This is a genomic window from Pseudomonas sp. GW822-FHT03F08 (genome assembly GCF_058801265.1).
In genome coordinates, this window is record NZ_JBXANC010000004.1 from 1 (window position 1) to 56447 (window position 56447).

53 protein-coding genes and 1 pseudogene (1 of these 54 running past the window's edge) are annotated in these 56447 nt (G+C 61.8%); 29 read left to right on the top strand and 25 right to left on the bottom strand.

Translation table 11 applies throughout. The features are described from left to right. Positions 1 to 171: 171 nt before the first annotated feature. A complete protein-coding gene (locus AC1RME_RS10545; protein ID WP_096819678.1) occupies positions 172 to 1665 on the bottom strand; it encodes a CoA-acylating methylmalonate-semialdehyde dehydrogenase in 1494 nt (497 codons plus the stop codon). Between the two features lie 76 nt (positions 1666 to 1741). Continuing rightward, on the bottom strand, positions 1742 to 3091 hold the full coding sequence (gene aptA, locus AC1RME_RS10550; RefSeq protein WP_096819679.1) for an omega-aminotransferase AptA: 1350 nt from the start codon (positions 3089 to 3091) through the stop codon (positions 1742 to 1744). Between the two features lie 139 nt (positions 3092 to 3230). On the opposite strand from aptA, the gene AC1RME_RS10555 reads away from it, so the two are divergent. The 6 genes from AC1RME_RS10555 (at position 3231) to AC1RME_RS10580 (ending at position 9618) form a co-directional block, all read left to right on the top strand. After that, positions 3231 to 4151 carry a LysR family transcriptional regulator gene (locus AC1RME_RS10555; RefSeq protein ID WP_192559700.1) on the top strand — a complete coding sequence of 307 codons (921 nt, stop codon included), beginning with the start codon at positions 3231 to 3233 and terminating at the stop codon, positions 4149 to 4151. Positions 4152 to 4246: 95 nt separating this feature from the next. Continuing rightward, on the top strand, positions 4247 to 4897 hold the full coding sequence (locus AC1RME_RS10560) for a TetR/AcrR family transcriptional regulator (RefSeq protein WP_096819681.1): 651 nt from the start codon (positions 4247 to 4249) through the stop codon (positions 4895 to 4897). Between the two features lie 7 nt (positions 4898 to 4904). Further along, positions 4905 to 5486, top strand: coding sequence for an IMPACT family protein (locus tag AC1RME_RS10565; protein WP_096819682.1), 582 nt, complete (start codon positions 4905 to 4907; stop codon positions 5484 to 5486). Positions 5487 to 6023: 537 nt separating this feature from the next. Further along, entirely contained in the window at positions 6024 to 7574 is a 1551-nt protein-coding gene (locus AC1RME_RS10570) for an ABC transporter ATP-binding protein (RefSeq protein ID WP_493091158.1), read from the top strand. A gap of 11 nt (positions 7575 to 7585) precedes the next feature. Continuing rightward, positions 7586 to 8692, top strand: a complete 1107-nt coding sequence (locus AC1RME_RS10575; protein ID WP_493091160.1) for an ABC transporter permease — start codon at positions 7586 to 7588, stop codon at positions 8690 to 8692. Then, complete coding sequence (locus tag AC1RME_RS10580; protein ID WP_493091164.1) at positions 8692 to 9618, top strand: ABC transporter permease; 927 nt, start codon at positions 8692 to 8694, stop codon at positions 9616 to 9618. Before AC1RME_RS10575 ends, AC1RME_RS10580 begins: the two co-directional genes overlap by 1 nt. Here the strand turns inward: AC1RME_RS10580 and AC1RME_RS10585 are convergent. Next, complete coding sequence (locus AC1RME_RS10585) at positions 9615 to 10031, bottom strand: hypothetical protein (protein ID WP_493071613.1); 417 nt, start codon at positions 10029 to 10031, stop codon at positions 9615 to 9617. The two genes, AC1RME_RS10580 and AC1RME_RS10585, sit on opposite strands and share 4 nt — an antisense overlap. An 83-nt stretch (positions 10032 to 10114) precedes the next feature. Between AC1RME_RS10585 and AC1RME_RS10590 the strand changes: the two genes are divergently transcribed. The 3 genes from AC1RME_RS10590 to AC1RME_RS10600 all read left to right on the top strand — a co-directional run bounded on the left by AC1RME_RS10590 (position 10115) and on the right by AC1RME_RS10600 (position 12730). Continuing rightward, positions 10115 to 10465 carry a MerR family transcriptional regulator gene (locus AC1RME_RS10590; protein ID WP_064593282.1) on the top strand — a complete coding sequence of 117 codons (351 nt, stop codon included), beginning with the start codon at positions 10115 to 10117 and terminating at the stop codon, positions 10463 to 10465. Positions 10466 to 10501: 36 nt separating this feature from the next. Then, on the top strand, positions 10502 to 11188 hold the full coding sequence (locus tag AC1RME_RS10595) for an SDR family oxidoreductase (protein ID WP_096819951.1): 687 nt from the start codon (positions 10502 to 10504) through the stop codon (positions 11186 to 11188). A gap of 183 nt (positions 11189 to 11371) precedes the next feature. Then, positions 11372 to 12730, top strand: a complete 1359-nt coding sequence (locus AC1RME_RS10600) for an 8-oxoguanine deaminase (protein ID WP_096819688.1) — start codon at positions 11372 to 11374, stop codon at positions 12728 to 12730. A 121-nt stretch (positions 12731 to 12851) separates the two neighbouring features. Here AC1RME_RS10600 and AC1RME_RS10605 read toward each other — a convergent pair whose 3' ends face one another. Further along, complete coding sequence (locus tag AC1RME_RS10605; protein WP_096819690.1) at positions 12852 to 13943, bottom strand: calcium:cation antiporter; 1092 nt, start codon at positions 13941 to 13943, stop codon at positions 12852 to 12854. Positions 13944 to 14228: 285 nt separating this feature from the next. On the opposite strand from AC1RME_RS10605, the gene AC1RME_RS10610 reads away from it, so the two are divergent. The 3 genes from AC1RME_RS10610 to AC1RME_RS10620 all read left to right on the top strand — a co-directional run bounded on the left by AC1RME_RS10610 (position 14229) and on the right by AC1RME_RS10620 (position 17462). Continuing rightward, positions 14229 to 15302 (top strand): BMP family ABC transporter substrate-binding protein, encoded by a 1074-nt coding sequence (locus AC1RME_RS10610; protein ID WP_096819691.1) that lies wholly within the window; start codon positions 14229 to 14231, stop codon positions 15300 to 15302. A gap of 160 nt (positions 15303 to 15462) precedes the next feature. Further along, positions 15463 to 16428, top strand: coding sequence for a 2-oxoglutarate and iron-dependent oxygenase domain-containing protein (locus tag AC1RME_RS10615; RefSeq protein ID WP_096819693.1), 966 nt, complete (start codon positions 15463 to 15465; stop codon positions 16426 to 16428). Between the two features lie 80 nt (positions 16429 to 16508). Beyond that, positions 16509 to 17462: an adenosine deaminase gene (locus AC1RME_RS10620; protein ID WP_011332312.1), complete on the top strand. Its 954-nt coding sequence runs from the start codon at positions 16509 to 16511 to the stop codon at positions 17460 to 17462. Positions 17463 to 17511: 49 nt separating this feature from the next. Here the strand turns inward: AC1RME_RS10620 and AC1RME_RS10625 are convergent, their stop codons facing one another. The 3 genes from AC1RME_RS10625 to vimR form a co-directional block, all read right to left on the bottom strand. After that, complete coding sequence (locus AC1RME_RS10625; RefSeq protein ID WP_096819694.1) at positions 17512 to 18891, bottom strand: MFS transporter; 1380 nt, start codon at positions 18889 to 18891, stop codon at positions 17512 to 17514. 126 nt (positions 18892 to 19017) lie between these two features. Then, positions 19018 to 19752 carry an ArsR/SmtB family transcription factor gene (locus AC1RME_RS10630; protein WP_096819695.1) on the bottom strand — a complete coding sequence of 245 codons (735 nt, stop codon included), beginning with the start codon at positions 19750 to 19752 and terminating at the stop codon, positions 19018 to 19020. 306 nt (positions 19753 to 20058) lie between these two features. Next, positions 20059 to 20988 (bottom strand): transcription regulator VimR, encoded by a 930-nt coding sequence (gene vimR, locus AC1RME_RS10635; protein WP_096819696.1) that lies wholly within the window; start codon positions 20986 to 20988, stop codon positions 20059 to 20061. A 116-nt stretch (positions 20989 to 21104) separates the two neighbouring features. On the opposite strand from vimR, the gene AC1RME_RS10640 reads away from it, so the two are divergent. From AC1RME_RS10640 to AC1RME_RS10650, 3 genes are all read left to right on the top strand, one after another. Next, complete coding sequence (locus AC1RME_RS10640) at positions 21105 to 21398, top strand: putative quinol monooxygenase (RefSeq protein WP_096819697.1); 294 nt, start codon at positions 21105 to 21107, stop codon at positions 21396 to 21398. 32 nt (positions 21399 to 21430) lie between these two features. Continuing rightward, on the top strand, positions 21431 to 22444 hold the full coding sequence (locus AC1RME_RS10645) for a zinc-binding alcohol dehydrogenase family protein (RefSeq protein ID WP_096819698.1): 1014 nt from the start codon (positions 21431 to 21433) through the stop codon (positions 22442 to 22444). A gap of 166 nt (positions 22445 to 22610) precedes the next feature. Then, entirely contained in the window at positions 22611 to 22784 is a 174-nt protein-coding gene (locus tag AC1RME_RS10650) for a hypothetical protein (protein WP_173861408.1), read from the top strand. A gap of 10 nt (positions 22785 to 22794) precedes the next feature. Here the strand turns inward: AC1RME_RS10650 and AC1RME_RS10655 are convergent, their stop codons facing one another. Continuing rightward, positions 22795 to 23997: a multidrug effflux MFS transporter gene (locus AC1RME_RS10655; protein ID WP_096819699.1), complete on the bottom strand. Its 1203-nt coding sequence runs from the start codon at positions 23995 to 23997 to the stop codon at positions 22795 to 22797. A gap of 117 nt (positions 23998 to 24114) precedes the next feature. After that, on the bottom strand, positions 24115 to 24312 hold the full coding sequence (locus AC1RME_RS10660; protein ID WP_096819700.1) for a heavy-metal-associated domain-containing protein: 198 nt from the start codon (positions 24310 to 24312) through the stop codon (positions 24115 to 24117). Between the two features lie 148 nt (positions 24313 to 24460). On the opposite strand from AC1RME_RS10660, the gene AC1RME_RS10665 reads away from it, so the two are divergent. The 3 genes from AC1RME_RS10665 to cueR all read left to right on the top strand — a co-directional run bounded on the left by AC1RME_RS10665 (position 24461) and on the right by cueR (position 27736). Continuing rightward, positions 24461 to 24844 carry a hypothetical protein gene (locus tag AC1RME_RS10665; protein WP_096819701.1) on the top strand — a complete coding sequence of 128 codons (384 nt, stop codon included), beginning with the start codon at positions 24461 to 24463 and terminating at the stop codon, positions 24842 to 24844. Between the two features lie 91 nt (positions 24845 to 24935). After that, on the top strand, positions 24936 to 27326 hold the full coding sequence (locus AC1RME_RS10670) for a heavy metal translocating P-type ATPase (RefSeq protein WP_096819702.1): 2391 nt from the start codon (positions 24936 to 24938) through the stop codon (positions 27324 to 27326). Then, positions 27323 to 27736, top strand: a complete 414-nt coding sequence (gene cueR, locus AC1RME_RS10675) for a Cu(I)-responsive transcriptional regulator (RefSeq protein ID WP_096819703.1) — start codon at positions 27323 to 27325, stop codon at positions 27734 to 27736. The genes AC1RME_RS10670 and cueR overlap by 4 nt, the downstream gene beginning before the upstream one ends. On the opposite strand, the gene AC1RME_RS10680 is transcribed toward cueR, so the two are convergent. Together AC1RME_RS10680 and AC1RME_RS10685 are read right to left on the bottom strand one after the other, a co-directional pair. Beyond that, on the bottom strand, positions 27690 to 28907 hold the full coding sequence (locus AC1RME_RS10680) for an MFS transporter (RefSeq protein ID WP_493091170.1): 1218 nt from the start codon (positions 28905 to 28907) through the stop codon (positions 27690 to 27692). The two genes, cueR and AC1RME_RS10680, sit on opposite strands and share 47 nt — an antisense overlap. Positions 28908 to 28963: 56 nt before the next feature. Further along, positions 28964 to 29860 (bottom strand): PA4780 family RIO1-like protein kinase, encoded by an 897-nt coding sequence (locus AC1RME_RS10685; protein WP_011332300.1) that lies wholly within the window; start codon positions 29858 to 29860, stop codon positions 28964 to 28966. 600 nt (positions 29861 to 30460) lie between these two features. Here AC1RME_RS10685 and AC1RME_RS10690 point away from each other — a divergent pair. Together AC1RME_RS10690 and AC1RME_RS10695 are read left to right on the top strand one after the other, a co-directional pair. After that, positions 30461 to 31393: pseudogene (locus tag AC1RME_RS10690) on the top strand (cache domain-containing protein); the annotation flags it as partial. Positions 31394 to 31522: 129 nt separating this feature from the next. Next, complete coding sequence (locus AC1RME_RS10695) at positions 31523 to 32251, top strand: methyl-accepting chemotaxis protein (RefSeq protein ID WP_371858331.1); 729 nt, start codon at positions 31523 to 31525, stop codon at positions 32249 to 32251. Positions 32252 to 32300: 49 nt separating this feature from the next. On the opposite strand, the gene AC1RME_RS10700 is transcribed toward AC1RME_RS10695, so the two are convergent. Beyond that, positions 32301 to 33578, bottom strand: a complete 1278-nt coding sequence (locus AC1RME_RS10700; protein ID WP_493091172.1) for an acetyl-CoA C-acetyltransferase — start codon at positions 33576 to 33578, stop codon at positions 32301 to 32303. Positions 33579 to 33755: 177 nt separating this feature from the next. On the opposite strand from AC1RME_RS10700, the gene AC1RME_RS10705 reads away from it, so the two are divergent. From AC1RME_RS10705 to AC1RME_RS10720, 4 genes are all read left to right on the top strand, one after another. After that, the gene (locus AC1RME_RS10705; protein ID WP_493091174.1) at positions 33756 to 35108 is read left to right on the top strand and encodes a 3-oxoacyl-ACP reductase; all 1353 of its coding nucleotides are present in this window, start codon (positions 33756 to 33758) and stop codon (positions 35106 to 35108) included. A 2-nt stretch (positions 35109 to 35110) separates the two neighbouring features. Next, positions 35111 to 35965, top strand: coding sequence for a MaoC family dehydratase (locus tag AC1RME_RS10710; RefSeq protein ID WP_493091176.1), 855 nt, complete (start codon positions 35111 to 35113; stop codon positions 35963 to 35965). 348 nt (positions 35966 to 36313) lie between these two features. Then, positions 36314 to 37861, top strand: a complete 1548-nt coding sequence (locus AC1RME_RS10715; RefSeq protein WP_493091178.1) for a collagen-like triple helix repeat-containing protein — start codon at positions 36314 to 36316, stop codon at positions 37859 to 37861. A 134-nt stretch (positions 37862 to 37995) separates the two neighbouring features. Then, on the top strand, positions 37996 to 39666 hold the full coding sequence (locus tag AC1RME_RS10720) for a ShlB/FhaC/HecB family hemolysin secretion/activation protein (protein WP_493091180.1): 1671 nt from the start codon (positions 37996 to 37998) through the stop codon (positions 39664 to 39666). A 40-nt stretch (positions 39667 to 39706) separates the two neighbouring features. Here the strand turns inward: AC1RME_RS10720 and AC1RME_RS10725 are convergent, their stop codons facing one another. Genes AC1RME_RS10725 through cpaB form a run of 8 tightly spaced genes read right to left on the bottom strand, consistent with a single transcriptional unit; the run spans position 39707 to position 47185 of the window. Next, positions 39707 to 39976: a DUF3613 domain-containing protein gene (locus AC1RME_RS10725; RefSeq protein WP_192559683.1), complete on the bottom strand. Its 270-nt coding sequence runs from the start codon at positions 39974 to 39976 to the stop codon at positions 39707 to 39709. A gap of 16 nt (positions 39977 to 39992) precedes the next feature. After that, complete coding sequence (locus AC1RME_RS10730; protein WP_096819721.1) at positions 39993 to 40715, bottom strand: tetratricopeptide repeat protein; 723 nt, start codon at positions 40713 to 40715, stop codon at positions 39993 to 39995. Positions 40716 to 40737: 22 nt separating this feature from the next. Beyond that, positions 40738 to 41622 (bottom strand): type II secretion system F family protein, encoded by an 885-nt coding sequence (locus AC1RME_RS10735; protein WP_096819720.1) that lies wholly within the window; start codon positions 41620 to 41622, stop codon positions 40738 to 40740. Position 41623: 1 nt separating this feature from the next. Then, the gene (locus tag AC1RME_RS10740; RefSeq protein WP_096819719.1) at positions 41624 to 42508 is read right to left on the bottom strand and encodes a type II secretion system F family protein; all 885 of its coding nucleotides are present in this window, start codon (positions 42506 to 42508) and stop codon (positions 41624 to 41626) included. Positions 42509 to 42526: 18 nt separating this feature from the next. Continuing rightward, positions 42527 to 43795 carry a TadA family conjugal transfer-associated ATPase gene (locus AC1RME_RS10745; RefSeq protein ID WP_096819718.1) on the bottom strand — a complete coding sequence of 423 codons (1269 nt, stop codon included), beginning with the start codon at positions 43793 to 43795 and terminating at the stop codon, positions 42527 to 42529. Beyond that, positions 43792 to 45003: a CpaE/TadZ family protein gene (locus tag AC1RME_RS10750; protein WP_102620069.1), complete on the bottom strand. Its 1212-nt coding sequence runs from the start codon at positions 45001 to 45003 to the stop codon at positions 43792 to 43794. The genes AC1RME_RS10745 and AC1RME_RS10750 overlap by 4 nt, the downstream gene beginning before the upstream one ends. After that, positions 45000 to 46223, bottom strand: a complete 1224-nt coding sequence (locus AC1RME_RS10755) for a type II and III secretion system protein family protein (protein ID WP_493071216.1) — start codon at positions 46221 to 46223, stop codon at positions 45000 to 45002. Before AC1RME_RS10755 ends, AC1RME_RS10750 begins: the two co-directional genes overlap by 4 nt. A 20-nt stretch (positions 46224 to 46243) precedes the next feature. After that, positions 46244 to 47185, bottom strand: coding sequence for a Flp pilus assembly protein CpaB (gene cpaB, locus AC1RME_RS10760; protein ID WP_493071218.1), 942 nt, complete (start codon positions 47183 to 47185; stop codon positions 46244 to 46246). A gap of 332 nt (positions 47186 to 47517) precedes the next feature. Between cpaB and AC1RME_RS10765 the strand changes: the two genes are divergently transcribed. The 3 genes from AC1RME_RS10765 to AC1RME_RS10775 all read left to right on the top strand — a co-directional run bounded on the left by AC1RME_RS10765 (position 47518) and on the right by AC1RME_RS10775 (position 48534). Then, on the top strand, positions 47518 to 47736 hold the full coding sequence (locus AC1RME_RS10765) for a Flp family type IVb pilin (protein ID WP_096819714.1): 219 nt from the start codon (positions 47518 to 47520) through the stop codon (positions 47734 to 47736). A 114-nt stretch (positions 47737 to 47850) separates the two neighbouring features. Beyond that, positions 47851 to 48063, top strand: a complete 213-nt coding sequence (locus AC1RME_RS10770; protein WP_493071220.1) for a Flp family type IVb pilin — start codon at positions 47851 to 47853, stop codon at positions 48061 to 48063. Between the two features lie 63 nt (positions 48064 to 48126). Then, a complete protein-coding gene (locus AC1RME_RS10775) occupies positions 48127 to 48534 on the top strand; it encodes a response regulator (RefSeq protein WP_102620071.1) in 408 nt (135 codons plus the stop codon). Positions 48535 to 48556: 22 nt separating this feature from the next. Here the strand turns inward: AC1RME_RS10775 and AC1RME_RS10780 are convergent, their stop codons facing one another. Both AC1RME_RS10780 and AC1RME_RS10785 read right to left on the bottom strand, forming a co-directional pair. Next, positions 48557 to 49333, bottom strand: coding sequence for a response regulator transcription factor (locus AC1RME_RS10780; RefSeq protein ID WP_102620221.1), 777 nt, complete (start codon positions 49331 to 49333; stop codon positions 48557 to 48559). 125 nt (positions 49334 to 49458) lie between these two features. Continuing rightward, entirely contained in the window at positions 49459 to 49929 is a 471-nt protein-coding gene (locus tag AC1RME_RS10785) for an A24 family peptidase (RefSeq protein ID WP_096819723.1), read from the bottom strand. Between the two features lie 75 nt (positions 49930 to 50004). Here AC1RME_RS10785 and AC1RME_RS10790 point away from each other — a divergent pair, with 75 nt between their 5' ends. Further along, positions 50005 to 50451 (top strand): TadE/TadG family type IV pilus assembly protein, encoded by a 447-nt coding sequence (locus AC1RME_RS10790; protein WP_096819724.1) that lies wholly within the window; start codon positions 50005 to 50007, stop codon positions 50449 to 50451. Further along, positions 50448 to 53195: a PAS domain-containing sensor histidine kinase gene (locus AC1RME_RS10795; RefSeq protein ID WP_493091183.1), complete on the top strand. Its 2748-nt coding sequence runs from the start codon at positions 50448 to 50450 to the stop codon at positions 53193 to 53195. Before AC1RME_RS10790 ends, AC1RME_RS10795 begins: the two co-directional genes overlap by 4 nt. Here AC1RME_RS10795 and AC1RME_RS10800 read toward each other — a convergent pair. The 3 genes from AC1RME_RS10800 to AC1RME_RS10810 all read right to left on the bottom strand — a co-directional run. Beyond that, positions 53192 to 55180 carry a pilus assembly protein TadG-related protein gene (locus AC1RME_RS10800; RefSeq protein WP_493071223.1) on the bottom strand — a complete coding sequence of 663 codons (1989 nt, stop codon included), beginning with the start codon at positions 55178 to 55180 and terminating at the stop codon, positions 53192 to 53194. The genes AC1RME_RS10795 and AC1RME_RS10800 overlap by 4 nt on opposite strands. 137 nt (positions 55181 to 55317) lie before the next feature. Then, positions 55318 to 55875, bottom strand: coding sequence for a DUF4136 domain-containing protein (locus AC1RME_RS10805; RefSeq protein WP_096819727.1), 558 nt, complete (start codon positions 55873 to 55875; stop codon positions 55318 to 55320). 53 nt (positions 55876 to 55928) lie between these two features. Next, positions 55929 to 56447: the 3' portion of a DUF4136 domain-containing protein gene (locus AC1RME_RS10810; RefSeq protein WP_493091185.1), read on the bottom strand. 90 nt of this gene lie beyond the right edge of the window; 519 of the gene's 609 nt are visible here — the last part of the coding sequence; its start codon lies beyond the right edge, outside the window; its stop codon occupies positions 55929 to 55931.

Sequence of the window (56447 nt, forward strand, 5' to 3'; positions counted from 1 at the left end):
TTGAGTTTCAAGGAGTTTTCCGTTTCGACTGCGCCGGAAGTGGGGCGAATTATAGGCCTCCAGAATCTGCCGTCAACACTTAATTTCATAAATCTGTCATATCGGTCAAAAAAGCCCCGAAACGCAAAGGCCGACCTTAAAAGGTCGGCCTTCTTGGCACAGCCCTTCTACTTACAAGCTAGGGAAAGCGAATTGCGAAGCCTCATGGCTCGCACGCTGCGGCCAGCGCTGGGTGATCGCCTTGCGACGCGTGTAGAAGCGCACGCCATCCGGACCATAGGCATGCAGGTCGCCGAACAGCGAGCGCTTCCAGCCGCCGAAGCTGTGGTAAGCCACCGGCACTGGCAGCGGTACGTTGACACCGACCATGCCGACTTCAATCTCGTCGCAGAACAGACGCGCCGCTTCACCGTCACGGGTGAAGATGCAGGTGCCGTTGCCATATTCGTGATCGTTGATCAGTTGCATTGCCTCTTCCAGGCTGTTCACCCGAACAACGCACAGCACCGGCCCGAAGATCTCTTCTTTATAGATGCGCATCTCAGGGGTGACGTTGTCGAACAGGCAGCCACCCAGGAAGAAGCCTTCCTCATGACCTGGCACGCTCAGGCCACGACCATCGACCACCAGGGTCGCGCCCGCCGCCACGCCGTCTTCGACATAACCGCTGACCTTGTCGCGCGCCTGACCGGTGACCAGCGGCCCCATGTCCAGACCACACGAAGTGCCGGCACCGATTTTCAGCGCCTTGATCTGTGGAACCAGTTTGGCCACCAGTGCGTCCGCGACCTGATCGCCCACACACACGGCTACCGAGATCGCCATGCAACGCTCGCCGCAGGAACCGTAAGCCGCGCCCATCAGTGCGCTGACCGCGTTGTCCAGATCCGCATCCGGCATCAGCACCGCGTGGTTCTTCGCGCCGCCCAGAGCCTGCACGCGTTTGCCGCGCTTGGTGCCTTCGGAATAGATGTATTCGGCAATCGGCGTCGAACCCACGAAGCTCAGCGCTTTGACTTCCGGCGCTTCGATCAGCGCGTCCACCGCAGTCTTGTCGCCATGCACGACACTCAGCACGCCTTTCGGCAGGCCGGCTTCCAGCAGCAGTTGAGCGATCAGCAGGGTCGAGCTTGGATCACGCTCGGACGGTTTGAGGATGAAGCAGTTACCGCAAACGATCGCCAGCGGATACATCCACAGCGGCACCATCGCCGGGAAGTTGAACGGCGTGATGCCGGCCACCACGCCCAGCGGCTGGAAGTCAGACCAGGCATCGATGTTCGGGCCGACGTTACGGCTGTATTCGCCCTTGAGAATTTCCGGCGCTGCGCAGGCGAACTCAACGTTCTCGATACCACGCTTCAGCTCACCGGCAGCATCTTCCAGCGTCTTGCCATGTTCTTCACTGATCAATTGCGAGATGCGCGCTTCGTTCTGCTCCAGCAGCTGCTTGAAGCGGAACATCACCTGGGCGCGTTTGGCCGGTGGCGTGTTGCGCCAGGCCGGGAACGCAGCCTTGGCGGCATCGATGGCGTGCTGGATGGTTTCGCGGCTGGCCAGCGGCAGCTTGTGGATAGCCTGACCGGTGGAAGGGTTGAACACATCAACTGCGCGACCGTTCTCGGTCACCAGTTCGCCATTGATCAAATGCGGGATAACGCTCATCGAAAACTCCTGAATTCTTGTCCACGGGCACCCGCCATGGAGTGCCCGTTTTTGTAGGTATATATAGAAGGAAAAATCAGTCGAGCTTGTTCAGCACTTCGCCGACCGCGTCGAACAGACGATCAAGGTCTTGCGGCTTGCTGTTGAAGGTAGGGCCGAACTGCAGGGTGTCGCCGCCGAAGCGCACGTAGAACCCGGCTTTCCACAACGCCATACCGGCTTCGAATGGACGCACGATAGCGTCGCCGTCACGGCCCGCGATCTGAATCGCGCCGGCCAGGCCGTAGTTGCGGATGTCGATGACGTTCTTCGCACCCTTCAGACCATGCAGGGCATTTTCGAAATGCGGTGCAACTTCAGCCACGCTCTGCACCAGGTTTTCCTTTTGCAGCAGGTCGAGTGCCGCCAGGCCAGCGGCGCAAGCCACCGGGTGCGCGGAATAGGTATAGCCGTGCGGGAATTCCACGGCGTATTCCGGGGTCGGCTGGTTCATGAAGGTCTGGTAGATCTCGGAGCTGGCAATCACCGCGCCCATCGGGATCGCACCGTTGGTGACTTGCTTGGCGATGCACATCAGGTCCGGGGTCACGCCAAAGGTGTCAGCACCGAACATGTTGCCGGTACGGCCGAAACCGGTGATCACTTCGTCGAACACCAGCAGGATGCTGTGCTGATCGCAGATTTCACGCAGGCGCTTGAGGTAGCCCTGTGGTGGAACCAGCACGCCAGCCGAACCGGCCAGCGGCTCAACGAACACCGCAGCAATGTTCGAAGCATCGTGCAGTTCGATCAGCTTCAGCAGCTCATCGGCCAGGGCGATACCACCCTGCTCCGGCATGCCACGGGAGAAGGCATTGCTCGCCAGCAAAGTGTGCGGCAGGTGATCGACATCCATCATCGCCTGACCGAACAGCTTGCGGTTACCGTTGACGCCGCCGAGGCTGGTGCCGGCGATGTTCACACCGTGGTAGCCACGGGCGCGGCCGATCATTTTGGTCTTGGTCGACTGACCTTTCAGGCGCCAGTAGGCACGGACCATTTTCACCGCGGTATCGGCGCACTCGGAACCGGAGTCAGTGAAGAACACGTGATTCAGGTTGCCCGGAGTCAGCTCGGTGATTTTCTCGGCCAGCTGGAACGACAGCGGGTGGCCGTACTGGAAGCCCGGCGAGTAATCGAGAGTGCCCAACTGCTTGGCCACCGCTTCCTGGATTTCCTTGCGGGTATGCCCGGCGCCGCAGGTCCACAGACCGGACAGCGAGTCGTACACCTTGCGGCCCTTGTCGTCGATCAGCCAGCTGCCTTCGGCACCGACGATCAGACGCGGGTCGCGCTGGAAGTTGCGGTTGGCGGTGTACGGCATCCAGTGCGCGTCCAGCTTGAGTTGGCTGGCCAGTGGCGACGACGCGTTTTCAGGCATGTTCATCGGGCAAAACCTCGCAGGGCAATAAGCTTCAGGGAGATAGAAAGCGTTGTTGCAGCTAAATTGCCACGGGGATAAAGTCGGTGAAATCCAACTTTTCTAACCTTCAGTTAGAACACTGCTAAACAATGAGAACAACAACATGAGCAGCCGCCGCCCCGATCCACTGGCCCAGGTCAGTGACTTTGACATTCGCCTGCTACGGATTTTTCGCAGTGTGGTCGAGTGCGGCGGCTTCTCCGCAGCGGAAACCGTGCTCGGCATCGGTCGCTCGGCGATCAGCCAGCAAATGAGCGATCTCGAACAACGCCTGGGCCTGCGTCTGTGCCAACGCGGCCGCGCCGGTTTCTCCCTGACCGAAGAAGGTCGCGAGGTCTATCAATCGGCGCTGCAGCTTTTAAGTGCGCTGGAAAGTTTCCGCACCGAGGTCAACGGCCTGCACCAGCACTTGCGCGGCGAGCTGATCATCGGTCTGACCGACAACCTCGTCACCCTGCCCCACATGCGCATCACCCACGCGCTCGCGCAGTTGAAAGAGCGCGGGCCGGACGTGCAGATCCAGATCCGCATGATCGCACCCAACGAAGTCGAACAAGGCGTGCTCGACGGCCGCCTGCACGTCGGCGTGGTGCCGCAGGCCAGTGCGCTGTCGGGATTGGAATATCAGCCGCTGTACAGCGAACGCTCGCTGCTTTATTGCGCGGTCGGCCATCCGTTGTTTTATGTCGATGACAAGCAACTGGACGACGAACGCCTGAACAGCCAGGACGCCATCGCCCCGACTTTCCGTTTGCCGGCGGAGATACAGGCGCACTATCAGGCCCTCAATTGCACGGCCAGCGCTTCCGACCGGGAGGGCATGGCATTCCTGATTCTGACCGGGCGTTACATCGGCTATCTGCCGGATCATTACGCCAGCCTCTGGGTGCAACAGGGGCGGCTGCGCGCGCTCAAGGCCAACACGCGTTTCTATGATTTGAGCCTCGCCTCGGTCACCCGCAAAGGCCGGCGTCCGCATCTGGTGCTGGAAAGTTTTCTCGAAAGCCTCGCCGCCACGCGCTGACGACCGGGGTTTTATTCGCCCGGGGCTTGTCGCAGGCCGATGGTTGCGCTATCAACGCAACTGGTTGCACCCCACAGACAAACCCGGAAGTGCCTATGACCTTTGAAGTCCCCGCTCACGGCGGCAAACCTGCCAGCCGCATTCGTCAGAAGAACGAAGAGACCATCATCAAAGCCGCCGAAGACGAGTTCGCCCGTCACGGATTCAAAGGCACCAGCATGAACACCATCGCCACCAAGGCCGGGTTACCCAAGGCGAATCTGCATTACTACTTCACCAACAAGCTCGGGTTGTACGTGGCGGTGCTGAGCAACATCCTCGAGCTGTGGGACAGCACCTTCAACACCCTGACCGCCGAGGACGATCCGGCCGAAGCCCTGACCCGCTACATTCGCGCGAAAATGGAGTTTTCCCGCCGTCAGCCGCAAGCGTCGCGGATCTTTGCGATGGAAGTGATCAGCGGCGGTGAATGCCTGACCGAGTATTTCAACCAGGACTACCGCGCCTGGTTCCAGGGCCGGGCCGCGGTGTTCCAGGCGTGGATCGATGCCGGCAAGATGGACCCGGTGGATCCGGTGCACCTGATTTTCCTGTTGTGGGGCAGCACGCAGCATTACGCCGACTTCGCCACACAGATCTGCCGAGTGAGCGGTCGCAGCAAATTGACCAAACAGGACATGGACGACGCTGGCACCAACCTGATCCGCATCATTCTCAAAGGCTGCGGCCTCACTCCTTCTCTATAAGACGTTTATGCCTTTCACCCTCAGCGACTTTTGCGAATTCCGCGAAGAGATTCGCAAAAGCCGTTTCATCACCTTCGCCGCACCGATCGGCAGCCCTGCCGACGCGCAAACCTTCATTGAGCAGCACAGCGACTTGAACGCGTCGCACAATTGCTGGGCATGGAAACTCGGTGATCAGTACCGTAGCAACGACGACGGCGAACCGGGCGGCACGGCCGGACGGCCGATTCTCGCGGCCATCGAAGCGCAGGATTGCGATCAGGTCGCAGTACTGGTGATCCGCTGGTACGGCGGCATTCAACTGGGCACCGGCGGATTGGCCCGGGCCTATGGCGGCGGGGCCAACAAGTGCCTGCAAGCCGCCGCGAAAGTCGAACTGATCAGCCGTGTGCCCCTGCGTTGTGCCTGCGGGTTTTCCGAGCTGGCGCTGGTGAAATTGCGAGTGGCGGATCTCGGCGGTCTGGTGGTGGAGGAAAACTTCACCGCCAACGGCGTCGAATTACAGTTGGCAGTGGGGGAAGCGCAGATCCCGTTGCTGCAAAACCAACTGGCCGATCTCAGCCGTGGACGCATCCTGCTCCAGCGCTGAACACCTGCAATATTTCGGGGCACGACACGATTCGCTTATTCCACCGAGTTGCCCACATCAGCTGTGCACCCGACTGTGGATAACCTGAGCACACACCGCTGTAACCCTTCTGTCACGTGGCTTTGCGCGTTTTGTTCACTTTTCGCCCAAACCACGTGAAAAAAGTTTAATTCCAAGCAAAAACAATCAGTTAGATCTGTTTATCGCCATTGGGAGATAGCACCGATGCGCTTATGCCAAGGTTTTCCGATTGCGCACAAATACTGTGGAGCAACCTGTGGATAACCCGTTCATGACTCCCTTAGCCGCAGGTGCTGCTTGGCTCCGGCGGGATTGCTCGTTTTTTAACCAGATTTTCACGAACAAAACTGGAGCCTGATCAACGGCTTTGCGCTCAATTGGTGCTGCCCATCCGGGCAATTTTGCATTCGATGCTCTACGCAAAGGGTCGCCGGGCAAGGGCCTGACGGGTTCCTGACTCAATGGCCAGGAAATTGCTTTATCCACAGGCACAACTCCAAGCAAGCCGAGCCTGTCATGCCCAACGCCACGCCCACCCCGCGCCTGCAACTGCGCCGCATCAGCAAACGTTATCCCGGTTGTCTGGCCAACGATGCCATCGATCTGAGCATCGCCCCCGGTGAAATCCACGCCCTGCTCGGTGAAAACGGTGCGGGTAAAAGCACGCTGATGAAGATCATCTACGGCGTTACCCAGGCCGACTCGGGCGAAATGCTCTGGCAAGGGCAACCGGTGAACATGCGTAACCCGGCCCAGGCCCGGCAGTTGGGCATCGGCATGGTGTTCCAGCATTTCTCGCTGTTCGAAACCCTGACCGTGGCGCAGAACATTGCGCTGGCGATGGGCCCGGCGGCCGGGACGCCGAAACAGCTTGAACCGAAAATCCGTGAGGTGTCCCGCCGTTATGGCATGGCGCTGGAACCGGAGCGACTTGTCCACAGCCTGTCGATCGGCGAGCGACAACGGGTGGAGATCGTTCGTTGCCTGATGCAGGACATTCGCCTGCTGATCCTCGACGAACCGACTTCGGTGCTCACGCCGCAGGAGGCCGACGAGTTGTTCATCACCCTGCGCCGGCTCGCGGCCGAGGGCTGCAGCATTCTGTTCATCAGCCACAAACTCGGCGAGGTGCGTGCCTTGTGCCACAGCGCCACGGTATTGCGCGGTGGTCGGGTGGCGGGGCATTGCGTACCGGTCGAATGTTCCGACCGAGAGTTGGCGCAACTGATGGTCGGCGAGTCGGCGGCTTTGATCAGCGAGTATCCGAAAACCAGTGGCGGCGCGACATTTTTGCAGGTCAGCGGATTGAACTGGCACAACCCCGATCCGTTCGGCTGTTCGTTGATCGACATCGACTTGCAAGTGCGCAGCGGTGAAATCGTCGGCATCGCCGGTGTGGCGGGCAACGGTCAGGATGAATTGCTGGCACTGCTGAGCGGCGAGCAAATCCTGCCCCGCGATGCAGCGCAAACCATCTGTTTCCGAGAACGCGCCGTCGCCGATCTACGTCCGGAGGCGCGACGCAAACTCGGCCTGGCTTTCGTCCCCGCCGAACGCCTCGGGCACGGCGCGGTCCCGGAGTTGAGCCTGGCAGACAACGCCCTGCTCACAGCCTTTCAACAAGGGCTGGTCAGCCACGGGTTGATCGAGCGCAACAAAGTCGAATCCCTCGCCGAGTTGATCATCCAGCGCTTCGGCGTGAAAACCCCGGATACCCAAACCAGCGCCCGCAGCTTGTCCGGCGGTAACCTGCAGAAATTCATCCTCGGTCGGGAAATTCTTCAGCAACCGAAACTGCTGATCGCGGCGCACCCGACCTGGGGCGTGGACGTCGGCGCGGCGGCCGTGATCCATCGCGCCCTGATCGCCCTGCGCGACGCCGGCGCGGCGATCCTGGTGATTTCCGAAGACCTCGACGAACTGTTCCAGATCAGCGACCGCCTCGGCGCGCTCTGCGGCGGGCGGATGTCGGCGCTGCAAGACACGGTGCAAACCCGAATCAGCGATGTCGGTGGCTGGATGGCCGGCCAGTTCCACAGCCCTCAACCACAACCCGCCACGGTTTAACGGAGTTTCCCATGCTGCTTTCCCTCGAACCCCGTGGCCGGCAATCGCGCCTGATGCTGTGGTGCTCGCCGCTGTTGGCGGCGGTGCTGACCCTCGGTTGTGGCTCGCTGCTGTTCATCGCCCTCGGTCAAGATCCGCTGCAAACCTTGCACACCTTGCTGATCGCGCCGGTCAGCGACTTGTATGGCGTCTCCGAATTATTGGTCAAGGCGTTGCCGATCCTGCTCTGCGCGCTGGGTCTGGCGGTGGCCTATCAGGCGCGAATCTGGAACATCGGCGCCGAAGGTCAATTGTTGCTCGGTGCGTTGGCCGGCAGTGCGCTGGCGGTGAACATCATCGATATGCAGAGCCGTTGGGCCTTGGTGCTGATCCTGCTCACCGGCACGTTCGCCGGCGCCGCGTGGGCCGGGCTAACCGCCTGGTTGCGCACGCGCTTCAATGCCAACGAAATCCTCACCAGCATCATGCTCAATTACATCGCGCTGAACCTTCTGCTGTTCTGCGTCCACGGGCCGCTGAAGGACCCGGCCGGGTACAACTTTCCCGAGTCGGCGATGTTCGGCGACGCCAGCCGCTTGCCGCTGTTGATGGAGGATGGTCGGGTTCACGCCGGGGTGTATTTCGCCCTGCTCGCGCTGGTGGCGGTGTGGGTGTTGTTGCAGAAAAGCTTCGTCGGCTTCCAGATCAAAGTGCTCGGGCTGGATAAACGCGCGGCGGGGTTCGCCGGGTTTCGCGAGAAGCGTCTGATCTGGCTCGCACTGCTGATCAGCGGAGGATTGGCGGGACTTGCCGGGGTCTGCGAAGTCACCGGGCCGATTGGGCAACTGGTGCCGCAGGTCTCGCCGGGCTACGGCTATGCGGCGATCACCGTGGCGTTTCTCGGCAGGCTCAATCCCATCGGCATTCTGTTTTCCAGCCTGTTGATGGCGCTGCTGTACATCGGTGGCGAGAGCGCGCAGATGACGCTGAACCTGCCGCAGGCGATCACCCAGTTGTTCCAGGGAATGATGCTGTTTTTCCTGCTGGCCTGTGACGTGCTGATCCTCTACCGACCCCGTCTGAACCTGCGCTGGGCCCGACGCACTTCAACCACCGCCGTAACCGCCGGAGCGCTGTGATGGACATCGATCTGCTGAGCAATGTTTTCTACGCCATGGTGCGTTGCGGTACGCCACTGCTGCTGGTGGCGCTGGGTGAACTGATCTGCGAAAAGAGCGGCGTTCTCAACCTCGGGCAGGAAGGGATGATGCTGTTTGGTGCGGTGATCGGTTTCATCGTCGCGTTCAACAGCGGCAACCTGTGGCTGGGCGTGGTGTTGGCGATGCTTGCCGGGATGCTGTTGTCGTCGCTGTTTGCCCTGGTGGCGCTGGTGTTCAACGCCAATCAGGTGGCGACCGGGCTGGCGCTGACGATTTTTGGTGTGGGCCTGTCGACCTTTGTCGGTGCGGCGTGGGTCGGCAAACCGCTGGCCGGTTTCGAGCCGCTGGCGATTCCATTCTTGAGTGACATCCCGCTGATCGGCCGCATGCTGTTTGCCCAGGATCTGCTGGTGTACCTGTCCTTCGCGCTGTTTGCGCTGGTGGCCTGGGTGATCGTGAAAAGCCGTGTCGGGCTGATCATCCAGGCGGTCGGCGAAAACCCGGACGCCGCGAGTGCCATGGGCTTGCCGGTGCTGACCGTGCGTACGCTGGCCGTATTGTTCGGCGGAGCGATGGCCGGACTGGCCGGGGCTTACCTATCGCTGGCGTACACGCCGATGTGGGCGGAAAACATGACGGCCGGGCGCGGCTGGATCGCCCTTGCGCTGGTGGTGTTCGCCAGTTGGCGGGTGTGGCGGTTGTTGCTCGGCGCGTATCTGTTCGGACTCGCCAGCATCCTGCACCTGGTGGCGCAGGGGTTGGGGCTGGCGATTCCTTCAAGCTTGCTGGCGATGCTGCCGTACGTCGCAACCATTCTGGTGCTGGTGTTGTTGTCGCGGGATGCGGTGCGTACACGGTTGTACGCGCCGGTATCACTGGGACAGCCGTGGCAGGCCGGACATTAAGCCGTGACGGCCCGCGACAGCGACCGAACAGGCAACGCCTGAGCAATGCCCCACGCCACTTCGAGAACCAGGAAACCCACCACCAACGAACTGGCGCCGTGGGCCAGGGCATACGTCATCCACGCCGCGAACAGAAATCGCGTCACCGCGTCATAGCGCCCATAAACCGGCTGCGGATCACGAATCCGCAGCACCGACCACATGCACACCACCGAACCGAACAGATTCGCCATCAACAGATGCGCAGGTTCGAACGCCGGCAACTCACCGGGCAATTCCAGCGCCTGACTCAACGCCGTCAACACCCCATGCAACACAGCAAAACTCCATGGCGTGACAAACGCCACTGTCACGATCAAGTCATACCAGGCACTGCCGCGCACCAACTGTCGATACTGCGTTGAAGTCCACATCGTCCTTGCTCCGAAAATTCAGGGAGCAACCACGGTAAAGCCTGGAGTATGCTCCAGGGTCAAACACTTTCGAGATGTCTTTGATGCGCATCGGTGAGCTGGCCCAGGCCTGCGATGTCAGCCGTGACACGCTGCGATTTTACGAGGAACGCGGATTGATCGCGGCGCAACGCAGCGCCAACGGTTATCGCGACTATCCGCCGGAAATGGTGCAACTGGTGCTCTACATCAAAACGGCGCAGCGTCTGGGCTTTACCCTTGGCGAGATCGGCAGCAGCGTTGGCGCGTTGTGGCAATCGCCAAACCCCGACACCACCGTCACGCAACTGCTGCAAGACAAACTCAAGCTGGTCGAAACCCGCATGGCTGAACTCGGTGAGCTGCGCCAGGAATTGCAGCATCGGCTCGGTCAACGTTGTCCATTGAACCCGTGATCTTTCAACTTTCAAGGAAAGCCAATCATGTCCGCACTGAATCCTGCCAAGCACGCACTGATCATCGGCGCCTCCCGGGGCCTGGGTCTGGGTCTGGTGAAAACCCTGCTGACCGACGGCTGGCAAGTTACCGCCACGGTTCGCAATCCTGCGAACGCCGAGGCGCTGAAAGCACTGGGCAACGTGCAAGTCGAAAAACTCGACATGGACGACCAGCAAGCCGTGATAGCCCTGAGCCAGCAACTCAAGGGCGAGACCTTCGACCTGCTGTTCGTCAATGCCGGGGTCAAAGGCCCTGAAGTGCAGACCCCGGGCGGCGCGACGCTGGCAGAAGTCGGTCAGTTGTTCTTCACCAACGCCGTGGCGCCGATCAACCTGGCCCAGCGTTTCGTCGGGCAGATTCGCGACGGCAGCGGCGTGCTGGCCTTCATGAGTTCGGTGCTCGGCAGCGTGACCATGCCCGATGCGCCGGAACTGGCGCTGTACAAGGCCAGCAAAGCGGCGCTGAACTCGATGACCAACAGCTTCGTCACTCAGTTGGGCGATCAGAAACTCACGGTGCTGTCGCTGCATCCGGGCTGGGTGAAAACCGATATGGGCGGCGAAGGTGCCGACATCGACGTGGAGACCAGCACCCGTGGTCTGGTGGATCAGGTCGATGCGTTTGCCGGCAAGGGCGGCCATCACTTCGTGAACTACAAGGGTGAAACCATTCCCTGGTAATCGCTGGACCCTGTGGGGGCTCGCTCCCACAGGGTTATCCCGGTGTCTGGTCGGGTTGGGCTTGCCCGTCGCAACATTTTGTTCGAAACTCCGCACCTCGTCCTTCGCGGCGACCCTGGATCAGCAGACAGGGCAACACTGAGCTGGCAACCCTGAACCCAACTTTCAGAGGAGCCGGCCACAATGCCTGCGACCCGTATCTGGTTAAAAAATCCCCTCGCCATTTTCACGGCCAACGGCCTCGATGCCCGTGGCGGTCTGGTGCTGCAAGACGGTGTGATCACCGAAGTGCTGGGCGCCGGCCAGCAACCGTCGACCCCGTGCAATGAAGTGTTCGACGCCCGTGAGCACGTGATCCTTCCGGGCCTGATCAACACCCATCACCACTTCTATCAAACCCTGACCCGCGCCTGGGCGCCGGTGGTCAATCAGCCGTTGTTCCCATGGCTGAAAACCCTGTACCCGGTCTGGGCACGCCTGACCCCGGAAAAGCTCGCCCTCGCCACCAAAGTCGCGCTGGCCGAACTGTTGTTGTCGGGTTGCACCACCGCCGCCGATCACCACTACCTGTTCCCGGATGGCTTGGAAAACGCCATCGACGTGCAAGTCGAAACCGTGCGCGAACTGGGTATGCGCGCCATGCTCACCCGTGGTTCGATGAGCCTCGGCGAGAAGGACGGCGGCCTGCCTCCACAGCAGACTGTGCAGGAAGGCCAGGTAATTCTCGACGACAGCCAGCGCCTGATTCACGAGTACCACGAGCGTGGCGACGGCGCGCAAATCCAGATCGCTCTGGCGCCGTGCTCGCCGTTTTCGGTGACCCCGGAAATCATGTCCGCCAGCGCCGATCTGGCGAACAAACTCGATGTGCGCCTGCACACTCACCTCGCCGAAACTCTCGACGAAGAGGATTTCTGCCTGCAACGCTTCGGCCTGCGCACCGTGGATTATCTGGACAGCGTCGGCTGGCTCGGCCCGCGCACGTGGCTGGCCCACGGCATCCACTTCAACCCCGACGAAATCGCCCGCCTCGGCGCGGCCGGCACCGGCATATGCCATTGCCCGAGCTCGAACATGCGTCTGGCGTCCGGCATCTGCCCGAGCATCGACCTGACCGATGCCGGCGCGCTGTTCGGTCTCGGTGTGGATGGCTCGGCGTCCAACGATGCGTCGAACATGATCCTCGAAGCCCGCCAGGCCCTGTACATCCAGCGCCTGCGTTATGGCGCCGAGAAGATCACCCCGGAACGCGTGCTGGGTTGGGCAACCAAGGGCTCGGCGAGCCTGTTGGGCCGTACCGACATCGGCGAACTGGCGGTTGGCAAGCAGGCGGACCTGGCGTTGTTCAAGCTGGATGAACTGCGCTTCTCCGGCAGTCATGATCCGATCTCGGCGTTGCTGTTGTGCGGCGCGGACCGCGCGGATCGCGTGATGGTCGGCGGCAAGTGGCGCGTGGTTGACGGGCAGGTTGAAGGGCTGGATCTCAAAGGCCTGATTGCCGATCACAGCCAGGCGGCTCGGCAGTTGATCGCCGGCACCTGATCTCCCCCCTCTGATCGTTCCCACGCTCCGCGTGGGAATGCATACCGGGACGCTCTGCGTCCCAGCGTAGGACGCGGAGCGTCCTTTGCGGCATTCCCACGCAGAGCGTGGGAACGATCAATCACAACCCCAGCAGCGACAACATGATGAACGTCGCAAACAACACAAAATGGGTCATGCCCTCAATGGCATTGGTCTCCCCGTCATTGAGGTTGATCGCGCTGACGATCAGCGTGATGAAGATCATCACGGTCTGCACCGGGGTCATCGCCATCTGAAACGGCTGACCGGTGTAGAGCGCCATCGCTTCCATCACCGGCACCGTCAGGATCACTGTCGACAACGACGCGCCCATCGCAATGTTGACCACCGACTGCATGCGATTGGCCAGCGCCGCGCGCAACGCGGTCAGGATCTCCGGCGCCGCCGAAATCGCCGCCACCAGAATCGCCGTGATCACCGGCGGTGCGCCCGTCCCTTCCAGGCCCAGATCGAGGGTCTTGGACATCTCCTCGGCCAGTGCGCCGATCACCACCACACCGAACACCAGAATGCCGATCGACAGCGCCAGGCTGACCGGTTTCGGCTCCTGCTCCACCGGCTCTTTCTTGCGGCGTTTATCCGGGTAGCTGTAGCTGAAAAAGTAGCTGTGCGGGCCGACCTGCATGCGCAGGAACAACGTATAAAGCACCACCATCGCGCCGATGGTGAACGCCGAATAGATTTTCCAGTCGGCCTCGGGAATGAACTCCGGCACCACCATCGACACACCCATGGCGGTGAGAATCATCACGCTGTAACTGCGGGCCGAATCATCGTTGTAGGACTGCTCGCCATGCTTGATCCCGCCCATCAATGCGGCGAGACCGAGGATGCCGTTGATGTCGAGCATGACCGCCGAATAAATCGTGTCGCGCACCAGCGTCGGCGAGGCTTCGTTGCTCATCATGATCGCCAGGATCACCACTTCCACCAGCACGGCGGCGAGGGTCAGGATCATCGTGCCGTACGGGTCGCCGACTTTTTCCGCGAGCAATTCGGCCTGATGGGCGACGCGCATCGAGGCGGCGACGATAAACGCGATCAATACCAGCCCGCCGGTCAAGGCGACGACCTGGCCACTGTGCAGCAACCAGTGTTCCAGCGGATAGGCCACGAGAGCGGCGATCAGGGCCAGCAGCAGAAAGCTTTCTTGCTTGAGGATCGTGAGCATGGCGGGCCTGCGGGCGCTGGGGACGAATGAGTGACTGACTGCGGGGCGGCGCTAATAGTTCGTTACACCTTAGCGCACCACGGAATGGCAGCCGGTTCGGCAGGTGCACTTTATTGGCCTTGGCGGCCTCATCGCGAGCAAGCACGCTCCCACGGGTGATCGTGCTCCCATATGGGAGCGAGCTTGCTCGCGAAGGCCTCGCCTCGATTTCGACTCGATTTGTTGTCCGCTTGGTCAGCCTTTTGCATTGCCCTCCCCACACACAACAAAAGGGAGTTCGCGTTCATGCAAAAACGTCCACTGCAAACACTGCTGTGCATCGCCATGGGCCTTGGCCTCAGCCTGGGCGCCAGTGCCGCCGATCCACTGAAAGTCGGCTTCGTCTACATCGGCCCCATCGGCGACCACGGCTGGACGTATCAGCATGAACAGGGGCGCAAGGCGCTGGCGGAAAAACTCGGCGCGCAGATCACCACCAACTACGTGGAGAACGTCGCCGAAGGCGCCGATGCCGAACGGGTGATCCGCAACATGGCCAAGGACAACTACGACCTGATCTTCACCACCTCTTTCGGCTACATGAACCCGACGGTGAAAGTCGCCAAACAGTTTCCCAAGGTGACCTTCGAACACGCCACCGGCTACAAGCAGGACAAGAACCTCGGCACCTATCTGGCGCGCACCTACGAGGGCCGTTACGTCGGTGGTTTCCTCGCGGCGAAGATGACCAAGACCAAGAAGATTGGCTATGTCGCCTCGTTCCCGATCCCGGAAGTGATCCGCGACATCAACGCCATCCAGCTGGCCCTGAACAAGTACAACCCCGGCACCGAGATCAAAGTGGTGTGGGTCAATTCGTGGTTCGATCCGGGTAAAGAGGCCGACGCCGCCAATGCGCTGATCGATCAGGGCGTGGACGTGGTGTTCCAGCACACCGACAGCCCGGCGCCAATCCAGGCCGCCGAACGACGTGGCGTCTATGCCGTGGGCTACGCTTCCGACATGGCGCACTTCGGCCCGAAAGCGGTGCTGACTTCGATCGTCAACGACTGGGCACCGCACTACATTCAGGCGACCCAGAGCGTGATCGATCACAACTGGAAATCCCAGGACTACTGGGGCGGGTTGAAGGAAGGCACGGTCGAACTGCCGATCAGCGATCTGGTGCCGGCGCCGGTGAAGGCCGAAGCCGAGCAGATCATCGCTGACATCAAGAGCGGCACCTTGCAACCGTTCACCGGGCCGATCAAGGATCAGGCCGGGGTCGAGAAAATCCCGGCGGGGGTCAGCGCGACCAATGTGGAACTGGCGTCGATGAACTACTACGTCGAAGGCATGAAGGCCGAGATGCCGAAGTAATCCACCTGACGCCGACCTGACCCTGATCGTTCCCACGCTCTGCGTGGGAATGCAGCCCGGGACGCTCCGCGTCCCTGCCAAAGCGGACGCGGAGCGTCCATTGAGGCATTCCCACGCGGAGCGTGGGAACGATCCCCCTTTTACCTTTCAAGGATTTTGTATGGATCAGCTTCCAATCATCGACATCAGCCCGCTCTACTCCGACGACCAGAACGCTTGGTCCGCCGTCGCCGAACAGATCGACCACGCCTGCCGCGAATGGGGCTTCTTCTACATCAAGGGTCACCCGATTTCTGCGCAGCGAATCGAATCCCTGCTCGATCACGCACAGCGCTTCTTTGCGCAACCGGCAGAAGAAAAACTCAAGATCGACATCACCCAGACTGTCCATCACCGCGGCTACGGCGCCATCGCCACCGAGCAGCTCGACCCGGACAAACCCAGCGACCTCAAGGAAACCTTCGACATGGGCCTGCACCTGCCGGCCGATCATCCCGAGGTGCTGGCAGCAAAACCCTTGCGTGGCCCCAACCGTCATCCGGCCATTCCCGGCTGGGAAACGCTGATGGAGCAGCACTACCTCGACATGCAGGCCCTCGCGCAAACCCTGCTGCGAGCCATGACCCTGGCGCTGGGCATCGAGAGCGACTTCTTCGACACACGCTTCAACGAGCCGGTCAGCGTGCTGCGGATGATCCATTACCCGCCGCGTCACACCGCCAGTTCCGCCGAACAGCAGGGGGCCGGTGCGCATACCGATTACGGCTGTATCACTCTGCTGTATCAGGACGCGGCCGGCGGCTTGCAGGTGAGAAACGTAAAAGGCCAGTGGATCGACGCACCGCCCATCGACGGCACGTTCGTGGTCAACCTCGGCGACATGATGGCGCGCTGGAGCAACGACCGTTATCGCTCGACCCCGCACCGGGTGATCAGCCCGTTAGGCGTTGATCGCTATTCGATGCCGTTCTTCGCCGAACCGCATCCGGACACCCGCATCGAATGCCTGCCCGGTTGCCAGGACGACCGACATCCAGCGAAATATCCGACCACCACCTGCGCCGAATTCCTGCTGTCACGCTTCGCCGATACCTACGCCTACCGACGAGAGCAGGAAGCGGTGTGATGGATCGGTTGGTCAGGTTTTGCCAATTGTTTCGGCGGGCATCTGTAGAATGCCGTCATTGCACCTGATGAGAAAAGAATATGTACGACTGGCTCAATGCCCTGCCCAAGGCTGAACTGCACCTGCACCTCGAAGGTTCGCTGGAGCCCGAGCTGCTGTTCGCCCTGGCCGAACGCAACAAGATCGCCCTGCCGTGGAGCGACGTCGAGACCCTGCGCAAGGCTTACGCCTTCAACAACCTGCAGGAATTCCTCGACCTGTATTACCAGGGCGCCGACGTGCTGCGCACTTCCCAGGATTTCTACGACCTGACCTGGGCCTACCTGCTGCGCTGCAAAGAACAGAACGTGATCCACACCGAACCGTTCTTCGATCCGCAGACCCACACCGACCGTGGCATCCCGTTCGAAGTGGTGCTCAACGGCATCGCCGCCGCGCTGAAGGATGGCGAGCAGCAACTGGGCATCACCAGCGGTTTGATCCTGAGCTTCCTGCGCCACCTGAGCGAAGACGAAGCGCAGAAAACCCTCGACCAGGCACTGCCGTTCCGTGATGCGTTTGTCGCGGTAGGTCTGGACAGTTCCGAGATGGGTCACCCGCCGAGCAAGTTCCAGCGCGTGTTCGACCGTGCCCGTCACGAAGGCTTCCTGACCGTCGCCCACGCCGGCGAAGAAGGCCCGCCGGAGTACATCTGGGAAGCCATCGACCTGCTGAAAATCCAGCGTATCGACCATGGCGTTCGCGCCATCGAAGACGAGCGCCTGATGCAGCGGATCATCGACGAGCAGATCCCGCTGACCGTGTGCCCGCTGTCGAACACCAAACTCTGCGTGTTCGATCACATGTCCCAGCACAACATCCTCGACATGCTCGAGCGCGGCGTGAAGGTCACGGTGAACTCCGATGACCCGGCGTACTTCGGGGGTTATGTCACCGAAAACTTCCATGCCTTGCACGAACATCTGGGCATGACCCAGGATCAGGCCAAACGCCTGGCACAAAACAGCCTGGATGCGCGGTTGGTAAAACCGTAACAGCACAAAGCCGTTCGAACACGCCCGTGTTCGAACGGCTTTTCAGGTCTCAGCGCACAACCGCTTCAGTCAACTCTTCCAGCGTCTTGCCCCGGGTCTCCATCCCGAACAGCCACACCACCCCCGCCGCAATCGCAAAGCACAACGCCCCCAACGCAAACACCCCGCCCTGCCCGGTGATCGGGAACACCAGCCCGGTGACCAACGGCCCGAGCAGCGATCCCACGCGCCCGATGGCCGAGGCGAAACCCGAGCCCGTCGCCCGCGCCGAGGTCGGGTACAACTCGGGCGTGTAGGTGTAGAGCACCGCCCACATGCCGAACAGGAAAAACTGCATCAACAGACCCGTGCCGATCAGCAGCCCGACATTGCCGCCGAACACCGCACTCTGCCCATACAGAAACGCCATCACCCCGCCGCCGAGCAACGTGACGATGCACACCGGCTTGCGTCCCCAGCGCTCCACCAGCCAGGCCGCCATCAGGAACCCGGGAATCCCGCCGAGGGAAATCAGCACCGTGTAATACACCGACTGGGTGACCGCGAACCCCGACTGTTGCAGCAACGCGCTGAGCCAGGACGTCAGTCCGTAGAACCCGAGCAATGCAAAGAACCACAGACTCCAGAGCATCATCGTGCGCTGGCGGTACAGCGGCGACCAGATCTGGCCGAGGGCCGACAGGAAGTTGCCCGGAGGCGTGATCACCCGAGGCAGGCGAACCGGCTCCGGCAACGCAGCCCCGCCAAGCGACGCCCGCACCCGGTCCTCAATGGCGCACAACACCTTGTCCGCCGCGTCATGCTTACCCGCCTGTTCCAGCCAGCGTGGTGACTCGGGAATAAAAAAGCGGATCGCCAATACAAATACCGCCGGCACCGCCAACACCAGAAAGATGTCGCGCCAGCCAATCAGCGGCAGCAGGAAATACGACAGCACGCCAGCAGCGACAAACCCCAGCGGCCAGAAGCCGTCCATCAAGGCGATGTAGCGCCCGCGACGCCGGGCCGGAATCAGCTCCGACAGCATCGATTGGGCAATCGGAAACTCCATGCCCATGCCGATCCCCAGCAGGATGCGGAACAGGGTCAGGCTCTCGACCGTTTGCGCCGTAGAGCACAGGTAACTGGCCACACCCCACAACACGATGCTCCACTGAAACACCGGTTTACGGCCGAAACGATCAGCCAGCAGTCCGGACAGCGATGCGCCCAGCACCATGCCGAAAAAACTCGAACTGGCGAGCAGCCCGGCTTCGGCGCTGCTCAGGCCGAATTCGGTTTTGATCGAGCCGAGCAGGAAGGTCATCATCGCCAGATCCATGGAGTCGAAGAAAAACGCCAGGGCGATGATGATGAATATGATCCGGTGATAACCGCTGACCGGCAGGCGTTCCAGTCGATCTGCCGCGCTGAAGTTTCCCGTGTCCATGCCACCTCCTCCATCCGAAATGTCTGCGGATCGAGTGTGCGCGATAGCCGTTCAGCCTTTGTGCCAGATGCGACCTGTTCGCAGTCGTAGGCGACGCCAGTCATCCGGACAATGGTGCGAAGCGCTCTACAATGCCATTTCCAGCTCGGTTTCCCGGGCGAATCGATGAATTTCCCGCTGCCCCGCCGCCGTCAGTTGCAGGGCGCGGGAATCGTTGGGCAGCATCAACCAGCCGGACTGCATGAACAGCTGCAACAACGCCGCCCCCAGCGAACCGCCCATGTGCGGGCGTCGCTCGCTCCAGTCCGGGCACGCGCAAGCCACCTGAACATTGCGATGAGCCAGCGCCTGGATGAAGACCCCGCGACTGGCCAACTGTGTCGAGCCCTTGTGGGTGACGACCACCCGATGTTCAAGCTGTTCGATCCAGCCGGCATCGAGCAGGCGCTGGTACAGGTCGGCCGCCAGCGTACCGCCCAGATGATCGTCGCAAAAACGCGCACGCAGCAGGGAAGACGGCGCGGCCTGTGGTCTGGCAATGGGTGTGGCGCGCTTGAACACGTCGGGAACCTCCCGCGGCGCGCTGGCAAGCGTGGCGCTGGCCAGGGCCTCGATGGCCGCGCCGACTTCCGGAGCCGCCAGGCGAAAGAAGCGCTTGCGCCCGCGAGCCTCGACCTTCAACAGACCGCCCGTGGACAAGCGCCCCAGATGCGCGCTGGCCGACGAGGGCGACAGCCCCGCCAACAGAGCCAGTTCCTCGGTCTGCCGGGCCGAGCCATCCATCAACGCCCACATCATTGCGCTGCGTTTGGGATCGGCCAGCAACGTGGCGATCTGGCTGATGCAAGGTGCATGTTCCATGTATTCACTCCCTGTTGAATCGTATCGTCTACTGCTCAGAGACATCTTGACCAGTAATCAGTCGTCGGCCAAGCCGCGCAAAACGCCTTGATCCGAGGCAAGGCAACACACTGCCACCCGGCATTCGCAGTAATTGATGCAACCCTCACCGCTGCCCGGTCAGTGTCGGTCCGAGCGAGCCTGTTCCCGCGTGCCGGTGCAGGCTTCAGGCGGTCGCTAGTATAAGCGGGTTGCTCGCGGCGTCCTGCGCCGGAGCGGGTACGGCTGGTGATTGTTCCTGACAGAAATTTCGCTATTTACCTGCGACTAATGATCAACCTGCGGAAAAACGGGAAATCGGCTACTCAGTTCGGCGCAACGGCTGGCGAGCATCTCCCTCAACAGGTTCACCGGCTTACTCAATTGTGCGCGATGGGCGCACAGCAGATTCAGCGGAGCCCGCTCGCAGAGCAGGCCGGGCAGCAGCACTTTCAATCGCCCGGCGAGCACATCGTCGGCCACATCCAGCCAGGATTTGTAGGCGATGCCCGCCCCCGCGACGGCCCATAACCGCACCACGTCGGCGTCATCGCTGAAGCGGTCGCCACTGACGGTCAGGCTGACTTCGCGTTTGCCGTCATGAAAACTCCAGTGGTCATGCACCCGACTGCCCAGCATGTACAACAGGCAATTGTGCTGCGCGAGCTGTTCCAGTTGAGTCGGCTCGCCGTGTTTCGCCAGATAGCCGGGAGAGGCACACAGCACCCGCCGGTTCTGCGCAGCGATGGGCAATGCGACCAGACTGGAATCCTCCGGTTCGCCATAACGCAGGGCGATGTCCACCGGTTGGCGAAACAGATCGGCGATGCGGTCGCCCAACAGCAGACGCACCGTCAATTTCGGGTGTTCACGCTGAAACTCATCAAGCCACGGCAACAGCAGGTTGCGGCCGAAATCCGACGGTGCCGACAGTTGCAGAATCCCGCTGACCTGGTCCTGACCGCTGGCCAGCAGACGACGGCCTTCATCCAGGTTGCTCAGCGCCGCCCGGGCGTATTCGAGGAAGCCTTCGCCCTCGGAGGTCAGGCGCAAACTGCGGGTGGAACGCGCCAGCAACCGTGCCCCGAGTTGTTGTTCGATACGCTTGAGCGCCGCGCTGGCCACGGCGGCGGACATGTCCATCACCCGGGCCGCCGCCGACAGACTGCCCAGATCCGCCGCCCGGACAAACAACTGCAAGTCATCGAAACGCAGCATTTCAGCCTCGATTATCAAAAAAATATTGAAAGAGACTGCTCTTTTAGCCGGTTTTATCTCGCGTAGAAATAGCCAATCATGCCTCCCATCGAATTCATCCCGTTCCGGAGTCGAACATGTCCCAGCCCTTCACCGCCATTGCCACCCTGATCGCCAAACCTGGCCAGCAGGACGCCCTCGAACAGCATCTGCGTGCACTGATCGAACCGACCCGCGCCGAAGCCGGTTGCGGTCAATACGACCTGCACCAGGACCTGGCCAACCCGCTGGCCTTCTACATGATCGAGCAGTGGGCCAGCGACGAAGCCCTGCAGGCCCACGACGACAGTGCGCATATCCAGCATTTCCGGGCTCAGGCCGCAGGCTTCCTCGAACACTTCGAGCTCAAGCGTCTGCGCGCCATCGCCTGAATCCTTCCTTCAAGCATCTTTCGGAGTCATCCATGAAAGCCATCGCCTATTACGCATCGCTGCCGATCAGCGACGAAAAATCCCTGCAAGACATCGAACTGCCGGAGCCAGTGGCCGGCCCGCGCGACCTGTTGGTCGAAGTCAAAGCGATCTCGGTCAACCCGGTCGACACCAAGGTTCGCCAGAACGTCGCGCCAGAAGGCGGCGCCGCCAAAGTGCTGGGCTGGGATGTGGCCGGTGTGGTCAAGTCGGTCGGCAGTGAAGTGACGCTGTTCAAGGCCGGCGACAAGGTCTTCTACGCCGGCTCCATCGCCCGGGCTGGTGGCAACAGTGAACTGCATGTGGTGGATGAACGGATCGTCGGCCATATGCCGAAAACCCTCGGTTTCGCAGAGGCCGCCGCCCTGCCGCTGACCGCCATTACGGCGTGGGAGCTGTTGTTCGAACGCCTGCAAATCCGCGAAGGCAACACCGATGAAGGCCAGAGCCTGCTGATCGTCGGCGCGGCCGGTGGCGTGGGTTCGATCCTGACCCAACTGGCCAGCCAGCTGACCGGGCTCAAAGTGATCGGCACCGCCTCCCGTCCGCAAACCCGCTACTGGGTAAACGAGCTGGGCGCTGACCTGGTGATCGATCACAGCCAGCCGTTGAGCGAAGAACTGAAACGCGCCGGCCACCCCCATGTGACCCACGTCGCCAGCCTGACCCAGACCGACCAGCATCTGGACCAACTGGTCGAGGCCCTGGCGCCGCAAGGCAAACTGGCGCTGATCGATGATCCGAAGTCGCTGGACGTGACCAAGCTCAAGCGCAAGAGCCTGTCGCTGCATTGGGAGTTCATGTACACCCGCTCGCTGTTCGAAACGCCGGACATGATCGAGCAGCACAAACTGCTCAACCGAGTGGCCGAGCTGATCGATGCCGGGACGTTGAAGACCACGGTGGGCGAGCACTTCGGCACGATCAACGCGAGCAATCTGCGCCGAGCCCATGAATTGCTGGAAAGCGGCAAGGCCAAGGGAAAAATTGTTTTAGAAAGTTTCTAAAACTTCGGAGGCCGCAGCCTTCGTCAGCGCCAGACGTGGCTGACTCGGGGGCTGCGGTTGCTTTTTGCCGTCAGTCAGATGCTTGACCCTTGTCACAATTGCGATCGTATTCGGGTCTACAATCGAAACCTCTGCGATGCAATCTTTTACGTCCGGGAGGTCAGCAATGAAGATCCTGATAAAAGAAGTGGCAAAGTCCCAGTGGCAAGTTCGTCTCGACCAGCACGCCGTGACATTCCGCAGTGAGGCCGAAGCTCGGGCCTTCACCCGCACCCTCGAAGCGCGTCTGTACGCGCCCCATCAGATTCCCGACCTCGGCCAGCAACGCGCTGTCGGCTGAGTTCCTCCGTTCAGACTTCGGCCTGCGCCTTTGCCAGCGCCCGGGCATTCTGTATGCGCCGGGTAAGCATTGCCGCGCTGACCACCAACAGACCGCACAGGCTGATGACCATGGCCATCGGCACGGCGGTGCCATCGTGCAAAACCCCCACCAGCGCCGAAGCCCCGGCGGCGACGCTGAACTGCATGCTGCCGAGCAATGCTGACGCACTGCCGGCGCGAGCGCCCTGCCCGTTCATCGCACTCGCCGCCGCATTGGGGCTGATGCAACCAAGACTCGCCACGCAAATGAACAATGGAATCAGCAGCGGCCACAGTGCCTCGGTGTGCAGGGCACTGACCGCGAGCAGCGTCAGCCCGGCGCCGAAGTAAACCCAGACCGCCCGTGACAGCAGAAACGCCGGGCCACGCTTGGCCAACAGTCGCGCATTGACCTGCGCCACCAGAATGAAGCCCGCCGCGTTGGTGCCGAACAGCCAGCCGAAATGCTCGGCCGGGACGCCATACAGTTTGATGAAAATGAAAGGCGAGCCGGCAATGTAGGCAAACATCCCGGCAATCGCGATGCCGCCGGTCAGGGCATGGCCCATGTAGACCGGGTCGGTCAGCAGTCGACCGTACTGACGCAGAGCACCGGACAGTGGCTGGCGCGGAACATGGGCCGGCAGACTTTCCGGCAGGCCGAGGGCCACCGCCAGGCCGGCCATGGCACTGAACCCGGTCAGCACCAGGAAGATCGACTGCCAACCCGTCGTATTGACCAGCAGACCGCCGAGCATCGGCGCCAGGATTGGCGCCAGCCCCATCACCAGCATCAATTGCGAAAAGACTTTCGCCGAACCCACAGCGTCGCATTTGTCAGCGACCACCGCCCGGGAAATCACCATCCCGGCGCATCCGCCCAGTGCCTGAACGAACCGCGCACCAATCAGCCATTCCAGATTCGGTGCATAAGCGCAGGCCAATGACGCCAGGGTGAACAGCACAAGGCCGGTGAGCAATGGAATCCGCCGCCCGAAACGATCCGCCACCGGACCGTAGGCCAGTTGACCGATGGACAGGCCAAAGAAGTAAGCCGACAGCGTCAGCTGGACGTGTTTCTCATCGGTGCCGAACGCCAGCGCCATGGTGGGAAACGCGGGGAGATAGAAGTCGATCGCCAACGGACCGAAAGCGGTCAAGGCACCGAGAATCAGAATGGTACGGAAGTTCATCAGGCGTCCAGGTTCGACAGGCAGTTGGGCGGGCACTTTAGTAGAGAGTGCAGCCCGACAGTCTAGCCGCGCGAGGACGCCTTGAACATTCCGGTAGCTCGCTAACTATTAAAAAGATCAGGCGAGTTTGATGACATAGCCTTCTTCGCTGATCGCCTCGATCACCTGCTCGGCGCTCAACGCACTTTCGACGCCGACTTCCTTCGCTGCCAGATCGACCCGCACGCTGGCCGCCGGATCCTTGCTCTGGACCGCTTGGGTGACGGCCTTGACGCAGTGACCGCAGGACATGCCTTCAACAGTGAACACTTGCATGGAATGACTCCTTTGAGTGAGGTTGCCGGCAGTTTCGAGCTTGCCACGATGGCAAGGTCAAGTTCTGCAAAAAACTGCCGGGCTGGCAATCGGCGCCGCGCTCGGCCAAGCTGCGTGCATCAATGACATAAATTCAGGAGATTCAGCCATGCGCTGGTCAGCTTTCAGCCTGTTTGGCTTACTCAGCCTCTTTGCCGCGATCCCTTCGGTGCATGCCGCCGGGGAAGATTTCGGGGTGCTGATCATTTCCCGCGAGCGCCTGGAAGTCGCGACCTCCTGCGAGATCGGCGTGTACATCCAGGATCAACTGTCGGCGCGACTGTTCCAGGAACAGAGCACCTCGTTCAACCTGCCGCCGGGCAATGTCTCGCTGCGCCTGAAACTGCTGCCGGGGCAAATGCCGGGCTGCAACCCGGGCATGCTCGCGCCGGGCTCGCAGGAGATCAAACTGCATGCCGGCGACATCCTGAAGTTCCGGATTGCGATGAATGCGGAAGGCATGTACCTCAAGCCAACCGGCCTCGGTTATTGACTCATCCGGATCGGGCGGCGGAATCTGGCGCTTGACCTTGCCAGCATGGCAAGGTTGATCCTGTAGGCATCCACTACAGGGAGTACGACCGATGTCCGATTCCATCACGTTCGATCTGCCCATCAGCGGCATGACCTGCGCCAGTTGCGCCGGCCGCGTCGAGCGCGCCTTGAGCAAAGTCAGCGGTGCCAGCGCCGTCAGCGTCAACCTCGCCACCGAACAGGCCCGGGTGCAGGCACCCGGCGACAGCCTGCCAGCGCTGATGGAGGCGGTTGAACGTGCCGGTTACAGCGTGCCGCAGCAAACCGTGGAATTGAACATCGACGGCATGACCTGCGCCTCCTGCGTCGGCCGTGTCGAACGCGCCCTGAACAAGGTTCCGGGGGTGAAAAGCGTCAGCGTCAACCTCGCCAATGAACGCGCCCACCTCGAACTGCTTGGCGCTGTCGATCCGCAGCTCCTGATCGCCGCCGTGAGCAAGGCCGGTTATTCGGCCAGCCTCTTCGAACTTGAACACCAGACCGACAATCGCCAGCAACGCCTGAACCATGAACGCTGGGCGCTGATCTGCGCGATAACCCTCGCCTTGCCGCTGGTGTTGCCGATGCTGCTGCAACCCTTCGGCATTCACTGGATGCTCCCGGCCTGGGCGCAATTCGCTCTCGCTACCCCAGTGCAATTCATCTTCGGTGCACGTTTTTATGTGGCCGCATGGAAAGCCGTGCGCGCCGGTGCCGGCAACATGGACTTGCTGGTGGCCCTGGGCACCAGCGCCGGTTACGGCCTGAGTCTCTATGAATGGGCGACCGCTGACGGGCGCATGCCGCATCTGTATTTCGAGGCCTCGGCGGTGGTCATCGCTCTGGTGCTGCTTGGCAAATACCTCGAAAGCCGCGCCAAACGCCAGACCGCCAGCGCCATCCGTGCACTGGAAGCCTTGCGCCCGGAGCGAGCGATTCAAGTCATCGAGGGTCGCGAACAAGACGTCGCCATCAGCGCCCTGCGCCTCGGTGACCTTGTACTGGTCAAACCCGGCGAACGTTTCCCGGTGGACGGCGAAGTGCTGGAAGGCCAGAGCCATGCCGATGAAGCGCTGATCAGCGGCGAAAGCCTGCCAGTGCCCAAGCAACCGGGCGACAAGGTCACCGGCGGTGCAATCAACGGCGAAGGCCGCTTGCTGGTGAGCACCACGGCGCTCGGCGCGGAAAGCGTACTGGCGCGGATCATCCGCCTGGTGGAGGACGCTCAGGCGGCTAAGGCACCGATCCAGAAACTGGTGGATAAAGTCAGTCAGGTGTTCGTGCCGACGGTTCTGCTGCTGGCTCTCGCCACGCTGATCGGCTGGTGGTTGTATGGCGCGCCGCTGGAAACCGCGCTGATCAACGCCGTCGCGGTGCTGGTGATCGCCTGCCCCTGCGCCCTCGGTCTGGCGACACCGACCGCGATCATGGCCGGCACCGGCGTGGCGGCGCGCCACGGGATTCTGATCAAGGACGCCGAAGCGCTGGAGCGCGCCCATGAAGTCAGCAGCGTGGTGTTCGACAAGACCGGCACCCTGACCTCCGGCACCCCGCGCATCGCGCATTTCAGTGCGATCGACGGTGATGAGAACGCCCTGCTGACAGCGGCCGGCGCGCTGCAACGCGGCAGTGAACACCCCTTGGCCAAAGCAGTGCTGGATGCCTGTGCCGAACGCCATCTGACGGTGCCCGACGTCGGCGACAGTCAGTCCCTGACTGGTCGCGGCATTGCCGGCCATCTCGACGGTCGGCGCCTCGCCCTGGGCAATCGCCGACTGCTGGAAGAAACCGGCCTGGACGCCGGCACGTTGGCGGAATCCGCCAAGGCCTGGGAAACCGAAGGCCGGACGCTGTCCTGGCTGATCGAAAAAGGCCCCGTTCCCCGTGTCCTCGGCCTGTTCGCCTTCGGCGACACCCTCAAGCCCGGCGCGCTGCACGCGGTGCAACAACTGGCTGCGCGACATATCCACAGCCACCTGCTGACCGGCGACAACCGCGGCAGTGCCCGTGTGGTGGCCGAAGCGCTGGGCATCGAAAACGTCCACGCCGAAGTGCTGCCGGCGGACAAAGCCGCCACCGTCGCCGAGCTGAAAAAGACCGGCGTCGTGGCCATGGTCGGCGACGGCATCAACGACGCCCCGGCACTGGCCGCTGCCGATATCGGCATCGCCATGGGCGGCGGCACCGACGTGGCCATGCACGCCGCCGGCATCACCCTGATGCGCGGCGACCCTCGGCTGGTGCCGGCAGCGCTGGAGATCAGCCGCAAGACCTACGCGAAGATCCGGCAGAACCTGTTCTGGGCCTTCGTCTACAACCTGATCGGCATTCCGCTGGCGGCGTTCGGCTTCCTCAATCCGGTGCTGGCCGGCGCGGCGATGGCGCTGTCGAGCGTCAGCGTGGTGAGCAATGCGCTACTGTTGAAAACCTGGAAACCCGAGGATCTGGAGGACAACCGATGAACATCGGCCAAGCGGCCCGCCACAGTGGCCTGAGCGCGAAGATGATCCGTTATTACGAGTCGATCGGCCTGCTCAAGGCCGCCCATCGCACTGACAGCGGCTATCGCGTCTATGGCGACGATGACCTGCACACGCTGGCGTTCATCAAGCGCTCGCGGGACCTGGGCTTTTCGCTGGAGGAAGTCGGCAAACTGCTGACCCTCTGGCAGGACCGCCAGCGCGCCAGCGCCGATGTGAAGGCCCTGGCCCGCCAGCACATCGACGAGCTGAATCAGAAGATTCGCGAACTCGGCGAACTGCGCGACACCCTGCAGGATCTGGTCGAACACTGCCAGGGCGACCATCGCCCGGACTGCCCGATCCTCAAGGAACTGGCGTCGGGCTGCTGCGCGCAACCCGCTCGCGCCTGAGCAGCAGGACTTTCATCGACAGCACCGTGGCGAGGGGAATGCCGTGGAACAGCAGCACCACGGCACCCGGCGCCCACCAGTTGTAGAACGGTGCGGCGATCAGCATGCCGACGCCGAACCCGGTCATCTGCAACAGCGTCAGGAAACTGAAGATCGGCAGGCGCAGGGGCTCCGGTTCCCGTTGCAGACGTGACATCAGGCCGACTTCCGAGAACCCGTCACCCAATCCGGCCGGCAGCGAAAACAGCAACAGCCCGACGACGCTGTGCTGCTGGAACATCAGGATGAAACCGCAGGACATCAGCAACACCCCGCCAAAGTACCTGCGCTCCAGATGGATGTTTTCAGAGCCATTCAAGCGACTGGCAATTCGCGCGCCCAGCAATTTCCCACTGGCCCATACCGCGAGCATCAGGCCCAGCGTGGTGCTCGCCGAGTCCGGTGTCAGCAGTTTGGAAATGATCGGAAATCCGACGTTGTGTGCAGCGCTACCCAAAGTGTCGGCCATCGTGACAGCCAGCATCGCCGCCACCACCGGGGCGCTGCGCAGGCCTTGCAACAACGCCGACCATTCACCCTGTTTAGCGCTGGATTGGCCGACGGCCTCCGGTGCGCTGAACCGCAGCGGCGCGATCAACAGTGCCGCCAGCAGATAGGTCAGCGCATTCAACGCGAACACCGTTTCAAAGCCAAACCCTGCGACCAGCAGCCCGGACACCAGACTGCCACCGACCATCGCCATGGAAGAGGCGGACGTGATCCAGGCATTGGTTTTGAGCAACTGCGCAGGCTCGATCAGACGCGGCAACTGGCTGTTGAGGCCGATGGCGAACATCGAATTGCCAAAGCCCAGGCCGAACGCAATCAGCGGCAGCAACAACGCCTGCTGGCTGACCGGCACGATCAGCAACAACCCGAGCACAGCGGCGCGCAGCAGATCGAAGGCAATCAACGGCAAGCGACCGCTGCATCGGCGATAAAACGCGGTGCCGATCAGGCTGGCGAAGATCCCGCCGCCCACGCGACTGGCCAGGAAAATCCCGACGCTCATGGCGCTGTTGCTCAGCAGGTAGACATAAGTGGCCAGCGCAACCATGTTGAGGAAAGCGCCGAAATCGGAAATCAGCCGCGCCGTGATGATCAGCCGGGCATTGCGGGAGGTGGTGGTCACAATCAATCCTTGAATGTGTAAAACCCGGCCGAAGCCGGGTTTTCTTTTTCAGATGCTTACTGCATCCACGGTGGCGGAGGCGGTTCGTCGGACTTGCCCTTGGGCTCGTCGTCCGCCGCGCGGATGGCTTGCTTGCGCTCCTCATCCAGGCGCGCCGCTTCGATCTCGCGCAGGACCCCGCCGACATCGGCCAGGTCCTCGGGATCGTCGAACTCGCCGGTCAGCACGCTGGCCGGGTGCAACGTACCCGCTTCGTACAACGCCCACATTTCCTTGGCGTATTTGGTCTTCTTCAACTCCGGGGCGAACCGGCCGAAGTACGACGCCATGTTGCCGACGTCACGCTCCAGCATGCTGAACGCGTGGTTGTTGCCCGCCGCATCCACCGCTTGCGGCAGGTCGATGATGACCGGGCCGGTCGGCGTCAGCAGCACGTTGAACTCCGAGAGGTCACCGTGCACCAGGCCGGTACACAACATCAGCACGATCTGCGAAATCAGGAACGCGTGGTATTCGCGGGCCTGATCCGGTTCCAGCACCACGTCGTTCAGACGCGGCGCGGCGTCGCCGTATTCGTCGGCCACCAGTTCCATCAGCAGCACGCCTTCGAGGAAATCGTACGGCTTGGGCACCCGCACCCCGGCGTTAGCCAGGCGGAACAACGCCGCGACTTCGGCGTTCTGCCAGGCGTCTTCGGCTTCCTTGCGCCCGAATTTGGAACCCTTGGCCATCGCCCGGGCCTGTCGGCTGTTACGAACCTTGCGGCCTTCCTGATACTCGGCCGCCTGGCGGAAACTGCGTTTGTTCGCCTCCTTGTAGACCTTTGCGCAACGTAACTGATTGCCGCAGCGCACCACATAAACAGCTGCTTCTTTGCCACTCATGAGTGGACGCAGCACTTCGTCGACCAGACCGTCCTCGATCAGGGGTTCAATGCGTTTTGGAGTCTTCATCAGCTTTTATTGTGGGTCCTTTATTACCAAACACGCGAATGTCATTCGTTATACGGCAATCCTCGCATCACGGGGAGGGGTTGCCGACCTGTGAACCTGTGGATGCACACACTGTGCCGGATCAAACGGGCCAATCCGCCGCTCTTGTATCGACCGCTGCGAATCATAGCCGAGCCTGCCGAACTTGTTGGCGCAGGGACTTGAGGGCATTTGCGACAGAATCTGACATCCAGCATCACTCCACCCGTAAGAATTTTCTCTTACAGCCTCAATTTCCCTCTCCGGCAGCCGAAGCCCTCAGAGACAGAGGAATTTGTCCGACAATCGTTCCAAAAAAGCTTCGATGTCGCACTCAGGGAATGGAGTGGAAAACACCGTTTTCGGCTGCCAATAAACCGCGAGTCATCTGCACTGCGTGGGCCTACAAGAAAATCTGGAGCGCGGATGAACATCAAACAGAAGTTGACGTGGGCGTTTGCAATCATCGCCTGCTTGCCCGTGGTGCTGGTCGCCACGCTGGTGGTACTCAACCTGCGCAGCGATGCCCGGGAAGGTTTTGTCGACGGCAGCGGACGCGAGATCCGTCAGGTCAGCAACGCCATGCAGCTTTTTTTTGACGGTATCAGCCAGAACGTCGATTACCTGGCGACGCAACCGCTGATCAAGAACACCGACGACAGCCTCAAGACCTACATGAGCGCCAACGCCGAAAGCATCCCGCAGGGCGAGATGGACAAAAAGGTCTTCTCCTTCCTGCAGGATCTGGGCAACAGCCACCCGGCCTACGCCTACGCGATCGTCGGCACCGCTGCCGGTGGTTACGTTTCCTGGCCCGATGACCCCAAGCTGAGCAACTACGATCCGCGTCAGCGTCCCTGGTACAAGGCCGCTCAGGCCAAACCCGGCAAACCGTTGCGCACCGCCGCCTATTACTGGGCGCAGGACGATGCGACCTACGTCAGCACCGTGCGCACCATCGACAACAAACTCGGTAGCAACGGCGGCGTGGTCAGTATCGACGTCACGCTCAAGCAGCTCACCGAGATCGTCAAACAGATCAAGCTCGGCGAAACCGGTTACCTGATGCTGCTGGAAAACAGCGGCATGGTGCTGGTCGATCCGAAACAGCCCGAGCACAACTTCAAGCCCCTCGACAGCCTCGGCGACGGTTACGCGCAACTGGCCAAGGCCGGCAAAGGGCTGGTGGAAGTCGAACTCAACGGCGAGCGCTACATGGCCAACGTCTGGCCGTCGGAGCAACTGGGCTGGACCTTCATCGGCCTGATCAAACAGAACGACGTGATGAGCTCGGCCACTCAGTTGACCTGGCTGATCGCGATTATCGCGGCTGTGTTGGCGGTGCTGTTCGCCGTGGTCGGCGCCAGTTTCGCCAGCCTGATCGTACGCCCGATCCGCAGCGTGGCCAGCGGTCTGGAAGGCATCGCCCAGGGCGAAGGTGATCTGACCAAGAACCTCGATATCCGTGGCAACGACGAAACCGCGCAACTGGCCAACTGGTTCAACCAGTTCCTGACCGCGATCCGCAGCCTGATCCAGCACATCGGTGGCGCGGCCGGGAAAATCCTCGCCACCTCGCAGAGTTCGACCCGGGTTTCCGGCGACATGGCCGAAGCCGCCGGACGCCAGCGTGAAGCCGTGGACATGGTCTCGACCGCGTTCCACGAAATGGTCGCCACCGCCAACGAAGTCGCCCGCTCGTGCAGCCAGGCAGCGGAGTCGGCCGACAGTGGCCAGCGCCAGGCCCGCGAAGGTCAGCAGCAGATCGATGCGGCGGTGCACAGCGTCGATCAACTGAGCCAGGAACTGGAACAATCGGCGCAGTCGATGCAGCAACTGGAACGCGACAGTAACGACATCCAGTCGATCCTCGGCACCATTCGTTCCATCGCCGAACAGACCAACCTGCTGGCACTCAACGCCGCCATCGAAGCGGCGCGTGCCGGTGAGCAAGGCCGTGGCTTTGCGGTGGTGGCCGATGAGGTTCGCGCACTGGCCAAACGCACGGCGGATTCGACGGCGGAAATCGACGGTCTGCTGGGCAACCTTGCCAAGCGCACCAGCGCCGTGACCCAACAGATGCGCGCCAGCCTCGATGTGTCGCAGCAATCGGTGACGCGAATCGGCGAGGCCCGGGCGAGTTTTGGTCAGATCCGTGAATCGGTGGATGTGATTCGGGACATGAATACCCAGATCGCCACGGCCGCCGAAGAGCAGCATCAGGTGGCCGAGGATATCAATCGGCACATCAGCCAGATTCACGGTGATGCGCAGTTGGTGGCGGAACTGGCGAATTCGGCGCGGCTGGATTCGCAGAGTCTGGCGGGGTTGTCGAATGAGCTGGATGGGTTGGTGCGCAGGTTCCGTACCTGAGTGATCTATGAAAGCCCCTCTCCTTTCAGGAGAGGGGCGTCTTGTTCTTTCAGCGCTCGATGATCGCCGTCACCCCCTGCCCCCCCGCCGCACAAATCGAAATCAACCCCCGCCCCCGCCCCGCCGCATCCAGCAGCTTCGCCAGATTGGCCACGATCCGCCCGCCCGTCGCAGCAAACGGATGCCCCGCCGCCAGCGAACTGCCCTTGACGTTCAAACGGCTGCGATCAATCGACCCCAACGGCGCATCAAGCCCCAGCCGGGATTTGCAGTACTCCGGATCCTCCCAGGCCTTCAGTGTGCATAACACTTGCGCGGCAAATGCTTCGTGGATTTCGTAGTAGTCGAAATCCTGCAAGGTCAAACCATTGCGCGCCAGCAAGCGCGGCACCGCATACACCGGGGCCATCAGCAGCCCTTCGGCGCCGTTGACGAAGTCCACCGCCGCCGCTTCGCCGTCGCGCAGATACGCGAGGATCGGCAAGCCACGTTCTTTGGCCCATTCTTCGCTGCCCAGCAACACCACCGATGCGCCATCGGTCAGTGGCGTGGAGTTGCCGGCGGTCAGCGTGCCCTTGGCGCTTTTCTCGAAGGCCGGTTTCAGGGTCGCGAGCTTTTCCAGGGTCAGGTCCGGGCGCAAGTTGTTGTCGCGGGTCAGGCCGAGGAACGGAGTCATCAGGTCGTTGTGCCAGCCTTCGCTGTAGGACGCGGCAAGTTTGTGGTGGCTTTCGAGTGCCAGTTGATCCTGTTCTTCGCGAGGAATGTTCCAGGTCTGCGCCATCAATTCGCAGTGTTGGCCCATCGACAGGCCGGTGCGCGGTTCGCCGTTGCGCGGGAATTCGGGGATCAGGTGTTTCGGACGCAATTGCAGGAAGGTCTTGAGCTTGTCGCCAGTGGTCTTGGCGCGATTGGATTGCAGGAGAATCTTGCGCAGGCCTTCACTGACGCTGATCGGCGCGTCAGACGTGGTGTCGACGCCGCCGGCAATGCCGCAATCGATCTGGCCGAGGGCAATCTTGTTCGCCACCAGCAACGCGGCTTCCAGGCCGGTGCCGCAGGCCTGCTGGATGTCATAGGCAGGCGTTGCCGGCGACAGGCGCGAGCCGAGCACGCATTCGCGGGTCAGGTTCATATCCCGTGACAGTTTCAGCACCGCCCCCGCGACCACTTCGCCCATGCGCTGGCCATGCAGGTTGTAGCGTTCGATCAGGCCTTCAAGGGCGGCGGTGAGCATCACCTGATTGCTCGCGGTGGCATACGGCCCGTTGGAACGGGCGAATGGGATGCGGTTGCCACCAATGATCGCGACGCGGCGCAGCTGACTCATGAAAAACTCCTTGTGAAATATCCAGTCTGAAAATCGGGCACTGAAAATCCCGCCGGGCCCCAAAAACACCGGGGGCAAACTACTCTGCTGTTCTAGCGTAGGCCTTATTGCGTGGATCGAACGATTGATTGCCTTTCGCAGTCCACACTTTGAACCCCATCTTCTGGAGAGCGTTCCATGTCTGACCGCTATATCGACTTCGCCAACTCGTCCATCGGCCACCGTCTGGTCGGGGCCCTGGGCCTGCCGTCGCCGGTGCGGCTGGAACGCTGGCAGGCCGGGCGCCTGCGGCCGGTGGAGGGTGCGCTGCTGATCGGCGGCGGGCCGCTGGCCGAACGGGTCAGCGCCTTTGCCAACCGGCTGACCGATGCCATTTATCGCTACGGCGATCAGCCAGCGACCGCCACCCAATGGATTCCCGGCCATGGCCCGAAACTCAAGGCGGTGGTGTTCGACGCCAGTGAATTGCAGCACACCGACCAGCTCAAGCAACTGCGCGAGTTCTTCCAGCCATTGATGAAGAACCTCGACAGCAGCGCGCACCTGGTGATCCTCGGCCGCGCCCCGGAAACCCTGCGCGAACCTTTCGCCGCCAGTGCTCAGCGGGCACTTGAAGGTTTCTCCCGTTCGTTGGCCAAGGAGTTGCGCAGCGGCGGCACGCTGCAATTGATCTACGTGGGCGAAGGTGCAGAGGATCAACTCGAAGGGCCGCTGCGGTTTTTCCTCTCGCCGAAAAGTGCATTTGTCTCCGGGCAGGTGATTCGTCTGAATCCTTGCGCCACGCCAGTGACCGACTGGACGCGCCCGCTGGCCGGGCGCAAGGCGCTGGTCACCGGCGCGGCGCGGGGTATCGGCGCCTCCATCGCCGAGACGTTGGCCCGTGATGGCGCCGAGGTGATTCTGCTCGACGTGCCGCCGGCCAAGACCGATCTGGAAGCCCTGGCCGCGCGCCTCGGCGGGCGCGCCATCACGCTCGACATCTGCGCCGAGGACGCCGCCGCGCAGCTGATCGAACAGTTGCCGGACGGCCTCGACATTCTGGTGCACAACGCTGGCATCACCCGCGACAAGACCCTGGCCAACATGACGCCCGAGTTCTGGGACGCGGTGCTGGCGGTCAATCTCAATGCCCCACAAGTGCTGACCAAGGCGCTGCTCGACAGCGGCACCCTGCGCGATAACGCGCGGGTGATTCTGCTCGCCTCGATCAGTGGCATCGCCGGCAACCGCGGGCAAACCAATTACGCAGCGAGCAAGGCCGGGCTGATCGGACTGGCCCAGGCCTGGGCACCGACGCTGCTGGAGCGTGGCATCAGCATCAACGCCGTGGCGCCGGGTTTCATCGAAACCCAGATGACCGCGCACATTCCCTTTGGCCTGCGCGAAGCCGGGCGGCGCATGAGTTCGCTGGGCCAGGGTGGCCTGCCACAAGACGTCGCCGAAGCCGTGGCCTGGCTGGCGCAACCGGGCACCGGTGCCTTCACCGGACAGGCATTGCGGGTCTGTGGACAAAGTGTTCTGGGGGCTTAGGCATGAGCATCGAATGGCACACGTTGCACCGCGAACCGAGTCTGCCGGGTTTGTATGTCCGGGCCGCGACCCGGCGCAAAATCACCGGCACCCGTTTGCCCGACAGCGGTCTGCGCTGCGGGGTCGACATCGACGGCAAGCGTCTGGCGGCTTATCGCAAGGTCTGCGGTTTTGCCGATGACGGTCTGCTGCCACCAACTTATCCACATGTCCTGGCGTTTGCGTTGCAGATGCAGTTGCTCACGGCCAAAGACTTTCCCTTCCCGCTGCTGGGGCTGATTCACCTGAGCAATCGCATCCGCATTCTGCGGCCGATGGGCGGGATCAGCCGCGCGCAGGTCAGCGTTCGGGTACACAACCTGAAACCACATCCGAAAGGTGCGACCTTCGATCTGCTGACCAGCCTCGACGATCAGCTTGGCCCGCTGTGGGAAGCCGAAAGCCAGATGCTCTGTCGAGGCGTGAAGCTTGAAGGCGAGGCGCTCGAACAGGCGTGGGAGCCCACGCTGCCACTGATGCAGGTGGCGCAATGGAAAGCCCCGGCGGACATCGGCCGGCAGTACGCCAAGGTCTCCGGCGACTACAACCCGATCCACCTGAGCGCCGCCAGTGCCAGGCTGTTCGGTTTCCCCACCGCCATTGCCCATGGTCTGTGGAACAAGGCCCGCACCCTGGCCGCGCTGGCGGATCACCTGCCCAGGGCCAACCTGGAAATCGCCGTGCATTTTCGTAAACCGGTGCGCCTGCCGAGCGAGGTATCGCTGTTCGCCAGCGCGGCGGGTTCCAGCGGTGAGTTGCGTCTTATCGGTGCCGGGGACCTGGAGCACATGGTCGGCCACTGGCAACCGATTGCCTGAATCAATAGGCCGCGCCGATCGTTACCGCGCCCCTCGCGGAGTTCGATCACAACAGAGAAACATGATCAATTGTGTGTATATAACTTAAGTTTCTGCCGCCGTTATCCAGCCCCCGGCCAAACATCAAGCCTTGATTCTCAAGGCTTTTTTTTGCGCGTTTATATCCTCGGCATTAGTCGTTAAGCAGCAAATCACACGCTTATATAAAGGCGTTAATACCAACTTGAGAATGGTGTGGATCCAACCTTGCGACTGATATGAGCACAACGGACGAAGGCATTGCCGGCAACAGAACCGGCTAGCCGTCGAAGACAACGAACGTTGAGACAGGTGCAAGGAATATCCCTCATGAAAACTCAAGTTTGGTGCAAATCAGCAACAGCGCTGGCATTGATCCTCTCACTCGGCCTGGCCGGTTGCAGCAGTGGCGGTGGCGGTCACCACAGCAGTTCCGGCAGCTCTTCGCCAGACAGTTCCACCGCAGGCACTGGCGGGACATCCGGCAGCGGCGGTACAACCGGGACTGGCGGCACAACCGGAACCGACGGCACCACAGTATCCGGTGGGACTGGTGGCTCGGATCCGAGCAATCCGACAAACCCGACCAACCCGACCAATCCAACCGACCCGACCAACCCCACTAACCCGACTACGCCTCAGCCGCTGGTCACCTCAACCCTGGTGCAGGATGTCGGCGGCACCGTTGCCGGCGTCGGCAATGGCGTCGGTCAGGTCGGCGACTCACTCAGTGGCGTACCCGTGGTGGGTGGCGTGGTGCAAAGCGCGGCCAGAACCGCCGGCAATGTGGTATCCACACTGGGCGACGGCATCGGCAACGGGATTGGCAAACTGGCAACCACCGATAACGGCCTGGGCGTCACCGCGTCGGCCGTCGGTGGCGTGGTGCAGGATGTCGGCAACGGCGTGTCTGACCTGAGCGGCAAACTGGCGACCGCCACCGGCAGCGTGCCTGTGGTCGGCGGCGTGGTCACCAAAGTGGCGCCGCTGCTCAACGGGGTGGGTGAAAAAGTCACCATGCTCGGTGACACCCTCAGCACCGCCACTACCACTGGCCCACTCGGCTCGGTGACCCAAGAGGTCGGCAGTAAACTGGTGCCGGTGATTGCCATGGTCGAAAGCACCACGGACAAACTCGGCGGCACCACCGGCCTGGGTGATCCACTGAACGGCTTGCTGCAGAAAGTCGGCAGCACGGTTGACGGTGTGGGCGACAAAGTCACCGGTGCAGGCAACGGCAATGCCCTGACCAACACCGTCGGCGGCGCCCTGAGCAATGTCGGTTCGGCGGTCGGCAAGACCGGCGGGCTGGCGGATAACGGCACCGGTTCCGGAACAGGCGTCGGCGGTGGCCTTGGCAACAATGGTCTGCTGCAAACCGTTGGTGGCGCGGTCGTGAATGTCGGCGCCGGGCTCGGTGCCGGCAACGGCTCACTCGGTTCACCGGGCAATGTCCTGGCATCGGCCGGCAATACTGTGGCCTCGCTCAATACAGCAATCGGTGGTTCGGGTTCACCGATCACCACGCCCACCACACCTCTGGCAACACTGGGCAACAACATAGGCACCGGCCTTGCACCGGTCACCGCCGCCGTCACCAACCTGACTCAGAATGTCGGCGGTGCTACCGGTCTCGGCGCCCCGATTGCCGGCCTCACCGGTCAGGCAGGTGGTGCGGTCAGTAACCTTGGCGGTGCCATCGCCGGTACCAACAGCAACCCGGTCGTGACCGCTGTCGGCAACACCGTCGCCACCGTGGGCAACACCGTCACCGCCGTCGGCGGGCTGGTCAACGGCGGCACCGCCGCTGGCACCGGTGGCGGTCTGGGCGGAGTTCTCGGTGGCCTGACTGGCACCTTGGGCGGCAACAAACGCTGAATTGCACCTGGCCGATTCGACGGCCTAACCTACAGCGCCTACGCTTGGTTGAGGGCGGAAGATTCCCACGAGTCTTCCGCTTTTTTCTTAGGAAAAAACCCGCCAAGTGCTGCGGTTTGAACATGGAGTGTCCTATGCGCGTTATGGCATCCCTGCTGTTCCTCAGTCTCAGTTCCGCTGCCCTCGCCGACACCCTTCCCAGCTTTCTCAACAGCAACGAAACCATCCGCAACCTGCCGGTGCCGAATCTGCCCGCCGACGCCTACCGTCCGAGCGCCGCCCCGCTGCAAGTTCCGGAACCCGGTGCCGCGGCTGCCGAGCCGTTGATGATGGGCACGAAGATCAACCTGAAAACCGTGCAGATCGAAGGCGGCACGATTTACCCGCTCAACGAACTGGCAGAGATCTACAAACCCCTGATCGGCCACGAAACCAGCCTCGCCGATCTGATTGAAGCGACACGCAACATCACCCGTCGCTACCAGAACGACGGCTACCTGCTGTCCTACGCCTTCCTGCCGCAGCAGACTTTCGACGACGGTGCCGCGCGAGTGGTGCTGGTGGAAGGTTATGTTCGGGATGTTCAGGTCCAGGGCGATATCGGCCGGGTCAAGGGACTGATCGACAGACTGACGGCGAAGATCCAGGCTGAACGCCCGCTGACCCGCAAGACCTTCGAACGCTACACCACGCTGATGACCCGCATCCCCGGCGTCACGATCCAGGCTCAGGTGCCGCCACCCGGCACCACCGACGGCGCAACGACCCTGATCGCCCAGGCCAGCCGAAAACCGTTCACCAGCACCCTGAGTACCACCGAAGACAACCGCAACGGCACCCAGGCCTTGCTCGGCGTCAGCAGCAACTCACAGACCTCGATGGGCGAACAGCTGAGCCTCAGCGGCCTGTTTCCGCCGGGCGATGACCACGAGCATTACTATCGCCTGGACTACAGCCAGTTCCTCGATGACGAAGGCACGCAACTGAGCCTGTCCGCCTCACGTTACCGCGCCGACCCCGGCACCAACGTGCTTCTGAACAACGGTCTGGAACTCAAGCCGCACCGCGAAAACGACCGTTACTCCATCGGTTTCAGCATGCCGCTGATTGCCGCCTCCAATGAATTGCTGACGGCCGGCTCGCGCCTGTACGCGGTCAACGACAAGACCCGCTACAACGTCATCGGCTATCCACTCAGCGCCGAAGAACGCACCGACATCCGCGCCCTCGCCTTCGAAAGCGACTGGCGCAAGGCCGATGCCCGGCAACTGCGGATTCTCAGTGGCGGGGTTTATCAAGGCTTCGACAGCATGGGCGCGCACACCAACAACAGCGCCATCGACCTGCATTTCTTCCGTCTGCGACTGTCGGGGGTACAGAGCGACAAGTTCTTCGACAACTGGCAAGGCGTGCTATCAGGGGCGTTGTACTGGAGCGACGACACCCTGCCCGACAGCGAGCGCGCGGTGTTCGGCGGGCAGAATTTCGGTCGTGGCTACCCCGACGACCAGGCGTCCGGCGACAAGGGCTGGGGGGTGGCTTACGAGATCAACTACAGCTTCAACCGCGACGGCAACTGGGTGCGCATCCTGCAACCCTACGTGGTGCTCGATCGCTCGCGCAGCTGGTTCAACCAGTTGCCGGTACAGGCCAACAGTCTGTCTTCGGCCGCGGTGGGCCTGAGGTTCGGCGATGCCAAGTACTACAACATTGCGCTGGAGGCGGCCAAACCGATGTCGGATGAAGCGCTGGATACGTTCAATCGCCGGCCGCGTTACAGCATCAGTTTCAGCTATCAGTTGTAAGTCGCTGTCGCAGGCCACTCCGGTGGCCTGCGAAGCACGACTACTGCTTCTCGATCTTCCCGCCCGCATCCGGGTCATAGAAATCGGGAATTTCATATTTGTATTTCTTCAGCCAGCGCTGCATCGCCAGTTCTCGCTCGGTGGCCGTGGCCGCTTGCGGGTCAGGGGACGCGGCCTTGTTGCGGCTTTGCAGCAACAGCCAGCCTTCGGTTTCCTGCTGCTGGGCCGATGCCGGGCCGGCGTCGATGGCGAAGGCAGCGAGCGGCAGGCTCAGCAGGCTCAGGCAGCACAGGGTCTTGAACGTGTTCATGGCGCCTCCTGGAGGTTCACTTGATCGTCGCCGGTTGCGGGTCAGCCACCACCGCAACCTGATTGCTCGCGGCGGGTTTGGCCGGCACCGGAGCCTTGAGTTTTTCCGCGCGCTCCTGGGCATCGGTGAACTGTTCCGGGGTCAGGTGCGCGCGGCTGACGACTTCGGCGGCTTGTTGCCAGTTGTTCTGGTAGATCAACAGGGTGACCAGATTCAGCGTCGCCAGTTGATTGTTCTGCTTCAACTCGATCGCCGTCAGAAACTCGAACCGGGCGTCCTGGAGTCGCAGCTGATTGAGGTACACCACGCCCAGATCGTTGCGGATGTTTTCGTTGGTGGGCGCCAGTCGCACCGCCCGTTGCAAGTGGGCCTGCGCCTGACCGTTGTCGCCACGGGCGGCATACAGCTGGCCCAGGCCATGTTCGGCGTCGGCGCTCAGACAAGTACCGAGCAGGCCGCGATACAACGGCTCGGCTTCACTGCGCCCCAGCAGACGATAGACCCTGGCCTTGCGCAGCCGCACCTCGACGAGGTTGTCGGGCAGGCTTTGCAGGTTGGCCAGGCTGGCGTGCAGCTTGCCGTCGTTGGCCAGGTCATCGACCAGGTTCAGCGACAGCTCCTGCTCGGAACTCAGCTTGCTGCAACTGGCCGGCGCCAGCATCGTCGTCCACGGCGCCTGACCGTCCGTTGCGCAACCGCCGAGCAGCAACAGACTTGCCACAACCATCAGTGCTTTCATCAAATGCTCTCCATCGCCAGTGTCAGGACGCAAACGCCCGAGTGATTGCGGTAAAACCGGGGCCCGCCAATACAATCAGCAAGGCCGGAAACAGGAACAGCATCATGACCACCGACATCTTCGCCGACATCTTCGAGATGTATTCCTGCAAGCGCGTCAGGCGGCGGTCATCGAGCAGTTGCTTGAGCGCCAGCAGCGATTTCATTGCCCCGCCGCCCTGCTGAATCAGCTGTTGCAGGATCACGCTGGTGTCGGTGAACTCATCCACTGCCAGCATCGCCGCCGCCTTGTTCAGTTCCTGGCCGAGTTCCAGACCCGAGTCGACACGCGCCAGAATCAGGCGCAGTTCGCTGGTCAGTTCCGGCAGCAGCTTTTGCCCCTCGATGCTGAGCACGCGCAAGGCCTGCTCGACGGCCATGCCGGACTCGAACAGGATCCGCAGCAGAGGAATGAACGTCGACACTTCCACCGAAATGATTTTCTGCCGACGGCCAGCGGCATACGCCAGCAGGCGTTTGGGCAGCAGATAGCCGGCGCCGGTAGCGATCATCGGTACCAGCCAGCCGTTGGGGGCCTGGGGGAAAAACACTTCCTGCAAGAACAGCCCAAGGCCCAGCGTCAGTAACGGCGTGCCGATCTGGCAGGCGGCAAACAGCGAGCGTTCACTGGCCCGGCGCCAGCCAAGGCGGCTGAGCAGGGTCTGGGTTTCGCTGTCCATGCTCACCGAGCGCTGGCCGAAGCGGCTGTTGCCCAGCGCTCGCAACCAGGTGCGCAAGCGGCTTTCACGCACCAGATGGCCCTGTAGGCGCTGGTTGACCTGACGCACCCGACGGCGCTCGGTCAACAGGTGGCTGCCGACCAGCAGCAGGGCGCCGAGCAACAGCATGAGACTGGCCAGCATCACCATGTCAGACACTCCTCAACATGCGCCACAGCGCCAGGCAACCGAGCACCTGCAGCACTACCGCGATAATCAGCATCGTCTGGCCCCCGGAGTCGTTCCACATGCCGAGCATGTAGCCGGGATTGGTCAGCATGAAATAGCTCACCAGGATCAAGGGCAGCGATCCGAGCACCCAAGCGGTCATGCGGGTTTCGCCGGTCAGGGCGCGCAGTTGGCGGGCACCCTGGTCGCGCTCGCGAATCAGTTTGATCAGGTTCTCCAGCAATTCGCTGGCGTTGCCGCCGTAGCGATGATTGACCTTCAGGCCCAGGGCGAACATGCGCAGTTCATCCTGCTCGTAGAGTTCGGCGAAATCGCTCACCGCGTCCGGCAGGTTGACCCCCAGCTGCACGTTGCGCTGCACCCGGCCCATCGCCGACTTCAACGGATCGTCACTGGTTTCGATGCCGCCCATCACCGCGTCGCTCAGGGTCCGGCCGGACTTGAGGCTGCGCACGGTGTGGTCCAGCAACTGCGGCAGTTGTTCGATCATGCGATTGAGCCGGCGCCGGTACAGCCAGGCGATGTACAACCGCAGAATCAGGGGCGGCGCTAGCATCAGGATCAACAGGCCGATCCATTCGGCCATCAGGTAACCCAGCATCATGGCCAGGACCCACAACGCCAGCCATAACCCGAAGTGCTCGCTCGGACGGCCGAGACCCGCCCGCAGAAACATCCGCTCCAGCCCCGCCCAGGAGGATTTTTCGACCGCCGCCTGCGGTTGCCCGGCGGCCAGTCGCGTCAGCACCCGTTCATTGGCGGTCTTGCGCACACCATGCAGGAACAGGCGAATCGACAGCCCCAGCATCAGCAGGCAAATGACGATCAGGATCACCGGTCCGATCATGACGAAGGCTCCATGCGCTCAGCCCAGACTCGACTCGTGCCGTAACTTGTCGCCGGCCGGGTTGACCGCTTCACGCAGGAAGCCGAAACCGGTGCGTCGATCAAGACGGAACAGCGTGTTGGTGACATAAACGTCTTCACGCACACCGACCACCTCCACCACTTCGCTGACGCAGCGGCGGCCATCGGGCATGCGGGTCAACTGGATGATCACGTCGAGCGCCGCGCAGATCATCTGGCGCAGGGTGCGTTCGGCCACGGTGCGCCCGGTCAGACCGACCAGAGTTTCCAGACGCAGCAACGCATCCTGGGCATTGTTGGCGTGCACCGTGCTCATCGAGCCGTCGTGGCCGGTGTTCATTGCGGTGAGCACGTCGAGCACTTCGACACCACGGATCTCGCCGAGAATGATCCGGTCCGGGCGCATCCGCAGGGCGTTGCGGATCAGATCGCTGGCCTTGACCTCGCCATGACCCTCGGCGTTCGGCGGCCGGGTTTCCAGACGCACCACGTGCGGGTGGCCGAGCTGCAATTCGGCGACGTCTTCGATGGTCACCAGCCGTTCGTGGGGGTTGATCAATTGGCTGAGGATGTTCAGCAACGTGGTCTTGCCGGTGCCGGTGCCGCCGCTGATCAGGATGTTGCAGCGCTTGCCCACGGCGTCCTGGAAGCAATCGAAAATCGCCAGATCGATGGTCTGCATGGCGATCAGGTCGCTGCTCTTGAGCATGTCCTTGCGGAATTTACGAATCGACAGGCACGGGCCATCGAGGGCAATGGGAGGAATGATCGCGTTGACCCGGCTGCCGTCGGGCAGGCGTGCATCGACCATCGGCGAAGACTCGTCCAGCCGTCGCCCGAGCGGCGCCAGAATGCGCTGCATGACCCGTTCGACGTGATGCGCATCGATAAAGCGCAGATCACTCTGATGCAGTACCCCGTCGCGCTCGACGAATACCCGGTGCGGGCCGTTGACCAGGATTTCGGTCACGGCGGGATCACGCAGCAACACTTCCAGCGGACCGAATCCGGTCAGCTCGTCGACGATTTCTTCCGCCAGCCGCTCCATCTCGTAACGTGAAATCGCCAGGTGCAAACGGGCAATGTATTCGGCGACCTTGTCGGTGACGAATTGCGCGAGCAACTGCCGCGAACCTTCCAGCAGGTTTTTCCCGGACTCCTCGATGGCATCGATGATGTAGCGATGCAGGACCAGTTTCAGGCCTTCGTGATCACCGTTGCCCGACTGGCCTCGCGCGGGGGCGCCGAAGAGTTTTTCCGGACTCATGAGGTGCCTCGCAACCGGTCGAACCAGGTGGACTTGGGTTTGGTCAGGCCTTCTGAACGATTGACCATGTTTTCGGAGCGTTTGGCCAGGCGTTCGCCAAGCGCCCGCAGGCTCTGGGTGAGTTTTTCCCGGGGGGCCAGTTCAAACAGGCTGACGCCCTGGTTCTTGGCGTTCATGCGCAGCTCCGGACTCAAGGCCAGCACCGCGATCACTTCCAGATTGAAGGTCTTGCCGAGGGTGTCCGCATCCGGCGCGACGTTGCTCAGATAGCGGTCGACCAACAGCCGTCCGTGATCGAGCTTCATGCCTTTTTCCCGCCACAGATTGAACACCGCCAGGTTGCGCCGGCAATCGAGCACATTCTGGTCGGTGTACCACAGCAGCTTGTCGCAGTGGCTGACAAAGGTACGCAAGGCTTCGCTGTCGGGCTGGCCGGTGAGGTTCACGACGATGTGCTGGAAGTGCTGGCGCAAGGCGCTGAGCAGCATGTACAGCTCGGCGGCGCTGGTGCTTTCCAGTGGCTCGTCATTGTCGGCGTACGCCAGAATCCGCAGCCCCGCTTCAGCGCTGGTGAAGGCACTGTCGATCAGCGTGGCGTCGAGCCTTCGCAGGTGGCGCAAGGCATCACCGAAGTGGAACGAGCTCTCCAGTCCCAGCAGTGCAAGGCTGTCGCCACGGGGCAGGCCGAGATCCAGCAACAGCGTCTGCTGTCCGCTTTTTTGCACCACCAGCGCCATATGGTTGGCCAGTAACGCGCCGTCGGAACTGCTCTGCACGCCGTACAAAACGGTCAGGCCACCCAACTGGGCATTGTTGGCCACCGGTGGCAGGCGCTTGCTCAAGCGTCGTACCAACCCGGCCACTTCGCTGGAGCGCGAACCATAGGCGACAAAGTCTCGCGCTCCGGCGCGCATGGCGTTGAGCACCAGCTGGTTGTCCATGCCGTCGCCGAGGGCAACGATTGCCAGCATCGGCTTGGCCTCCAGCGCGCCTTCGATCAGCGCGCTTTGGGCCACCACGTGTTCGCGATCGAGACCGACAAACACCAGGCTGGCGAAGGTGACATCCACCAGTGCGAGCAATTCATCGAGGCTGCCGGCACCGGCGCTGACCACTTGGCCCAAGGGCGCGAGGGCGCTTTGCAGCCACTCCAGATCGGTGCTGTTGCGGGTGATGGCGAGAAAGGTCTGACTCAGGTTCTGGCTCATTGGGACAACCCGCTGCGCTTGTCGAAGTTGCCGTTTTCCAGGAAGAACATGCGGTAGAAATTCGGGTCGTAGTTGCGCAGTTTTTCGCCCGGCAACGACGGCAGTTGCGCGTCTGCCGACAACGGCCGCACCAGATGCGGGGTGACGATCATCAGCAGTTCACGCTCTTCGCGCTTGATCTGCGAGCTTTTGAAAAACGCCCCCAGCACCGGGATATCGCCCAGCCCCGGAAACTTGTCGACCTGGGAGCTGTTGGTGGTGCTGATCAAGCCGCTGATGACAAAACTCTCGCCGTCCGCCAGGGAAATGCTGGTGTCGGTGCGGCGGATGGTCAGGGCCGGCACCGTGGTGCCGGCGATCTGCACGGAGTTGCTGAAGTCCAGTTCGCTGACTTCCGGCGCGACTTTCAGGGCGATGCGGTCGTGGCTGATGATCGTGGGCGTCAGCGTCAGGCGGATGCCGAATTCCTTGTATTCGATGGACACGCTGTCGCTACCGGAACTGGGCACCGGAATCGGAATCTGCCCCCCCGCGAGAAAGCTCGCGCTCTGCCCGTTCAGCGCTACCAGGCTTGGTCGCGCCAGGGTGTAGGCGAAACCGCTGCCCTCAAGGGCGTTGATGATCGCCATGGTATTGCCGCCGATCCACGAGAAGTTGAACAGCGAGTTGTCCACCGGCAATCGCGGCTGCGGCACGCCATCGATGGGCGGCAATGTCCCGGGGGAGCCGAACAGGAAATTGCCGCGAGTGCCGATCAGCTTGGCCGAGGCCTGTTTGAGTTTGGTGCGGCTGACTTCGACAAAACGAATGTCGGTCTGCACTTGCGAGGGCAACAGCGCATCATCCGAAGGCAATGCACCGGTGCCGGTCAAGGCCGAGGTGGCGGCGCCCTTGACGAACACCATGCTCTGACGCGGTTCGCCGGAGCAGCCCGTCCAGACCATCAGGCTGGTGGCGCCCGGCGCCATGCCGGTGAGCAGGAACGAGGAACTGCCGTTGGCATGCACGTCGGCGATTTTCGGATCGCCGATGGCCAGGCGCGTGATCGCCACCGGTGATTGCATGTCCTGTTGCCAGCCTTCGTTGATTTCGATCACGGGCGGCAGGCGCCCGAGGGCCGAGCAGTTACTGCTGGCCGCATGAGCCGCGTTAATCGACAGTCCCATCAGCAGCAAGGCCCGGAGCACGGGATTGAAGGTCGGCCAGGAACGACTCTGCATGCACTTGGATCCTTGCTCAGTCATGGATTTTGTTGGTTGATCTGATTGCCGCGAATCACTTCCACCGCAGGCCGTATCGCCCCCGCGTGGTCGCCGCTCGGCGGCGCTTTCGGCGCAGTCCCCAGCGCCAGCTGAGTGAACTGGAAGAGTTGGCTGTTGGCGGCAACCAGTTTGTCCGGTGCCTGGCTTTCGCCGGCCCAATACTTGGCCAGGCGCTGTTCTTCGCTGCTGCGCACCGCCAGGCGCAATGTCCCGACCTGAGTGGCGAGCATCATTCGACTCAGCAGTTGTTCGGGCACCGCCAGCACCACGGTGCGCGCGGCAATCCGGCGCTGATCCTGTTTGATCTTGTCGTCGGCACTCAACGCGGGGGCGGACGGTTGACCGTCATTGGTCAGGCCGTATTGCTCGCCGACACCGAGCACGCGCATGGCCGGCACCACAATCTGCGCCGACTGCTGCGGGTTGCTGGCGTCCTGGCGCAGGAACAGCAGCACATCGACGTAATCCCCGGGAACCAGTTGCCCGGCCGCGCCGATGACTTCATCGACCGACACCGCCAGCGCGCGCTCATCGCGGTGGATCATGCGCGCCAGTGTCCCACCGGCCTCGAAGCTTTCATCGTTGAGCCAGGTCCCGGCACTCAGGTGGCGCCACGGCGTGCGGCCCACGGCCTGCTCGATGGTGCCGAGACTGCCGGCAGGCGCACTGCGCAGTTTTTCAACAGCCAGGTCGGCGGCGGTGAGGGGGGTGAACGGCGGGACGTCATGCACCAGGACCACCACTGGCTGGCGGGTCTGGTCTTCGGCGGCAGCGACGGTTTTTTCGACGGTGACCACCGCCGGCACGGGTGCCTCGGCAACCGGAGCAGGTTGCCGGCTGAGCACCAGGCCCCAATACCCGACAACAATGGCCCCCAGTAAAAGCACGGCGGCAAGGCCCATGGTGACACGACTGTTCATGACGGCTCTCCCTATCCTGCTGCACTACCAGCCCGCACTTCCAACCAAGGGAACATCGCAATCAGGCAGCTATGAACATCCAACTATTTCGCTATTTCCACGCTAGCTGAAACAAGCCAAAACGCCATTACTGGCGGGCAAATAACCTACGAAAGTATGGGTGTTGGCCAATTAGCAGTCGAAATACCGGAAATGACGAAGCGACTAATCCTTTGTGATTAGTTCGTTCTTACAGTTGTTGGGAGGGAGTTTGTTGACAATGCTCAAATGGCACGGTGGAACCTTGCCGCTGTCGCGTGACATCAGCGCCAAAGGCGCGAAGGAGTAGACGTATGTTTCGTATGAGTCTCGACTATCTGGCGGCCAGGGTGCGGCTGTTCCTCAAGAGCGATGAAGGAGCATCGGCTATCGAGTACGCGATTGTGGTAGCCATGGTGGCGGTGGTGGTCGTGGTGTTCGTCTCCCCGATGGGCACCAAGGTCTACAACATCTTCAGCACGATAATGACCTCGCTGAATGGTACGGTTCCGACCAAACCCACCATCCCCTGACCGAGTCCTTCTCTCCATCCATGCCTGCCGGCTGCCGAGAAAAAAGCGCGCAGGCATTGCCCGCCCATTGTCTTTCCGGTGCCCGGCAGCCCCTGGCATGTAAGGAGAACTCCCATGCTCTTTGAATACTTGATGATGCGTGCCCGGTTGCTTCTGACGAGTACCGAAGCCGCGTCGGCTATCGAATACGCGATTGTGGTGGCAATGGTCGCGGTGGTGGTCGTGGTGTTCGTGACGCCGGTTGGTGGCAAGGTGTTCGCGATCTTCAACAACATCCTCGTGGCCCTGGGCGGTTCGTCACAGAATGCGCCGACGCAGCTGCCCTGACTCGATGGTTGGTAAATCTCACACTACACTCGGACCCACCTTCAGTTTCTCAGGGATTGCCCCATGACTGCTTCCTCACTGCCCCGCCAACAGTTGCTTCTGGTTGACGACGAAGAGGACGCATTGCTGGAGCTGGCGGAGTTGCTGGAGGGCGAGGGCTTCGTCTGTCATACCGCGACCTCGGTGAAGCTCGCCCTGCATCACCTGACCCGCCATCCCGATATCGCCCTGGTGATCACCGATCTGCGCATGCCGGAGGAAAGCGGCATGTCGTTGATCAAGCGCTTGCGCGAACACACCTCGCGCCAGCATCTGCCGGTGATCGTGACATCGGGACATGCAGACATGGAGGACGTGAGCGACATGCTGCGGTTGCAGGTGCTGGACCTGTTCCGCAAGCCGATCTATCACGTGCGTTTGCTGGAAACCCTCGACAACCTGTTTCCAAAACCGAAGGTGAATGCCGGGTAGAGCGATTACCCGGCAGTCTGTCTCAGTGTGCGGTCACTCGCTGACGCAAACCGGAGTTACCCGGCGACAACGCCAACGCCAACTGCGTGCGGTTATGCATGTGGGTCAGGCGCAACACCTGCGAAACGTAAAGCTTCACGGTGTTCTCGGTAATGCCCAACTCGCACGCGATCTGATAATTGGTCTGCCCCTTGCCCACCAGGCGTGCCACGTCCAGTTGCCGTGGCGACAGCTGATTGAAGATCGCCGGGATCTCCAGTGCATCGGCCTCGCTCGGCACCTCGTTACTGACGGGCGCAGGGCCGCGACGAACCTTGTCCAGATCCTGATAAAGATCATCGATGGACGACGACAGGTCCTGAAGCTTCTGATTCAGATGCCCCAGTTGCAGGGTTTTCTGCCGTTCCTGCAGCACCACCTCCTGACGCTGCAGACCCTCCAGCAACTCGTCCAGATTGACCGGTTTCTGGTAGTAGTCGGCAATCCCGGCGCGCAACGCCTTGATCACGTCCTGCTTGTCGGCGCGGCCGGTGAGCATGATCGCTTCGAACGCCCGGTGTTTGCCGGCCAGCCGTTGCAGTTCCTGCACCAGCTGAATGCCGTCCATGTCCGGCATGTGCAGGTCGCACAGCACCAGACCGATCGCGGTGTCGTCAGTAAAACGCTCGATCGCCTCTTTGCTGGACTCGCACGGAACACAGCGGTAGCCGCTGCTCTCGAGAAATTCACAGAGTTCTTCGACGATCAGAGGCTGATCATCGACAACGAGGACTTTTACCGCAGATGTAAGCTTGTTCACGTGCCACTCCATGCCCGGGCCAAAACTGACCATTCCTGTACTGTCAGCCGTTGGCCGTATAACCAGTACCTTTGAAAGTAGACGCACTTTCCGACTATGTACATAAGACTAGTGGCGTTTAGCGACTAATGGATCCAGGGTAGTGCAAGTAAAAACCCGATCAGCACGAACGGCGCAAATGGCAGCTTTTTTGACATCGATGGCGCCATATATCGAAGACGATGCCTAAGCCCTTGACTCATATGCAGCCAGACTCTTGGCGCCAGTAGAATCCAGATCAGGCTCGCCGCGCCGGCACCGATAAAAATCCCGAGCAGCGATGTGCCGTCCGTCGCAAGGCCAAGAGCTGTCATTAATTTCACATCGCCGGCGCCCATTCGCCCCATGAAATACCCGGGCAACGTGAACGCCAGCGCCACCAGGCAAGCCCAACCGCCCTGCCCCGCTTCGGCGCCCATCCAGGTGGTGCCGAAATACACCAGATAGACCAGCGCCAGGGTACCGACCCCCAGGGTCAGGGCATTGGCAATCCGTCGTTGCCGGGCATCCTGTGCCGCGCAGACCGCCAGCCAGATCAGTAGGACAAGACTTTGCATCCGGTAAAAACCGTCCGTTTTTGCTGAATGATTCTATGCTGATACTACGCAGTGACTGTCAGGGTAGACGCACGGATGAAAACCGGCTCTCGGAAGGCGCAAAAAGGTGCGGTGGCGATCGAGTTCGCCCTGGTATTCGTGATCTTTTTTGCGGTGTTTTACGGCCTCGTCAGCTACAGCCTGCCGTTTGTGTTGATGCAGACGTTCAACCAGGTCACGGCCGAAGCGATACGCCGCGCCGTAGCGGTCGATCCCACGATCCCCAACTATTCGACCGTGCTGGTCAGTACCGCCAATGCTGCGTTGACCCAGCAATTGTCGGTGCTGCCGTCGTCACTGAATGTGGTGGTCGGCACTGATACGTCAGCGGTCTATGACCCGACACTTGGCACCCTCACCGTCAGCGTCAATTACCCGGTCAGCAAACTGAATCAGGTCATCCCGTTTCTGGTGTTGCCGGGCGTCGGCACTGTGCCCAGCCTGCCCACCAACCTGACCGCCATCTCGAGCCTGAAATTTTGACCCCGGGTGACAACCTGCTCGGCCGCCTGATGAAGCGGGGCATGCTCGCCAACGATTTGCCGGACGTGCTCGGTTCGCCTTTGACGGGCCTGCATATCCACCTCGACAGCGAAGGCGGCGTGTTGCAAATGGCCGGCCCGCTGCGCCTGCTGCTGGCGCAACAGACGCCCCGTGACAAACCGTTGCCATTGCACGACTACCTGCTGCCTCACAGCACGCTGGCCATCGAGGGCCGGCCGCTGGACTGGCAAGGGCAACTGCTGGATCTGGATTTCCCAGGCCTGAGCGACCAGACCCTGCACCTGCGAGGCTGGGTCCAGCCGCTGGGCAGTGGCTGGCTGCTGCAACTGATGGACATTGCCGACCTGTTGCTCGAACGCCAGCAATCACGTCAGCGCGAAGCGTGCCATCTGATCGCCGAGCAGATCAGCAAACAGTTGCGCAGCTGCAGCCTGGGACGATTGCCGATGCTTGTCAGCGAACAATTGCAAGTGATCGCCCAGCGCTGGCAGATCCCGTGCCTGGCACTCGCGCTGCTCGATGAACAGGAACAGGGCTGGCTGATCCACCAGCAATTCCACGCCCATGACGCACCGGCGCTGTGGCATGACGGCCAGCGTCTGGGCACGCCGCTCGACAGCCTCAATGGCACCGGCCCGCAGCGCCTGGGTGCGCATTACGGCCAGTATGAACACTCACGGGTCCAGGGCCTGTTCGGCAATGCCGAAGGTTTCGCCGTGCCTTACAGCGATGACCGAGGCGTGATGGCGTGGTTGCTCTGCGGCTTTTATGCGGTGGACAAGACCGCGCCGTATCTGACCGATCGCGACTGGCTGATGCTGGCCGGCGCACTGGCGGGGCCGCTGCTCGGACGCCTGCGTGAACAGCAACATCAGCTGCAACTGGAGCGATTGGAATCCTTGCAGACATTGCTCGGCACCGGCTGGTGGGAAATCGACAATGGCGAACAAATTCACCTGGCTCCGACGCTGGCCACCCTCCTGCAACAGGACAGGCTGACACTGACGCTGGAAAACTGGCTGATGCTGATCCACCCCGCTGACCGCGAAGAAGTCCGCAGCCGCCTGCAAGCCCTGCAACTGCACGGGGAAATCCTCGACCTGTGCGTGCGTTTGCATCATCCCGACGCCGGTCAGATGCCGGCATGGTATCGCCTTCAGGGACAAGTCACCGGCACCGGCGATCACCGCCGGCTGGTGGGTTTCATGCTCGACATCAGCGACATCAAGAACCAGCAGCAACTGGCCGCTGCAGCCCATGCGCGGCTGGACAACCTGATCGCCAGTTCTCCGGCGGTCATTTACGTCCAGCACTACGTCGAAGGGGCCTTGCTGCCAGCGTTCTTCAGCGCCAGTCTGCAACCGTTAATGGGCTGGAGCCTGGAAGACTGCGACGCCAGCGCGCTGGCAGAGCGGATTCATCCAGATGACCGGGCCCTGTATTTCGAACGGACCCGACAACTGCTGCGCGAAGGCTCGGTACGCGCCCGTTATCGGTTGCGCGACAGTCGCGGCGATTATCACTGGCTGCTCGACGAAGCCCGGCTGTTGCGCAATGACCTCGGCCTGCCGGTGGAGGCCGTCGGTTTGTGGCTGGACGTCACCGAAGCGACGCTGGCCGCCGAACAGGTCAGACAGAGTGAAGAACGCTACCGGATTCTGGTGGAAGACTCGCCGGCGATGATCTGCCGCTATCGCCCGGACCTCATTCTGACGTTCGGCAACCGGCCGCTGGCGACGTACTTGGAATGCGCCCCGGAAGCCCTGGCGGGCGTCGATCTGGGCAGCTGGATGTCCGACGTTCAGCGCGCCGCCTTCGTTGAGCACCTGGCGTTGCTGACCCCGCAATCACCCGTCAGCACCGCGGAAATCAACCTGCAATTGCCGGGGCGCGAACATGCGTGGTGGGTGTGGTCGGATCGCGGGGTGTTCGATGAGCACGGAAAACTGATCGAAGTGCAGGCGGTGGGCCGCGACAACACCGAAGTGCGCCGCTCCCAGCAGCAACTCACGCAAAGCGCGAAAATGGCCACCCTCGGCGAAATGGCCACAGGTCTCGCCCACGAAATCAATCAGCCGCTGAACGTCATGCGCATGGCCATCGTCAACGTGCAGAAGCGCCTGAGCAACGGCGATGTGCAGATCGATTACCTGACCGACAAACTCAATCGCATCGACGCGCAGGTCCAGCGCGCCGCGAAAGTAGTGGACCACATGCGGGTGTTCGGCCGCCGTTCCGAGATCGAGCAACAACTGTTCAACCCGGCCAGCGCCATCGAAGGCACGCTGTCGCTGCTGGCCGAAGGCATGCGTGGCAAAGGCGTGGATTTGCGCATCAGTGAAACCGCGTTCGAGGTTCAGGTACGCGGTTATGTCGATCAGCTTGAGCAGGTATTGATCAACCTGATGGTCAACGCTCGGGATGCGTTGCTGGGCAAGCGTGAGTCCGATTCAGCGTTCAAACCGTGGATCTCGATCTATGCCGAGCGCGACGAGCAGAAAGTAAGACTGTGGGTCGAGGACAACGGCGGCGGTATCGACTCGCGACTGCTGGAGCGGATTTTCGAACCGTTCTTCACCACCAAACCGGTGGGTGTCGGCACCGGTCTGGGGTTGTCGGTGAGTTACGGGATCATCGACAACATGGGCGGTCATCTCAGTGTGCGCAACTCGGTGGACGGCGCACGGTTCTGCATCGAACTGCCGATCGCCCCCGACGACTAGATCACCAGATACGCCTTGCCGGTCTGGCCGCAGGTCATGTTGGCGCCGACGTCGACATCCATCAGATTGATCCCCAGCCCGCTGAGCAAATTGTTGAGCAGCGGGTCGAGCAGCGGACTCACGAGGTTGGTAATGAGCGGCTGCAGGATCGTCGTGACGCTGCTGATGAGACCCGCCACGCCAGCGACAACGGCGCCAAGGGGATTGCTGCCGACCGGTTGGTAGACAATCAGATTGATCCCGGCGAGGGTGCTCGCCAGGCTGTTGACGATGTTGCTGGAGGGCGCAGCGGAAATCACGCTCGGCGGCAGTTTCAGGTTTGGCGGCGTGGCGAACGGCGTGCCGCTGGAAAACACCAGATCCTGAGTATTCTGCGCCACGCTGGTGTTGACCATGATCGCAATGCCGCCGGCGGCGTATTGAACGTGGGTGCTTGGATCGCAGCCACCAATGCCCAAAATCGTATGGCAGGTCACAATACCCAGGTCCACCAGGGGCAACGGGGTGACCGTGGGCTCGGCAGAGGATGAAAACGCGTTGGTCGGGTCGATCTTGCCCAGTTTGAGGTCGGCAACCGACGTGATGGTGTGGGCCGTCAGGCTTTTGGTGCCGCTATTGTCGGTCGGGCAGCTGTAGTCGGTGACGTAGCTGATGGCGCCGCCGGCATCCAGGCTGATGTCGATTTCCGGTGATGGCAACAACAACGGGTCCATTCGCTCGCAACTGAGACAGACGAGTGAGTTCACCAACGAGACCAGATTCAGGGTCAACAACTGATTGATGGTCGTGGACAGCGTGCCGACCAGCCCCAATACCGCGTTGCTCAGCCCGGCCACCCCGGATAACACCGGCAGATTCACTGAAAGCATCGTGCGGATCTGCGCCGTGCGCACATAAATGCGGTTCGGCCCGGTGGGATTGGCCTTGGCCAGCGCCGGATCACCAATCGCAGAGAACTGCGGCGGCTCGATGACCTTGACCCGCACCGTGACATTCGCCAGCCCCAGCACGCTGATCGGCAAGGTCGCGGCCACCGCACTTTTGCTGTTGGCCAACTGAATCACCCCCTGAACCAGTTGCAGCAATTGCAGATTGGCGTCGAGTCCGGCCGCCGTGGTGCCGGTCTGCAGTTGCAGGATGTCACCGAGCTTTACCGGCGCGGCATTGGTTGCCGCCACTTGCAGCTGGCCCAACGCAGTGATTACGTCGGCTGTCGCGCCATTGAGTTGCACCACCGAGACAGCAGCCTGAATCAGTTGCGTCACCGTGGCCTGGGTATTGAGCAACTGGGTGTAGTTGCCAGCGGCCACGTTGAGGTTGATCGCCAGTTGATTCAGGTAGCTGAGCAGGTTGATGTCGGTGTTGAGCAAGCCGTTCCAGCCCAAGGCCGTCAGGTTGACGTTGCCACCGAGCAACCCGGAAAACAGCGGGTTGAGGATGTTCGACTGGGCGGTGTTGATGCTGGCCAGGTTACTGCGGATATTCAGTTGGGCGACGGTCGGCTTTGGCAGGGCGGCCACCGCCGAGGCGTAGAGCACAGTGTTGAGACTGACCGGCGTGCTACTGAACAGCGCCTGCACGCCCCCGGCAAAACTGGTGGTCACGGTGTGGTTGACCGCGACCTTGACCGCCGCCGATTGCGTGGCATCCACCGTAAAGGTGCGCAGGCCGCTGGCAGCGGTCACCAGCGTTCCGCAATCGACCACGATGACGTTGTTGGCATCGGCGGTAAAACCGTTGCGGGTCGCACTTTGCCCGGCGTAGCTGGCGGCGGTGAGTCCCGGCAGGCAATTGCCGCCACGGCTGACGGCTTCCAGGGCGGCGGTATCCACCAGTCGCTGCAGTTTGCGTTGCTCCATGTACAACCGGCCGGTGTCCACCACCAGCAGCATCAATATCAGTGCCAGGCTGAGGGTGGCAGCCGCCATCAAGCCGATGGCCCCCCGCTGCCGGGCCGGGCCGCCACACTGTGAATGACGCGACATGGCGCACTCCTTTGCCGGCGCACAGCCGGGCGCAACCTCCATGGGTGGGTGTCAGTGTAGACGTGGCACAACGAGACTGCTGGCAACGCGCCATGCAAAAAAAACGGGAGCCCATGGCTCCCGTTTTTTGCACTGGCTTAGCGCGGTGGATAGTTCGACAGGATTCGCGTCACCGTCTCGCGAATGGCGTTGCTGCGATCCGCCGGGTTCGGCGTGCGACTGAGCATCTGTTCATCGCTGCCGCGCCACACCAGTTTGCCGTCCTTGCCGTCGAGCAGATCAACCTGAATGGTCGCCACCTTGTAGGTGATGTTGCGGGTTTCGTTGTACATCGGTGCGCCCCAGTAACCGTTCCACGGGCCACCCCAACCGCCGCCGTAGTTGGTGGTCACCTGTTGCTGGCGATCCTCGACGATCAGGTAGGTCTGCACATTCAAGTCACCTTTGCTGCCCGCAGCGGCCGGACGCAGGCCGCGCTGGTCGAGTTGATCGGCGACAGACTGGCGGATGCGCTGTTCGGTCAGGTCGCTCTTGATCCGTGGGTCGTCGGGACGGTATTGCAGGGCGGGTTCTTTCCAGCTCCAGCTACGGTAGGCGGCAAAGTCGCGGCTGGCGTCGAAGTCATGATTGACCTGGTTCGCGGCGCACGCACTGAGCAGCGCGGCCACGGCCAGTAAAGCGAGACGGCGGAACATGGTTTTTCTCCGGTGGAAGACATGAACCTGGGGAGCTTCTCATTGGCAGGAAGCTAACTGGGAGGATACGCCGACATTGCCTTTTCGACAGCCTCCCGGATCGCATCGGCCCGGTCACTCTGGTTGCCCTGGGTGCCGGTTTCGGCGCTGGCACTCCAGACCGGCTGACCGCTGCCGGCATCGAACAGATCGACTCGAACCACCACGACCAGCTCCTGATAGGTGCGTACGATCGGCACTGTGTTGTACATCCCGTAGCCTCGGCCGTAACGGTCATAACCACCGTATCCGCCGTACCCGTAATCGTCCTGGACCTGGCGCAGTCGGGTTTCCAGACTCAGGTTGGCACTGACAAACAGGTCGGCCGGGCGATTGTCATGCAACGGGCGCAAGCCACGTTGGTCCAGCGCATTGCTCACCGCCTCGGCCACTTGCGCCGAATCCGCCCATGCGCTGCCCGCAGGCAGGCGCCCATTGAGCCACGCCCAACTGCGGTAGCGCCCGTAATCCCTTGGCGGTGCCGGGTAGGCGCTGCGATCGAAGGTGGTCGCGGCTTGCGGTGGTGCCGGCGG

Bases quoted from the DNA above. Each gene is read 5' to 3' on its own strand.
- AC1RME_RS10790 (WP_096819724.1), top strand. From the start codon at position 50,005: ATGAAAACCGGCTCTCGGAAGGCGCAAAAAGGTGCGGTGGCGATCGAG.
- AC1RME_RS10605 (WP_096819690.1), bottom strand. From the start codon at position 13,943: ATGCTCACGATCCTCAAGCAAGAAAGCTTTCTGCTGCTGGCCCTGATC.
- AC1RME_RS10590 (WP_064593282.1), top strand. From the start codon at position 10,115: ATGCGCATCGGTGAGCTGGCCCAGGCCTGCGATGTCAGCCGTGACACG.
- AC1RME_RS10740 (WP_096819719.1), bottom strand. From the start codon at position 42,508: ATGATCGGACCGGTGATCCTGATCGTCATTTGCCTGCTGATGCTGGGG.
- AC1RME_RS10715 (WP_493091178.1), top strand. From the start codon at position 36,314: ATGAAAACTCAAGTTTGGTGCAAATCAGCAACAGCGCTGGCATTGATC.
- AC1RME_RS10705 (WP_493091174.1), top strand. From the start codon at position 33,756: ATGTCTGACCGCTATATCGACTTCGCCAACTCGTCCATCGGCCACCGT.
- AC1RME_RS10720 (WP_493091180.1), top strand. From the start codon at position 37,996: ATGCGCGTTATGGCATCCCTGCTGTTCCTCAGTCTCAGTTCCGCTGCC.
- AC1RME_RS10610 (WP_096819691.1), top strand. From the start codon at position 14,229: ATGCAAAAACGTCCACTGCAAACACTGCTGTGCATCGCCATGGGCCTT.
- AC1RME_RS10570 (WP_493091158.1), top strand. From the start codon at position 6,024: ATGCCCAACGCCACGCCCACCCCGCGCCTGCAACTGCGCCGCATCAGC.
- AC1RME_RS10625 (WP_096819694.1), bottom strand. From the start codon at position 18,891: ATGGACACGGGAAACTTCAGCGCGGCAGATCGACTGGAACGCCTGCCG.
- AC1RME_RS10660 (WP_096819700.1), bottom strand. From the start codon at position 24,312: ATGCAAGTGTTCACTGTTGAAGGCATGTCCTGCGGTCACTGCGTCAAG.
- AC1RME_RS10755 (WP_493071216.1), bottom strand. From the start codon at position 46,223: ATGCAGAGTCGTTCCTGGCCGACCTTCAATCCCGTGCTCCGGGCCTTG.
- AC1RME_RS10735 (WP_096819720.1), bottom strand. From the start codon at position 41,622: ATGGTGATGCTGGCCAGTCTCATGCTGTTGCTCGGCGCCCTGCTGCTG.
- AC1RME_RS10640 (WP_096819697.1), top strand. From the start codon at position 21,105: ATGTCCCAGCCCTTCACCGCCATTGCCACCCTGATCGCCAAACCTGGC.
- AC1RME_RS10695 (WP_371858331.1), top strand. From the start codon at position 31,523: ATGGTCTCGACCGCGTTCCACGAAATGGTCGCCACCGCCAACGAAGTC.
- AC1RME_RS10555 (WP_192559700.1), top strand. From the start codon at position 3,231: ATGAGCAGCCGCCGCCCCGATCCACTGGCCCAGGTCAGTGACTTTGAC.
- AC1RME_RS10545 (WP_096819678.1), bottom strand. From the start codon at position 1,665: ATGAGCGTTATCCCGCATTTGATCAATGGCGAACTGGTGACCGAGAAC.
- cueR (WP_096819703.1), top strand. From the start codon at position 27,323: ATGAACATCGGCCAAGCGGCCCGCCACAGTGGCCTGAGCGCGAAGATG.
- AC1RME_RS10700 (WP_493091172.1), bottom strand. From the start codon at position 33,578: ATGAGTCAGCTGCGCCGCGTCGCGATCATTGGTGGCAACCGCATCCCA.
- AC1RME_RS10800 (WP_493071223.1), bottom strand. From the start codon at position 55,180: ATGTCGCGTCATTCACAGTGTGGCGGCCCGGCCCGGCAGCGGGGGGCC.
- AC1RME_RS10615 (WP_096819693.1), top strand. From the start codon at position 15,463: ATGGATCAGCTTCCAATCATCGACATCAGCCCGCTCTACTCCGACGAC.
- AC1RME_RS10575 (WP_493091160.1), top strand. From the start codon at position 7,586: ATGCTGCTTTCCCTCGAACCCCGTGGCCGGCAATCGCGCCTGATGCTG.
- AC1RME_RS10630 (WP_096819695.1), bottom strand. From the start codon at position 19,752: ATGGAACATGCACCTTGCATCAGCCAGATCGCCACGTTGCTGGCCGAT.
- AC1RME_RS10585 (WP_493071613.1), bottom strand. From the start codon at position 10,031: ATGTGGACTTCAACGCAGTATCGACAGTTGGTGCGCGGCAGTGCCTGG.
- AC1RME_RS10565 (WP_096819682.1), top strand. From the start codon at position 4,905: ATGCCTTTCACCCTCAGCGACTTTTGCGAATTCCGCGAAGAGATTCGC.
- AC1RME_RS10785 (WP_096819723.1), bottom strand. From the start codon at position 49,929: ATGCAAAGTCTTGTCCTACTGATCTGGCTGGCGGTCTGCGCGGCACAG.
- AC1RME_RS10770 (WP_493071220.1), top strand. From the start codon at position 47,851: ATGCTCTTTGAATACTTGATGATGCGTGCCCGGTTGCTTCTGACGAGT.
- AC1RME_RS10665 (WP_096819701.1), top strand. From the start codon at position 24,461: ATGCGCTGGTCAGCTTTCAGCCTGTTTGGCTTACTCAGCCTCTTTGCC.
- AC1RME_RS10710 (WP_493091176.1), top strand. From the start codon at position 35,111: ATGAGCATCGAATGGCACACGTTGCACCGCGAACCGAGTCTGCCGGGT.
- AC1RME_RS10685 (WP_011332300.1), bottom strand. From the start codon at position 29,860: ATGAAGACTCCAAAACGCATTGAACCCCTGATCGAGGACGGTCTGGTC.
- AC1RME_RS10805 (WP_096819727.1), bottom strand. From the start codon at position 55,875: ATGTTCCGCCGTCTCGCTTTACTGGCCGTGGCCGCGCTGCTCAGTGCG.
- AC1RME_RS10655 (WP_096819699.1), bottom strand. From the start codon at position 23,997: ATGAACTTCCGTACCATTCTGATTCTCGGTGCCTTGACCGCTTTCGGT.
- AC1RME_RS10645 (WP_096819698.1), top strand. From the start codon at position 21,431: ATGAAAGCCATCGCCTATTACGCATCGCTGCCGATCAGCGACGAAAAA.
- AC1RME_RS10730 (WP_096819721.1), bottom strand. From the start codon at position 40,715: ATGAAAGCACTGATGGTTGTGGCAAGTCTGTTGCTGCTCGGCGGTTGC.
- AC1RME_RS10725 (WP_192559683.1), bottom strand. From the start codon at position 39,976: ATGAACACGTTCAAGACCCTGTGCTGCCTGAGCCTGCTGAGCCTGCCG.
- AC1RME_RS10650 (WP_173861408.1), top strand. From the start codon at position 22,611: ATGAAGATCCTGATAAAAGAAGTGGCAAAGTCCCAGTGGCAAGTTCGT.
- AC1RME_RS10600 (WP_096819688.1), top strand. From the start codon at position 11,372: ATGCCTGCGACCCGTATCTGGTTAAAAAATCCCCTCGCCATTTTCACG.
- AC1RME_RS10750 (WP_102620069.1), bottom strand. From the start codon at position 45,003: ATGAGCCAGAACCTGAGTCAGACCTTTCTCGCCATCACCCGCAACAGC.
- vimR (WP_096819696.1), bottom strand. From the start codon at position 20,988: ATGCTGCGTTTCGATGACTTGCAGTTGTTTGTCCGGGCGGCGGATCTG.
- AC1RME_RS10745 (WP_096819718.1), bottom strand. From the start codon at position 43,795: ATGAGTCCGGAAAAACTCTTCGGCGCCCCCGCGCGAGGCCAGTCGGGC.
- cpaB (WP_493071218.1), bottom strand. From the start codon at position 47,185: ATGAACAGTCGTGTCACCATGGGCCTTGCCGCCGTGCTTTTACTGGGG.
- AC1RME_RS10560 (WP_096819681.1), top strand. From the start codon at position 4,247: ATGACCTTTGAAGTCCCCGCTCACGGCGGCAAACCTGCCAGCCGCATT.
- AC1RME_RS10620 (WP_011332312.1), top strand. From the start codon at position 16,509: ATGTACGACTGGCTCAATGCCCTGCCCAAGGCTGAACTGCACCTGCAC.
- AC1RME_RS10580 (WP_493091164.1), top strand. From the start codon at position 8,692: ATGGACATCGATCTGCTGAGCAATGTTTTCTACGCCATGGTGCGTTGC.
- AC1RME_RS10775 (WP_102620071.1), top strand. From the start codon at position 48,127: ATGACTGCTTCCTCACTGCCCCGCCAACAGTTGCTTCTGGTTGACGAC.
- aptA (WP_096819679.1), bottom strand. From the start codon at position 3,091: ATGAACATGCCTGAAAACGCGTCGTCGCCACTGGCCAGCCAACTCAAG.
- AC1RME_RS10765 (WP_096819714.1), top strand. From the start codon at position 47,518: ATGTTTCGTATGAGTCTCGACTATCTGGCGGCCAGGGTGCGGCTGTTC.
- AC1RME_RS10670 (WP_096819702.1), top strand. From the start codon at position 24,936: ATGTCCGATTCCATCACGTTCGATCTGCCCATCAGCGGCATGACCTGC.